A 57671-nucleotide genomic window follows, 5' to 3' on the forward strand; every position below is an offset into this window, starting at 1 on the left:
CTTTGGCCGGTGCGGCGAGGGTGCGTGCCGGGCGCCGTGGGTGCTGTGCGGGACTTTCAAAACACCCCCTAGCGCAGTGCCCGGTCAGCACCAGCCCCGGCCTGGCGAAGGGCTTGCTCAGCGTGGTCCCGCGGTAGGGGGAGTCGCTCGCACCGGAGACTGCGGCGGGTTCGCCGGCTCCGTCGGCGGCGCCGTTCGTGCCGCATTCGTGTCGTGGCGGGCAGCAAATGCGGGGTTGAGGACGGCGCTGGTCAGGGTGCGGCCGCGGTCGGTGAGTGTGTACATCACCAGCCGTCCCTGACGCCGTGAGGTGGCAAGGCCGGCGTGGCGCAGCTGGCGCAGGTGGTGGGAGACGAGGTTCTGGGCCTGGCCGATGACCCAGGCCAGGTCGCACACGCACAGCTCGCCGCCCTCGGCCAGGGCCGCGGCCACCTTCAGGCGGGTGGGGTCGGCCAGGGCCTTGGCGGCCGCCGCGGCGCTCTCCAGGCCGGGCAGGGGCGGCATGCGGCTACGGATGGTCTCGGCCACGGGCAGGTCCAGGCACAGCAGATCGCAGGAGCCGTCCTGCTCCTTGCGCACGTCCACGTCTCATTCCTTCATTCGGTCATTCGGTGCCCGTGGCGCGGGCGGGGGTCAGATGCCGACGGTGTGGCCGGCCGTCCAGGACTGCATCTGGCTGATCAGGTCGCTCCAGACCCCGGTGATCATCAGCAGTCCGGTGGCGATCATCATGGCGCCGCCGATGCGCATGACCCATTGGTAATGGGCCTTGAGGGTCTCGCCGCTGATGTCGGGTGCCGTCTTGCGTTCGGCCGGGGCCAGGTGAGTCAGCCGCTGGTCACCGGATGATGCGGCCGGCTTCGAGGCAGGGTCGTCCTGGCCGCAGCCGAAGACGGCCAGGACGCCGGCCAGGGCGGCGCCGGCCAGGGCAGCCCGCCGGGATATCCGGGGACCGCCCGGGACGGTCGGGGACGGAGGCATCGCGATGTTCCTTCGTGCAGTGCGCTCAGGGACAGACGTGGGGCCTGGAGGTCAGAGCAGGCTGGTCCAGTAGAGCCAGAACCGCTGAAGGATCAGCACGGCGATGATCAGGTACCAGGCGGTCAGAACCACGCCGTGATAGCCGGCCACCGCGCCCGCCGCAGCGCGCACCCGGGCGGGCACGGGCAGCTGCCCGCGGGTGACGGCATGCAGGGTGGTGTACCAGAAGACGGGGATCATCACCGTCCACACGGCCATGCAGTACGGGCACAGCGCGCCGATCCGGTACAGGCTCTGGAAGATCAGCCAGTGCACGAACACCGCACCGAAGACGACCCCGGCCACAAGGCCCCACCACATCCAGCGCGGGAAAACCGCCCCGGTCAGCAGTACCACCCCGAGCACCGTGACGACGGCGAAGCCGGCGATGCCCAGCAGCGGATTGGGGAAGCCGAACACCTCCGCCTGCGGCGTGGTCATCACCGACCCGCAGCTGAGGACCGGGTTGATGCTGCAGGAGGGACTGTATGAGGGGTCCTTCAGCAGGGCGATCTTCTCCACCGTCAGCGTGAAGGCGGCCAGCAGGCCGATCGCGCCCCCGATGGTGAGGACCAGGGCCACCAGACGCTGCCCCACCGGCACCGCCGGCTGCGCGCCCAGGGCCGGGGGCGTAGTGGATGTCGTGGTCGCGGTCACTTGGCCAGTTCCGCCTCGATGGCGGCCTTGAAGTCCGCCTCCGACCGGATCTGCGGCCTTTGGCCGTTGATGAAGAACGTCGGCGTGCCCTGCACCCCGAGCGCGACGCCGTCCTTGCGGTCCTTCGCCACCCGCTTGGCGGTGGCCGGGTCCTTCCAGTCCGCCTCGAACTTCTTCATGTCCAGCCCCAGCTCCTTGGCGAAGCCGCGGAAGGTCTTCTCGTGCGAGACCTGCTGGTCCCCCCAGCTCTCCTGGGTCTCGTACATCTTCTTGTACATCGCTTCGAGCTTGCCCTGCTTGGAGGCGGCCTCCACCGCTCGCGCGGCCAGCTCCGCGTTCTTGTGGCTGGGGATCGGGAAGTACCGCATCACGAACGTCACGCGGCCCTTGTACTCCTCGCGCAGCCGCTCCACCGAGGGGAAGGCCGCCAGGCAGGCTTCGCACTCCAGGTCCAGGAACTCCACGACCGTGACCTTGCCGTCCTTCGCCGTCGACAGCCGGTGACTGTCCGGGCGGACCAGCACGGAGGCATCAGCCACCTTGCCCCCACCGGTGCCCGAGGCGGTTGTGGACGCATCCGGCGTGCGGTTGGCCGCCAGCAGCGCAGCAACGATCGCCGCGACCACGGCGACCAGCGCGAGGGAGATCTTCAGGTTCTTCGTCATGAGCCTTCAGCCGAGGAGATGGCAGGAACAACGGACACGCGCGCCTCCCCCACGGCACACGGCCGACGACGCATCGACACACTAACGGACATTGATATATCGACGCCGCCCTCCAGGCTTCCGACCCGGCGCATGAGGATTTCAAGAAACCTTGGACTCTCACAAATGACCGGTTGCGAGAGTTCTGCGAGAGGCCCCGAGTCGATCACGAATCCGCAGGTCGCCGTTTGCAGAAGTCCTCTCACAACCCGCACGTTGTGCGAGATGGTTCTGACGGACTTCCGGGGTGGACCTGACGCCCGATCAAGCCGAAAACGCGGTGGAACGAAACAACCGTCCGAAGTGTGAAGCCCCGGCTGGCAGCCCGTGCCGCACCCGCGGCGGGAAGACCGCGACGAAGTACCACACCGCCCGCTTCATCCTCGTCCCCGCACTCCGCGAGGAACTCGACGTCCTCGTGCCCGAGGACCGGGGCCCGGGACGACCACAGGGGAAAGGACTCGGCAGAGCTCAGGGGAACTCAAGGGATGTCGCACATCTGCGGACCGTGGCCCGGCCCTGCCGGGCGGGAGAGCACCGGCCCGCCACGTGCAGGGTCCGGCCGAGCGTGCGGCTGCTGCTGGACGGCATGGACACCCACCCCGCCTCGTGCTGGGACGGCATCTGGACGTCCTCGCCTGGAACGCCCTCGGCGACGCGGTGACCGCTTCAGCCGGATGCCACGCGCCCGGCGCAACCTGCCGCACCATGTCTTCCTCGACCCCGCCGCGCGCGACCTGTACCCCGACTGGGCCTCGGTGGCCGCACAGACGGTGGCCCATCTGCGCCTGGACGCGGGCCACCATCCCGACGACCCCGAGCTGTGCGCCCGGGTCGCGGAACTCTCCGTCAAGAGCGAGGATTTCCGCCGCCTGTGGGCCGACCACCAGGTCAAGGCGTGTGTACGCGGGGTGAAGCGCGTCCGCCATCCGGTGGCGGGCCTGCTGACGCTGCCCTACGAGACGCTCACGGTCCAGGGCGACCCGGACCAGACGATCGTGGTCCATACGCCGGAGCCGGGCTCGGAGACGGCGGAGCGGCTGCAGTTGCTGGGGAGTTGGGCCAGTACCGCCCGCTGATCCAGGAATTATCCGCGGGGACCGCCGCACCCCCGTTGCCGGGGGGCGGGACGACGGCGGTCCCCGCGAGGGACGTCGACCGGGTCAGGACCGGGTCTCACGTCCGGCGTCCATGGAGGTCCGGGAGCCGCTCCGGAGGTCCTTGGACGTTCGGCGCCGGCTGGGGCGGGGAGCCGCTCCCGCCCTGCCGACACCCACTAATGTGCCGGACCCGTGTTAAGCGGGTGCTGCGCTGACGTGACACCCTCGTACCACTTCCGCGAAGCCCCGAAGGCTGCTGATCACCGCAAGTTCGCCGCAGACACGGGCCGTTCACCGTACGTTCGCCGCTACTTCCCGCCCTTGGCGAGGAAGGCGAGCAGGTCCTGACGGCCGATCACCCCGGTGGGCTTGCCCTCGACGAGGACGATCGCCGCGTCCGCCTTGCCGAGCACGGACATCAGGTCGCCGACGGGCTCGCCGGAGCCGACCTGCGGCAGCGGGGCCGACATGTGCTTCTCCAGCGGGTCCTCCAGGGAGGCCGTCTTGGTGAACAGGGCGTCGAGCAGCTCCCGTTCCACGACGGAACCGACGACCTCGGCCGCCATCACGTCCGGGTGACCCGCGCCCGGCTTGACGATCGGCATCTGCGAGACGCCGTACTCGCGCAGCACCTCGATGGCCTGGCCGACGGTCTCGTCGGGGTGCATGTGGACGAGGGACGGCATGGCGCCGTGCTCCTTGTCGTTCAGCACGTCGGCGACACGGGCGCTCGGGCCCGCGTCCTCCAGGAAGCCGTAGTCGGCCATCCACTCGTCGTTGAAGATCTTGCTGAGGTAGCCACGACCGCTGTCCGGCAGGAGGACGACGACCACGTCGTCCTCTTCGAGCCGCTCGGCGACGCGCAGCGCGGCGACCACGGCCATCCCGCAGGAGCCGCCGACCAGCAGGCCCTCCTCCTTCGCGAGACGGCGGGTCATCTGGAAGGAGTCCTTGTCGGAGACCGCCACGATCTCGTCGGCGACCGTGCGGTCGTAGGCGGTCGGCCAGAAGTCCTCACCGACGCCCTCGACGAGGTACGGCCGCCCGGAGCCGCCCGAGTACACCGAGCCCTCGGGGTCGGCGCCGACGACCTGGACCTTGCCGTCGCTGACGTCCTTGAGATAGCGGCCGGTGCCGGAGATGGTGCCGCCGGTGCCGACGCCCGCCACGAAGTGGGTGATCTTCCCCTCCGTCTGCTCCCACAGCTCGGGGCCGGTGGAGGCGTAGTGCGAGGCCGGGTTGTTGGGGTTGGAGTACTGGTCGGGCTTCCACGCGCCCGGCGTCTCACGGACCAGCCGGTCGGAGACGTTGTAGTAGGAGTCCGGGTGCTCGGGGTCGACGGCGGTCGGGCAGACGACGACCTCCGCCCCGTAGGCCCGCAGCACATTGATCTTGTCGGTGCTCACCTTGTCGGGGCACACGAAGATGCACTTGTAGCCCTTCTGCTGGGCCACGATGGCGAGCCCGACCCCGGTGTTGCCGCTGGTCGGCTCGACGATGGTGCCGCCGGGCTTGAGTGCGCCGCTCTCCTCCGCGGCCTCGATCATGCGCAGAGCGATCCGGTCCTTCACCGAACCGCCCGGGTTGAAGTACTCCACCTTGGCCAGGACGGTCGCCTTGATGCCCTTGGTCACGCTGTTGAGCCTCACCAGCGGGGTGTTGCCGACGAGACTGATCATCGAGTCGTGGAATTGCACCGTTGTCTCCGGATGCTGCAAAAGATGTCGTCAGTGGTGCCGTCAGCCTATTGGCTCCGGGCCCGCCATGACGGTCGTTCACTCCCCGTTGGGATTGGGCCACGGTCCGTGCGGGGCAAGGAGTGGATGTACGGGTTCGAGGAGGTGGCGGCGACGCATGACGAGCATGTCGAGGGCGAGGGTAGCCCGGCGGATCGCGGCCGGCGCCGCGTACGGCGGCGGCGGGATCGGTCTGGCCGGCGCGGCCGCCGTGGGTCTGGTGCTGGCCGAGGTCCAGCTGGCCAAGCGCGCCGTGGGCAACGGCACGGCCCCGCACGCGCCGAGCGCGGAGGGCCTGTACGGCAACGGCTGCACCGCCGCCGGTGAGCCTCCGCTGCGGCTGATGATGCTGGGCGACTCCACGGCCGCGGGCCAGGGCGTACGGCGGGCCGGACAGACGCCGGGCGCGCTGCTGGCGTCGGGCCTTGCGGCGGTGGCGGAGCGACCGGTGCACCTGCGCAATGTCGCTCTCCCCGGCGCCTGCTCCGACGATCTGGAACGCCAGGTGGCGCTGACCCTGGCGGACTCCGACCGGGTGCCCGACGTCTGCGTGATCATGATCGGGGCCAATGACGTCACCCACCGCATGCCGGCGACCCGCTCGGTGCGGTATCTGGCGACGGCGGTACGACGGCTGCGCACGGCCGGCGCCGAGGTGGTCGTCGGCACCTGCCCCGACCTCGGCACCATCGAGCCGGTCCAGCAGCCCCTGCGCTGGCTGGCCCGGCGGGCCTCCCGGCAGCTCGCGGCCGCGCAGACGATCGGCGTCGTCGAGCAGGGCGGCCGTACGGTGTCGCTGGGCGATCTGCTGGGCCCGGAGTTCGCGGCGAACCCGCGCGAGCTGTTCGGCCCCGACAGCTACCACCCGTCGGCGGAGGGCTACGCCACAGCCGCGATGGCCGTCCTCCCGACGGTCTGCGCGGCCCTCGGCCTGTGGCCGGCGGAGGAGGAGCGCCCCGACGTCTCCCGCCGCGAGGGCTTCCTGCCGGTGGCCCGGGCCGCGGCGGAGGCGGCGTCCGAGGCGGGTACGGAGGTCACGGCGGCGATGCCGACCGGACCCCGGGGTCCGTGGGCGCTGCTCAAGCGCAGGCGCCGGCGGCGGGTCGGGGAGGCGGAACCGTCCCCCACCAGCCCGTCCGGCGTGTGAAGCGGAGCCGGCCCCTCCTGGCGAGCCGCCTTCCGTACACGCGCAGTTCACCGTCCGAGCGGTACCGCGCAACCGGATCACCCCCGGCTTTCGCGAGGGTGCGCTTCCGCTGTCATGCTACTGTCAGGAGCACAGCCCCGCGACGGAAAAGCCCCTTTCGTCTCCGCGCTCGGCTCGGGCGGCTTCACCATCTACCTGCTGCATCCGCTGGTCATCCTGCCGTTCCGGGAGCGGGGCCACATCGCCCGCGCCGACACCCATGTGGAGCTGCTCGCGCTGATGGTGTGCGGAGTGCCGCTCGCCGCGACGCTCGGTTCGCCGTGGGTGCGCCGCCTGGTCCAGCCGCTGACCAAGCCGCCCGTGGACTGGCTGTTCACCAGGCCCACCGCCCCGGCGGCGACCGAGACGCCCGAGCCGGACCTAAGCAAGCGCTTGGAAAAGAGGTCCGCATCACACCCGGATAGCGGTGACCGAAGTCTTACGTACGGGTAACTTCCCCCGTGCACCCTCTTCCGTCGTCGTCTGGAGCCGTGATGCCCGAAGCCGTGATCGTCTCGACCGCCCGCTCCCCCATCGGCCGCGCTTTCAAGGGCTCCCTGAAGGACCTGCGCCCGGACGACCTCACCGCCACGATCATCCAGGCCGCCCTCGCCAAGGTCCCTGAGCTGGACCCCCGGGACATCGACGACCTGATGCTCGGCTGCGGTCTGCCCGGCGGTGAGCAGGGCAACAACCTCGGCCGGATCGTGGCCGTACAGATGGGGATGGACCACCTCCCCGGCTGCACCGTCACCCGGTACTGCTCCTCCTCGCTGCAGACCTCCCGCATGGCCCTGCACGCCATCAAGGCCGGCGAGGGCGACGTCTTCATCTCGGCCGGCGTCGAGATGGTCTCCCGCTTCACCAAGGGCAACTCCGACTCGCTGCCCGACACGCACAACCCCTTCTTCGCCGAGGCCGAGGCCCGTACCGAGGCCGTCGCCCAGCAGGAGGGCACCACCTGGCACGACCCGCGCGAGGACGGTCTCGTCCCGGACGCCTACATCGCGATGGGCCAGACCGCCGAGAACCTCGCCCGCTGGAAGGGCGTCACCCGCCAGGACATGGACGAGTTCGGCGTCCGCTCGCAGAACCTCGCCGAGGAAGCCATCAAGAACGGCTTCTGGGAGCGCGAGATCACCCCGGTGACCCTGCCCGACGGCACGGTCGTCTCGAAGGACGACGGTCCCCGCCCCGGCGTCACCCTGGAGGGCGTCCAGGGCCTCAAGCCCGTCTTCCGCCCCGACGGCCTGGTCACCGCCGCCAACTGCTGCCCACTGAACGACGGCGCCGCCGCGGTCGTCATCATGAGCGACACCAAGGCCCGCGAGCTCGGCCTGACCCCGCTCGCCCGCATCGTGTCGACCGGTGTCTCGGGCCTGTCCCCCGAGATCATGGGCCTCGGCCCGGTCGACGCCTCGCAGCAGGCGCTGCGCCGGGCCGGCCTGACCATCGACGACATCGACCTGGTCGAGATCAACGAGGCGTTCGCCGCGCAGGTGATCCCCTCCTACCGCGACCTGGGCATCCCGCTGGAGAAGCTGAACGTCAACGGCGGTGCCATCGCCGTCGGCCACCCCTTCGGCATGACCGGCGCCCGCATCACCGGCACGCTCATCAACTCCCTCCAGTTCCACGACAAGCAGTTCGGTCTGGAGACGATGTGCGTCGGCGGCGGCCAGGGCATGGCGATGGTCATCGAGCGGCTGAGCTGACCGTAGTCGTCGCGAGACGCTGAGTGACCCATAGGCCCAGATCCCGGTAACCACCCAGGTTCTGGGCCTTTTTGTGATCCAATCTCCCCCAGGATGTGACCTATCTCCCTCCGTTGAGGGATTTACGCAGGTCAGAGGCGTTTCAGCGGTACCTGCCAGGCCCAAAGTCCTGTCCGGTTCGTGACGTTACGCACTGACAGCTGGTTAGTCCACCCTTCAAGCTGATGTAGGAAGTCGGGGGTCGACTTTGAACCGGGAGTACGTCAGTGAGCGCCATGCCGATCGCCCTGCTGCTCACCACGGCAGCCGCCGGCGCCGTGGGCGTCGCCGTCCTGCGCACGCTCATGGTGCTGCGCCGACAGGTCGCGGCCCTGCACACCGAGCTCGCCGCGAACAACGCGGCCGCGGCCCGGGGTCTGGTGCCCGCCGCCCGTCCGGCCGCGGACACCGAGGAGATACGTGCCGCCGTGGCCGAGGCCCTGGCGGAGGAGCGTGAGCGGGAGCTCGCCGAGGCGCGCGCGTTCTGGGCGGCGCAGGAGGCCCGTGACGCCTCCGACGCCCCGACGCTGCTGGGCCTGAGCGACAGCGAGCTGTTCCTGCCCCGGCAGGCCGATTTCGCGGGCCTTGAGCCGCTGGAGCCGGTCACCGAGCCGACCACGGACGCCGACGAGTTCGCCGGGGAGTCCCCGGAGCTGGCCGCGGCCCGCCGCCGGCACCCCTCGCACCCGGACTTCGTACCGGTGCAGTCACCGGTCGTGAACGACCATGAGCGTACGGTCGCCACCCTTGAGGAACTGGCCGCCTCCGCCACGGAACTGACCGACGTCCGCCCGGGCCCCCTCGGCACCCTCGACGTCTACGTCTTCGCCGACGGCACGACCCTCTGCATGACCCCGGGCCACCGCGAAACGGCGGAACGCCTGGCCGCGGCCCTCCGCGCGGGCGAGACCCCGGTCCTGCTGGGCGGCTCGGGCATCTCGGGGGCGTACACCCTGACGTTCGCGTGCGGCGAGGAGAACGTGTACATCCTGGCGGACAGGGTCATAGCGAGCCTGTAGGCGCCGGGAGTCCGGGACGCCGGGTCCTGCAACTCCTCAGGGGCGCGGGAAACTGCGCGACCAGCCCCCACCGCGCCGCACCCGCCATCGAGACCTCAGACCCCCGCCCTCTGCTGCGCTTCTGCCACCAATTCCAGCGCTTCATCCACTTGGGCCTCGTCCGTAAGTACGAGGCCCAAGTCATGCACGGCGACGGTGATTTGATCAGCCGCGGCGAACATCCCCGCATCAGGCATCACCCGAGGATCCACTCCCGGCGCCTCCAAAACCTGCGCCCGCCGAGCCAACTCCCTGGCCAGCGCCAGCGCCTCCGCGGCAGCGCCCCGTTGCAGCCGGGACTGCGGCGCGGCCCGCAAACGGTCGGCGAAGTGATCAACAGCCCGGGTCAGACGCGTCGTATCCACCACGCCGCAACCGTACGCGCCGCACCCGCACTGTTGCCAACACGCGAACGCTCAGGCACGGTGACCTGAAGGACCGGCTTACATCCCCTGCGTCCGGAGGCGCCGATGTCCCACGTCCTCTCCGAGGAGACCCACCGCAACATGCTCGCCCGCATCCCCCATTGCACCGGTCGCGAAGTCTCCGACTGGCTCCGCACCGTTGAAGAAGGCCCGGCCCTCGTCCGCTTCGAGGAGAAGGTCAGCTGGCTTCGCCACGAATACGACCTCGCGTACGGCCACGCGAAGGCGATCGTCCACGAGTACGACCTGAGGAGGGCCGCGCGCAAGTTCTTCTAGGCGCGCACTGTTTCCGCAGACGCCGAAGGGCCCCGGGTCCTCGACCCGGGGCCCTTCCGAAGCGGCGACTAGTCGCTGCTGTTGAGGATCGCGATGATCCTCAGGAACTCCATGTAGATCCACACCAGCGTCAGGGTGAGACCGAAGGCGGCGAGCCAGGCCTCCTCGGGCGGGGCACCGTAGGCGATGCCGTCCTCGACCTGCTTGAAGTCCAGGGCGAGGAAGCAGGCGCCGAGCAGGATGCCGACGACACCCATGATGATGCCGAGCGGGCCGCTGCGGAAGCCGAGGCCGTCACCGCCGCCGAAGACGGCGAACAGCAGGTTGACCGCCATCAGCAGGATGAAGCCGAGCGCGGCCGCCATCACGAAGCCGACGAAGCGGCGGTTGACGCGGATCCAGCCCGCCTTGTACGCCACCAGCACGCTGAGGAAGACCGCCATGGTGCCGAGCACGGCCTGCATGGCCGCACCGTCGGCGAGACGGTTGTCGACGACGCTGGAGACCACGCCGAGGAACACACCCTCGAACGCGGCGTACGACAGGATCAGCGCGGGCGAGGCCTTGCGCTTGAAGGACTGCACGAGCGCCAGGACCATGCCGATCAGGCCGGCGCCGATGGCGATGCCGTAGGACCGGCTGATGTTGGCGTCGTCGACCGGCAGCAGCGCCCAGGCGAGCGCGGCGGTGACGATCAGTACGCCGAGGGTCGTGCCGGTGCGCATGATGACGTCGTCCAGCGTCATCCGGCCAGTGGTGACCGGGGCCTGCGGCGGCGCGCCGTGCTGCAGGTCCTGCTGGGCGTAAGGGTTCTGCGCGTACGGGTTCTGGGCGTAGGGGGTGGCCCCCTGCGGCTGGGCATACGGGTTGCCCTGCGTGCCCACAGCGGCGCCCCCGGCCTGCGGCTGGGCGCTGAAGCCCGCGTAGCCGTTGTCGCGGCTGAACCCCCGTCGCGAGAAGACCGGGTTGCTGCTCCTCATTTCACTCCTCCATGGCCACCTTGTGGGCCTTGGGCTCAAGAGTAATGGAAAGGCAAAAGAAAGACCCTAGTGCTTGGGGAGGATCTTTCCCTCGCTGTGCTGCGCAACACGCTACGCGGATCCGTGATTCCCGGCACCGGAGGCCCTCATTCATGACCAAGCCGCTACATGGCCGGAACCCATCGGTGATCAGTCGACCGGGAAGCCCGTGTACGCCTCGGCCAGCTCGGTCTCGGCGGCCCGCGAGGACGTGATCCGCGCCAGCCGGGCGAGCTGGAGCCGGTCCTCGAACGGGGTGGCGTCCGGGGCGCGGTGCAGCAGCGTCGTCATGTCGTAGGAGAACCGCTCGGCCTGCCACACCCGCCGCAGACAGGTCACCGAATAGGCGTCGAGCAGCTCGGCCGACCCGGTCTCCTTCTCGTACGTCAGCGCCCGCGCGAAGGTGACGACGTCCCCCACGGCCAGGTTCAGCCCCTTGGCCCCGGTCGGCGGCACGATGTGCGCCGCGTCCCCGGCGAGGAAGAGCCGGCCGTGGCGCATGGGCTCATGGACGTAGGAGCGCATGGGGGTGACCGACTTCTGGGTGATCGGGCCGCGGTCGAGCCGCCAGTCGTCGTCGGTCTCGAAGCGGCGCTCCAGCTCGGCCCAGATCTCGTCGTCGGACCAGGCCTCGGGTGCGGTGCCCCCGGGCACCTGGAGGTAGAGGCGGGAGACGGACGGGGAGCGCATGGACAGGAGGGCGAAGCCGCGGTCGTGACGGGCGTACACCAGCTCGTCGTGGGACGGCGGGACATCGGCCAGGATGCCGAGCCAGGCGAAGGGGTACGTCCGCTCGAAGGTCCGGCTCAGCTCCGCGGGGATCGTCTTCCTCGCCACGCCCCAGAAGCCGTCGCAGCCCACGACGTAGTCGCACTCCAGGACGTCCTCGCGGCCCTCGTGCCGGAAGCGGATGCGCGGGCGGTCGCTGTCGGCGTCCTCGACGGCCAGCGCCTCCGCCTCGAAGAGGAGCGGGCCGCCGTCCTTCAACTGGAGGGCGATGAGGTCCTTGCAGACCTCGGTCTGGGCGTAGACCATCACCGACCGGCCGCCGGTGAGGGCGGGGAAGTCGACGCGGTGCCGGGTGCGGTCGTAGCGCAGCTCCATGCCGTCGTGGCGCAGGCCCTCGCGGTCCATGCGCTCGCCGGCCCCGGCCGCGCGCAGGACGTCGACGGTGCCCTGTTCCAGGATTCCGGCCCGCTGGCGCTGCTCGACATAGGCGCGGTCGCGGCTCTCCAGGACGACCGAGTCGATTCCCGCGTTGGTCAGGAGCCGGGCGAGGAGGAGGCCTGCGGGGCCGGCTCCGATGATGCCGACGGTGGTGCGCATCGGTCGTTCCCTTCCGCGGTGTTCGTCTGGTGAAATTTACTTCACTGACTTGATGCCGTGAGTCTCCGAGCGCAACCGCCCGCTGTCAACGGTCCCTGCGGTGAAGTTCTCGATGAAGGGTGCACGGAAAGGGCCGCGAATCGGCGGCCGAGCGTAGGTCGGAGGTGCCCGGAACCGGACTTGAACCGGTACGCCCGCGAGGGGCAGCGAGGTTTAAGCTCGCCGTGTCTGCATTCCACCATCCGGGCAGGCCCTGGGCTCCGCGTCGAGGTTCCGAGCCTATCGGGATGCGTCCCCCGAACAGCGGAAGGACGGCCCGATGTTGTCTTATTTTATTGACGTCTGAGGGTGCATCAGCCCACGGTACGGGCCATCCGCACTTGCCAATAGCCTTGCAACCGGTGCCCGGCCACGCATGCGGAATGACGGAATTTCACCGCCCGAACAAGGACGCTCCACCTGTTCTCGACAGCCGGGCTCTCAGGGGCCGCCGTCATCCCCAGGTATGACGCCGCCGCGCTCGGTGCGACCCGAGTCTGCCTTCGGAACCGGAACAGCGGCTGACTACACGGACACCGGCGGCCATGACGATGGAAGACGTCCCCCGAACACTTCCGTCTTCTGTCGAGGAGCGCCTTCACGTGACCACCACCTCCATCGCCGGCCGGGCCACCGCCGTGGCCGCGCGCGCCACGGATCTGTCGAAGATCTACGGACAGGGCGAGACCCAGGTGGTCGCCCTGGACCGGGTCTCCGTCGATTTCCGGCAGGCCGAGTTCACCGCGATCATGGGCCCGTCCGGCTCCGGCAAGTCCACGCTGATGCACTGCGTGGCGGGCCTGGACACCTTCTCCTCCGGTTCCGTGCGCGTCGGTGAGACCGAGCTGGGCTCACTGAAGGACAAGCAGCTCACCAAGTTGCGCCGGGACAAGATCGGCTTCATCTTCCAGGCGTTCAACCTGCTGCCGACGCTGACCGCGCTGGAGAACATCACCCTCCCGATGGACATCGCGGGGCGGAAGCCGGACAAGCAGTGGCTGGACTCGGTGATCCAGATGGTGGGCCTCAAGGACCGCCTCTCGCACCGGCCCTCCCAGCTCTCCGGCGGCCAGCAGCAGCGTGTCGCCGTGGCCCGCGCGCTCGCCTCCCGGCCGGACATCATCTTCGGCGACGAGCCGACCGGAAACCTCGACTCCCGCTCCGGCGCCGAGGTCCTGGGCTTTCTCCGCAACTCCGTAAGGGAGTTGGGGCAGACCGTCGTGATGGTCACCCATGACCCGGTGGCCGCGGCCTACGCCGACCGGGTGGTCTTCCTCGCCGATGGCCGGATCGTGGACGAGATGTGTCAGCCGACCGCCGACAACGTCCTCGACTTCATGAAGCAGTTCGACGCGAAGGGCCGCACCAGCTGATGTTCCGCACCGCCCTGCGCAACGTCCTCGCGCACAAGGCCCGGCTGCTGATGACCGTGCTCGCCGTCATGCTCGGCGTCGCGTTCGTCTCCGGCACCCTGGTCTTCACCAACTCCCTCTCCAACGCCCTGCAGAACAGCTCCGCCGAGGGCTTCGACCAGGTCGACGTCGCCGTACAGCCCAAGTCCCAGGAGGACAAGGGCAGTACGATCGGCAAGACTCCCGAGCTGACGACGGCTCAGCTCGACACGGCCGCCGAGGTACCCGGCGCCGCCTCCGCGATCGGCGTCGTGAACGGCTTCACCGCCATCGCCGACAAGGACGGCAAGCTCATCGGCGGCGGCTTCCAGTCGCAGGGCGGGAACTACTGGGGTGACAAGGACGCCCGGTACCCGCTCGTCGACGGGCACACGCCGAGCGGCCGGGACGAGGTCCTCATCGACTCCGAGACCGCCGAGCGCGCCGGGTACAAGGTCGGCGACACCGTCCGGCTGTCCGTCGACGGACCGGTGCTGGAGCCCACCATCGTCGGAATCTTCACCACCGACGACGGCAATGTCGCCGCCGGCGGCAGCCTCGCCCTGTTCGACACGGCGACCGCGCAGAAGCTGTTCGGCAAGACGGGCACGTACGACGAGATCGACGTGAAGGCGGCGGCCGGCACCAGCCAGACCCAGCTCAAGGCCGCGCTCGACGAGGCGCTGCCGAAGAACCTGGTGGAGACCACCACGGGCACCCAGCTCGCCGACGACCAGGCCGAGACGATCTCCTCGTCGATGAGCGGGCTGAAGCAGGGGATGCTGGTGTTCGCCGGTATCTCGCTCTTCGTCGGCACGTTCATCATCGCCAACACCTTCACCATGCTGGTCGCCCAGCGCACCAAGGAGCTGGCGCTGCTGCGCGCGGTCGGCGCCTCGCGCAAGCAGGTCACGCGGTCGGTGCTGATCGAGGCGTTCGTGGTGGGTGCGGTGGCCGCGGTGGCCGGTCTGGTCGCGGGCATCGGCATCGGGGCCGGACTGCGCTCCCTGATGGGCACGCTCGGCGCGACCGTCCCCGACGGACCGCTGGTGATCTCGTCCGGCACCATCGTGACCGCCCTCGCGGTCGGCGTGGTGATCACCATGCTGGCGGCCTGGCTGCCCGGCCGCCGGGCGGCGAAGATCCCGCCGGTGGCGGCGATGAGCAGCCTGCACGCGCAGGCGACGACCAAGTCGCTGGTGCTGCGCAACACGCTCGGCGCGCTGTTCTCCGGCGCGGGTGTCGCGGTCGTGCTGGCGGCGACCGCGATGGACGGCTCGGACGGCCAGGCCCCGATGGGGCTCGGCGCGGTCCTGCTGATCATCGGCGTCTTCATCCTGACGCCCCTGCTGTCCCGCCCGCTGATCGCGGCGGCCTCGCCGGTGCTGCGGATCTTCGGAGTCTCAGGCAAGCTCGCCCGGCAGAACTCGGTCCGCAATCCGCGCCGTACGGCCGCCACCGCCTCCGCGCTGATGATCGGGCTCACCCTGATCACCGGTATGACGGTGATGGCGGGCAGCCTCCAGCAGGGCATCGACAAGATGGCCAGCTCGGCGCTGCGCGCGGACTACGTGGTCTCCATGGCGAACGGCAACGAGCTCTCGCCGGACGTCGACAGGAAGCTGCGCGAGCTGGACGGCGTCACCGCCACCAGCCCGCTGCGCAACGCCCCCTCCCGGATCGACGGCGACACCGAGTACCTGACCGGCGTCAACGGCTCCTCGATCGCCGATCTGACCGAACTGCCCATGGACAGCGGCGCCTTCAGGGTCGGCGGCACGGAGGTCGTCGTCGACGACGAGACCGCCGAGTCCCATGGCTGGCGGGCCGGTTCGGCCTTCACCGCGCACTACGAGGACGGCAAGGCGCAGAAGCTGACCGTCGCCGGGGTGTACGAGGGCAACGAGATGATCCAGGGGATCATGCTCGACAACGCCACCCTCGCCCCGCACGTCACCGACCCGGCCGACATGCAGGTCATGGTGAAGACGGCCGACGGGGCCTCGGAGCAGACGAAGGACGCGCTGGAGAAGGCCCTCGGCTCCAACCCGGCGATCAAGGTCCAGGACAAGAAGGACCTGTCCAACGAGATCGCGCAGATGTTCACGCTGATCCTCAACATGGTCTACGGCCTGCTCGCCATGGCGGTGATCGTGGCGGTCCTCGGCGTCATCAACACCCTCGCGATGTCGGTGTTCGAGCGCTCGCAGGAGATCGGCATGCTCCGCGCCATCGGCCTGGACCGCAAAGGCATCAAGCGGATGGTCCGTCTGGAGTCCCTGGTGATCTCGCTGTTCGGCGGGGTGCTGGGCATCGGTCTCGGCGTGTTCTTCGGCTGGGCGGCCGGTGAACTGCTGGCGTCGAGGATGGCGACGTACGAACTGGTCCTGCCCTGGGCCCGGATGGGTGTCTTCCTGCTGCTGGCGGCGACCGTGGGGGTGCTGGCGGCGCTGTGGCCGGCCCGGCGGGCGGCGCGGCTGAACATGCTGACGGCGATCAAGTCGGAGTAGCGGCAAGGAGAACAAGGGCCCCGCTTCCGTCACGGAGGCGGGGCCCTTCGTCAGTTCCAGGTCCGGGATCTCAGCGGCATCCCGGAGGCGCCCGACTCGGGGGTGCGGACCGCCAGGACCTGGTTGACGCCGATGCGGTTGCGCTCGAAGGCGAGCGCCGAGGCGGCCATGTACAGGCGCCAGACGCGGGCCCGGCCGGGGCTGGTGAGCCGTACCGCCCGGTCCCAGTCGGCCTCCAGACGGGCGACCCACCGGCGCAGGGTGAGGGCGTAGTGCTCCCGGATCGACTCGACGTCCCGCACCTCGAACCCGGCGCGTTCCAGCTGGCCGACGGTGACACCGACGGGCTGGAGCTCGCCGTCGGGGAAGACGTAGGCGTCGATGAACTCGTCGACGCGGTACGAGGACTCGTCGCGCTGGGGACGCCGGCCGATCTGGTGGTTGAGCAGCCGGCCGCCGGGCTTCAGCAGCCGGTGCAGCACATCGGCGTACTCCAAGTACCGCTCGGCGCCGACGTGTTCGGCCATCCCGATGGAGGCGATCGCGTCGTAGGGCCCGTCCGCCACATCGCGGTAGTCCTGTACGCGGATCTCGATCCGGTCGGTGAGTCCCTCGTCGGCGGCGCGCTTGCGGGCGTACGCCGCCTGCTCCTGCGACAGCGTGATGCCGACGACGCTCACGCCGTACTCCCGGGCGGCGTGGATCGCCATGGAACCCCAGCCGCAGCCGACGTCCAGGAGCCGCATCCCGGGCCCCAGGCCGAGCTTGCGGCAGACCAGGTCGAGTTTGTCGCGCTGGGCGTCCTCCAGCGTCCCGGCATCCTCCCAGTAGGCGCAGGAGTACACCATCGAGGGGCCGAGGACGATCTCGTAGAAGTCGTTGCCGACGTCGTAGTGGTGGCTGATGGCGCGTCTGTCGGTGCGCTTGGTGTGGAGGTGGCCGCGGCGTCTGCGGACCTCCTCCTCGGGGGGCGCGGGCGGGGGCAGCGGCCCGCCCAGGGCGACGAGTCCTCTGACCGCCGAGCGCACCTCCGGGTCGCGCAGCGCCTCGGCGAGCGAGCGGGCGTCCTCGCCGCGCTCCCACAGGAAGCCGGAGAGCGCACCGAGGGCGGCGTACAGATCCCCCTCGACGTCCAGGTCGCCGGCCACCCAGGCGCGGGCGAGGCCGAGTTCGCCCGGCCGCCACAGGAGCCGGCGCACGGCACGGCGGTTACGGACGATCAGCAGCGGTGCGCCCGGCGGGCCCGTCTGTGATCCGTCCCAGGCGCGGATACGCATCGGGAGCGGCGCTCCCAGCAACTGTTCGACGAGGCCCTTCAGCCGCAGCGCGGCGTCTGCCATGGCGCACCTCCATGACGGTGATCCCGGAATGTCCACTACCCACGTAAACACCAACGGGGCGGCGGCGCAGTCCCCCATCTGCGTTAAGACTTCCCTGCCCGGAAAAGACCGAAGGACCCCCTGCACCACGGATGGCAGGAGGTCCTTCGGCTGGGATCAGCGGGCTGCGGCCGTCAGGAGGCCTTCGCCTTCTGCTCGGTCTTGCTCACGGCGGCGACCGGCGCGGGCGCCGGCTTGGCGGCCTCGTAGAACTCCTCGCGCGGGGACTCAAGAGCACCCAGGGCGACGACCTCGCGCTTGAGGAACATGCCGAGCGTCCAGTCGGCGAAGACGCGGATCTTGCGGTTCCAGGTCGGCATCGCCATGCCGTGGTAGCCGCGGTGCATGTACCACGCGAGCCGGCCCTTGAGCTTGATCTTCATCTTGCCCATGACGATCATCGCGACGCCCTTGTGGAGGCCGAGGCCCGCCACAGCACCCTTGTTGGCGTGGGCGTAGTCCTTCTGCGGGAAGCCCCGCATACCGGAGACCACGTTGTCGCCGAGGACCTTCGCCTGCCGCAGCGCGTGCTGGGCGTTCGGCGGGCACCAGGCGTTCTCGTTGCCCGCCTTGCGGCCGACGAGGTCCGGGACCTGGGCGTTGTCACCGGCGGCCCAGATGTAGTCGGTGCCCTTGACCTGGAGCGTCGGCTCGCAGTCGACGTGACCGCGGGGGCCGAGCGGCAGACCGAAGCGGGACAGGGCCGGGTTCGGCTTGACGCCGGCGGTCCACACGATGGTGTTGGAGTCGACCTCAAGGCCGTTCTTCAGCACCACGTGGCCGTCGACGCAGGAGTCCATGGAGGTGGAGAGGTAGACCTCGACCCCGCGGGCCTCCAGGTGCTCCTTGCCGTACTGGCCGAGCTTGGGGCCGACCTCGGGGAGGATCTTGTCGGCGGCGTCGACGAGGACGAACCGCATGTCCTCACGGGAGACGTTGGTGTAGTACTTGGCCGCGTCGCGGGCCATGTCCTCGACCTCGCCGATGGTTTCCGCGCCCGCGAAGCCACCGCCGATGAAGACGAAGGTGAGCGCCTTGCGGCGGATCTCCTCGTCGGTGGTGGAGTCGGCCTTGTCCAGCTGCTCCAGCACGTGGTTGCGCAGGCCGATGGCCTCCTCGATGCCCTTCATGCCGATGCCCTGCTCGGCGAGGCCGGGGATCGGGAAAGTGCGCGAGACCGCGCCCATCGCGATGACCAGGTAGTCGAACGGCAGCTCGTACGCCTCGCCCACGAGGGGGGCGATCGTGGCGACCTTGCGGTCCTGGTCGATGGTGGTGACCCGGCCGGTGAGGACCTCCGCCTTGGGCAGCACGCGTCGCAGCGGGACGACGACGTGGCGCGGGGAGATGCTGCCGGCGGCGGTTTCGGGGAGGAAGGGCTGGTAGGTCATGTACGACCGGGGGTCGACGACCGTGACGGTCGCCTCTCCGTAGCGCATCTTCTTGAGAATGCGCCGAGCTGCGTACAGGCCTACGTACCCACCGCCTACTACGAGGATCCTGGGACGCTCCGTGGTGCTCATGCCATCGAGTATCCACCCGCCCCAGGGGGGTCGCTCGTGCGCCCCTTCACAAGCTTCTGCAGGGGGTGTGCTATCCTCCGCAGCCCGCGTGATCCAGGTCATGGCGGCGAGGGGGAACCACCGTGTAGGGCGGACCGTTGTCAATGCCGCGTGAGCTGCCTCTCTGAGCGTCGAAGGCCTCCGTGAGCCCTCCGGAACACACCCTCGCGAACCCCTCCTCCGGAACCCTCCCACACCCCTTCTGAACATGTTCAAGCGGGTGTTGGGCCCCCGGAAGGGCCAACCGGCCCCCCTTCGGTGCCCCGACCGGGCCGAATTCCTTGTGAAGAACTTCACGAACTTTTCCCGACGGAGTGTCGCAGAGGGGCCCTCAAGGACCTCTCGAACGTGCTCAGACGCTACATGACCTGCTCAGCCGAGGGCTACCGATCAGTAACAAAGGAGAGCTACGCCACCGACCAGGCGATGCCGTCGAGGATGTCGTGCTCACTGACGACGACCTCCTCGGCACCGATCCGCTCCATGATCGCCAGCAGTACGAGGGCCCCCGCGGCGATGACGTCGACCCGCCCCGGATGCATGGAGGGAACGGCCGCGCGCTCGGCATGCGTGGAGTGCAGCAGCCACTGGGTGATCTCACGGACGCGGTCGTGGGAGACGCGGGAGTGATGGATACGGGCGGAGTCGTACTCGGGCAGCTGCTGCGCGACGGCCGACACGGTGGTGACGGACCCGGCGAGCCCGACGAGGGTGTGCGCCTCCCGCAACGGCACGGTCCGCTCCGCGAGATCGAGGGCGGCCTCGACATCGGCACGCATGGCCGCGATCTGCTCCTCGGCGGGCGGATCGGACACGACCCCGTCCCGTACGAGATGCCGCTCGGTCATCCGCACACACCCGACGTCGACGGAGCGGGCGGCGCGGACGTGCGCCTCCCCGACGACGAACTCGGTGGACCCACCGCCGATGTCCACGACGAGATAGGGCTTGGGGAGGTGGTCGTGCTCGGCCAGCTCCTTGGTGGCACCGGTGAAGGAGAACTCGGCCTCCTGATCCCCGCTGATCACCTCGGGCTCGACCCCCAGGATCTCGATGACCCCGCGCACGAAGTCATCGCGGTTCTCGGCGTCCCGAGACGCGGAGGTGGCGACAAAACGCACCCGCTCCGCCCCGTGCTCCTTGATGACCGCCGCGTACTCACGACAGGCGGCAAAGGTCCGCTCCAACGCCTCAGGAGCGAGCCGCCCGGTCCGATCGACCCCCTGCCCGAGCCGCACGATGGTCATACGACGGTCCAGATCGACGAGTTCACCCTTGGCCGGGTCGGCATCGGCGACGAGGAGACGGATGGAGTTCGTACCGCAGTCGATCGCGGCGACGCGGGTCACTGGACGTCCTCCTGAACCTGCGTCACACACGCGCCCTTGCGCCACCACTCCGGCAGCATCGCAAGAGCCTCGTCCCCCAGCGGATTCACACCGGGCCCCGCCGCCAGCGAGTGCGCCACCAGCACATGCAGACACTTCACCCGGTCCGGCATCCCGCCGGCGCTCGGGAAGCCCTTCAGCTCCTCGATCTCGTCACGGCGCCGAACGTAGTCCTCATGCGCGGAGCGGTACGCGGCGGCCAGCTCGGGATCCGTCTGCAACCGCTCGGTCATCTCCTTCATGACCCCCTCCGCCTCCAGCGTCCCGATGGCGGAGTTCGCCTTGGGGCACGTCAGGTAGTACAGCGTCGGGAAGGGCGTACCGTCCGGCAGCCGAGGCGCCGTCTCCACCACATCCGGCTGCCCGCAGGGACAACGGTGCGCGATGGCGCGCAGCCCACGCGGCGGCCGGCCGAGCTGCTGCTTGAAGGCCTCGACATCCGCGTCGGTCGGCTCGGTACGCGGAGTAGAGGGCGGGGGCGTTTCCATACCAGTCTTTCGTCTCTGTCTGTCTATCGATCGGCGGCGTCGGACTTGTCGACCCCGTCCCAGACGTTCGCGTACCAGGGCCGGTCGGCGGCGCCCAGGTCGGTGCGCGCCTGCTTCGCCGCGTCGGGGTCGACCACGATGAAGCCGGTCTCCCCCGGCATCACATAGTGCAGCCGCTCCCGGATCCGCTGCTCCGCGTACGCGTCGTCCTGCCAGCGTGCCTTGAGATCGCGCAGTTCCTCCACCCGCTCCTGGGCCTGCTGCTTCTTCCGCTCCAGATCGGCGATCTCGGAGCGCTGGGCGACGTACTGCCTTATCGGGTAGGCGAGCGCGACGACCAGGGAGCAGACGACGAGGGCGAGCAGGGCCGCGCGGCCGGTGAGCCGGGAGCGGCGGGCCTGCCGTTTGGTCTGGGAGCGGTAGACACGGGCCGCCGTCTGCTCACCGAGCAACCTGATCCTGGTCGCGGTGGAGAAACGGTCCCGCTCCTTGACGGCCATCGCTCACTCCCGTTCACACGCGCGTACGTCCCCGCACACGGTACGGGACCGGGTACGGGGACGTACGTACGACGGGCTAGGCCATTAGCCCTTGAAGCGGGGGAAGGCCGAGCGACCGGCGTACACCGCGGCGTCGTCGAGGATCTCCTCGATGCGCAGCAGCTGGTTGTACTTGGCGACGCGCTCGGAGCGGGCCGGGGCGCCGGTCTTGATCTGGCCGCAGTTGGTGGCGACGGCGAGGTCGGCGATGGTGACGTCCTCGGTCTCGCCGGAGCGGTGGGACATCATGCACTTGAAGCCGCTGCGCTGGGCGAGCTCCACGGCGTCCAGGGTCTCGGTGAGCGAACCGATCTGGTTCACCTTCACGAGCAGCGCGTTGGCCGCGCCGTCCTCGATGCCACGGGCGAGGCGCTCCGGGTTGGTGACGAACAGGTCGTCGCCGACGAGCTGGACCTTGTCGCCGAGCTTGTCGGTGATGGTCTTCCAGCCGGCCCAGTCGTCCTCGAACAGCGGGTCCTCGATGGAGACGAGCGGGTACGCCTCGACAAGTTCGGCGTAGTACTCCGTCATCTCGGCGGCGGAGCGCTCCTTGCCCTCGAAGGAGTAGACGCCGTCCTTGTAGAACTCGGAGGCGGCGACGTCGAGCGCGAGGGCGATCTGCTCGCCGGGGGCGTAACCGGCTTCCTTGATGGCCTCAAGGATGAGGTCGAGGGCCTCGCGGTTGGAGCCGAGGTTCGGGGCGAAGCCGCCCTCGTCGCCGAGGCCGGTGGACAGGCCCTTGGCCTTCAGCACCTTCTTGAGGGTGTGGTAGACCTCGGTGCCCCAGCGCAGCGCCTCGGAGAAGGACTCCGCGCCGATCGGGGCGATCATGAACTCCTGGATGTCCACGTTGGAGTCGGCGTGCGAGCCGCCGTTCAGGATGTTCATCATCGGCACCGGCAGCAGGTGCGCGTTCGGGCCGCCCAGGTAACGGAAGAGCGGGAGGTCGCTGGCCTCGGAGGCGGCGTGGGCGACGGCGAGCGAGACGCCGAGGATGGCGTTGGCGCCGAGGGAGCCCTTGTTGTCGGTGGCGTCCAGGTCGAACATCGCCTGGTCGATCAGGCGCTGCTCGGTGGCGTCGTAGCCGACCAGCTCGGGGCCGATCTGCTCGATGACGGCGAGGACGGCCTTCTCGACACCCTTGCCCTGGTAGCGGTTCGGGTCACCGTCGCGGAGCTCGATGGCCTCGAAGGCGCCGGTGGACGCGCCGGACGGAACGGCGGCACGACCCGTGCTGCCGTCGTCGAGGCCGACCTCGACCTCGACCGTGGGGTTGCCTCGGGAGTCCAGGATTTCCCGGGCTACGACGACGTCGATGGACGGCACGAGCATCTCCTTCTTGGGATGTGACGCTGGAAGTGCGGGGCAGTGAGCCTTGCGACTAGAGCCTAACCGCCTGAGGGACATCGGCCAGCCGACCGACCGTCCCGTGGACAAGGACAGACGGTACTCATTGTTTCTCAGCGGAACAAAGGAACGGTGAATTACCGGAAAAGAAAACCCCGCCCCGGTGCGTACGGGGGAACACGCACCGGAGCGGGGAGCCCGTGGGGACGGGGGTGGCCCTCACGAGGCCTCCAGTATGGAGGCCACGGATATGAGGGTCCTGTGGTTCGGCTACGGGATTACTTGAGGTCCAGCTGCTGACCGGGGTAGATCAGGTCGGCGTCCTCGACGATGTCCTTGTTCAGCTGGAAGAGCTTCTCCCAGCCGCCCTTGACGTCGTGCTCCTCGGCGATGGTGCTGAGGGTGTCGCCCTTGACGACCTTGTACTCGCCGTCGCCCTTCTTGACCTTCTTGCCGGTCGGGGTGGTGACGGTCTTCTGCGCCTTCTGCGCCGGACGCTCGGTCGAACGCGAGGCGGGCTGCTCCTCGGTCGAACGGGTCTCGGTGCTGGTCTCGGCGGAGCCGCCGGTGTACGCGGCGCTCGACAGGCCGGTGCCGCAAACGGGCCAGGCGCCCTTGCCCTGGCCCGCGAGGACCTTCTCGGCGATCTCGATCTGCTGGGCCTTGGAGGCCTGGTCGGCGCTGGAGGCGTACTGCGTGCCGCCGTACGCGGCCCAGGTGGAGGCGGAGAACTGCAGACCGCCGTAGTAGCCGTTGCCGGTGTTGATGGACCAGTTGCCGCCGGACTCGCACTGGGCGACGGCGTCCCACTCGGAGGCGGTGGCGGCGGAGGCGTTGCCGGCCGCCATCAGCGGGGCGGCGACAGCGGCGCCGGTGACGCCGGCGATGGCGATGGCGCGGGTGGCCTTGGACGGACGACGGTGCTTGCCCTTACCGGAAAACAGCATGGATCGATCCCCTCACCGACGCCTGCGAGGTGAGCTGTCGGGTTCGGGCCGGTTGAGTTGCCCGGCCGCGCACTCGTGCGCGGCTTCACCCCAAGCCGGTGCCGTCTGTTGAGCTGCCTCAACTGCCGGTCCCGGCGCTTACCTTGGGTCCCCCGCTCCTGCCTACGGCGCATGACGCGACGACTGTTCCCGTACGGCCGCTGGCAGGATTCGGCGTTGCGGCAGCCGGGGCTCGTGTTGGCGAGCGGTCCTGACCGTAGACAGGCGATCCGCGGAATTTCAAAGACGATCAGGGCTTCTGAGACTCATCCCACACTTTCGCCAAACCGGACATTCGGCGCGAAGCGTGACGTGAACTACCCCTGCTTTTCGACCGGTTCGACCCCTACTTCAAGGGTCTGACCGGGAAGGATGAGGTCAGGGTCGGCGCCGACGGTCGACTTGTTGGCGGCGTAGAGGCCGCGCCATCCGCCGTTCAGGTCAAGAGAGTCGGCGATGCCCACGAGACTGTCGCCCAAGCGGACGACGTACGACCCGTCGGTGGCGCTCTCCTCGGTGGTTTCCTCGGCGGGCTCGCCGCGGTGGCGGCCGGTGCCGGTGGAGCCGGTGCCGGTGGAGCCGGTGTCGGTGAGGGCGGAATCGCCTTCAGTCTGACCGGAGTTGTCCGAGTTGTCCCGCCCGGAAGTGGCTGTGGATTCGCTGTCGGTTCCCTGAGAGGCGTCACTCTCGGGGGATCCCGAGGGCTCCGCCGACTCCGTGGCGTCAGGAGACTCGGGGGACTTGTCCGACTTGGTCGAGTTGTCCGTCACCTCGGGTGACTGGGGCGCACTGGACTTCGCGTCGGAGGAGTCGCCATCGAGGGAGTCCAGCAAACCAGACGAGTCGGGCGAAGCGGAGGAGTCGGGTGAAGCGGGCTCATCGCTCGCCACGCCCGTGTCGATGTCCACCGAACCCGACTCGGCGTCAAGGCCGGAGAGCGGGCCGCAGGTCGGCCAGGCGGCGAGACCCTGGTCGGCGAGGATGCGCTCGGCGACGGCTATCTGCTGGGAGCGGCTGGCCTGGTCCGCGCTGGCGGCGTACGTCGTGCCGCCGTACCGCTCCCAGTTCTCCTGGGTGACCTGGAGACCGCCGTAATAGCCGTTGCCGCCGTCCTCGCTCCAGGAGCCACCGCTCTCGCACTCCGCGACCCGGTCCCATGTGGTGCCCTCGGCCGCGCTGGCGCCCGAGGCGCCGAGGAGCGGGATGGCGATGGCGGAGCCGGTCACTCCGGCCGCGACGATGAGAGCGGGAGCCTGGCGGGGGCGACGGTGACGACCGTTCCCGGAGAGCATGCGAGGGCCTTTCGGAGACAGCGGGGACCGGCGCGGTGCCGGTGAGGCGAGGCGCCGCGCTGACGAGTGAACGTATCGGCAGACGATCACTTGTCACAAGTTAATGCCGCGCAGATCACGTGAAGATCACAGACTTGAGGGTGTGTCACGTTTGACCTGACGGTCCGTCGAGCGGGCCTGGGCGTGGGCCGGTTCAGGCACTTGGGGTGAACTCGACCGGAAGCGTGCGCAATCCGCGCATGATAAGGCCGCCGCGCCAGCGCAAATCGGCCGGTTCCACCGCGAGTCGGAGGTCCGGGAGGCGGGTGAGGAGCGTGGCCAGCGCGGTCTGGCCCTCCAGGCGGGCGAGCGGGGCCCCCAGGCAGTAGTGGATGCCGTGGCCGTAACCGAGGTGCTGGTTGTCACGGCGGGAGAGGTCGAGCGTGTCGGGCTCGGCGAACCGCTCCGGGTCCCGGTCGGCGGCGGCGAGAACGACGAGCACCGGGTCACCGGGGGCGATGTCCTGGCCGCCGATGGTGAGGGGCTGCGTGGCGAAGCGCCAGGTGGCGAGCTCGACGGGGCCGTCGTAGCGGAGGAGTTCTTCTACGCCGGTTTCGAGGAGGGTTGTCTCCTGTGCGGCGAGGGACTGCTGGAGTCGGGCCCGCTGCTCGGGGTGGGTAAGCAGGGCAAATGTGCCATTACCGATCAAATTCACCGTGGTTTCGAAGCCGGCGAACAGAAGGATGAAGGCCATGGCGGCGGCCTCGTTCTCGGTGAGGTGCTCGCCGTGGTCGGAGGCTCGGATGAGACCGGAGATGAGGTCCTCGCCGGGGGCGGGGGTGTCGGGCAGCGCCTCCCGCTTGCGGTGGATGAGGTCGGCGAGATAGCCGCGCATCTTCTTCACGGACCGCGCGACTCCGCCTCTGGGGCCGCCCTGGTGGCGGATCATCATGCCCGCCCAGTCCCGGAAGTCGTCCTGGTCCTCGCGGGGGACGCCGAGCAGGTCGCAGATCGCGTAGATGGGGAGCGGGAAGGCGAACTCATGGATGAGGTCGGCGCTTCCGGTGTGCGCGAACCGGTCGATGAGCTGGTCGGTGAGCTCCTGCACGCGCGGCGCGAACTCGGCGACCCGGCGGGGCGTGAACGCCTTGCTGACGAGCCGTCGCAGCCGGGTGTGGTCCGGCGGGTCGATATTGAGCAGATGCGTCATCAGCTCGGCCTTGCGCTCACCGGGGATACCGGTCTTCCCCTTGGCGTGAGCGGGCTCGTCGTGATGCGCGGGGTTCTTGCTGAGCCGCTGGTCGGCCAGGGCCTGCTTGGCATCGGCGTAACGGGTGACCAGCCAGGCCTCCACCCCGCTGGGCAGCGTCGTCCGGTGCACGGGGGCGTGCTCGCGCAGCCAGGCGTAGGCGGGGTAGGGGTCGGTGGCGAACTCCCAGGTGAACAGGTCGGGGGCGGGGGTGCCGGGGGCCGGTGCCGGGGCGCCGGGGGCCGGTGCGGGGGTGCCGGGGGCCGCTGCGGGGGTGCCGGGGGCCGGTGCCGGGGCGCCGGGGGCCGCTGCGGGGGTGCCGGGGGCCGGTGCCGGGGTGCCGGGGGCCGGTGCCGGGGCGCCGGGGGCCGGTGCCGGGGCGCCGGGGGCCGGTGCCGGGGCGCCGGGGGCCGGCGCCGGGGTGGGGTGGTCGGTCACTCCTTGACGGTATCCGGCGGCGTTTCGAGGGTCTCTTCGAGTGCCGGGTCGTGGTGCCGGCCGAGGATCAGGTCGACGCCGATGCGGACGGCGCGCTCCGACGACAGTGCGGGGCCGGGGGCGGGCGGCCGCTTCGGGGCGGCCTCGGCGCGATGCCGCATCAGGGCGGCCACGAGCTGTTCTTCCCCGAGGGCCGCCCGAAGCGCGGGGAGAACCTCGCCGGCGGAGGGCTTGCCGTTCTCGGCCGCCACGCCCAGCCAGTGCAGGGCCCGCGCGAGCAGAAGGAAGCCCAGTAGTTCCGCGGGTTCGGGATTTCCCGCCTCCGCCGCTGTCTGGATATAGGGGATGGCCTCGGTCAGCTCGCCCTGTTCGAGGAGGAGATACCGCCCGAGGGAGTCGGCCATGCTCGGCTCTCTCTCCGCGAGCCTGCCCCACCAGCGCCGCGCCTCCGGGGCGTCGCCGGCCCAGGTCGACAGAACGGCGAGGATCGCATCGGCGCCGAGTTCGCCCGCCTCGGCCGCGATCCGCACGACGTCGCGAGCCGCCCGGGACACCTCCTCGCGCTCGGGCAGGTCGTACTCCGCCGCCACGTGGGCCATGGTCCCCCACAGGTGAGAGGTGAAGGGCGGCAGGCCGGGGCAACGGCTCGCGTCCGCGACGAGCGTCCCGCACGCCCGCCACGTGCCCTCTTCCGCACCGGGGACGAGCAGCCCGCTGACTCCGAGCCGGGGCCTGGTCGCCCACTCCAGGTCGTCCTGCGAGACAGGGCCGTCCAGGAGTCTGCCCCCGTGCACCCGGCTGTAGCCGTACACACCGCGTACGTTGATCATGTACTCCCATGTCCCGGGCGCCAGACCACTGGTGAGCCCACAGCGGGCGGCGTCGATGGCCGCGCTCACCAGCAGGTGCCCGTTCGCCCGCCCGCCCGGACGGCTCGCCCGGCGCCACTCCTCCCACAACTCCGGGCCGACCGACAGGAACTGGGTGACCCCCAGCTCGCCCCGCCAGCGCACGGCGTCCCTGAGCCGTGGGTCGTCCGACGGCGCGAGCCGCGCGAGTTCGTCCTCGCTCCAGTCGCAGGTCAGATCCACCGTGCGGGCGCCGCGCAGGGCTCGGGCCGTCGGATGGTCGCCGAAGCGGTGCGCCTCGTACGCCGCGTCCCTCATCGTGGCGAGCACCAGCACGCCCTCATGCGCGAGCTGCGCCAACGGCCCCGCCACCAGGCCCCGTTCGTCGAGATGGCTCTCCAGATCGTCCAGCCACACCACATATGTACCGGCGGGATCGCGCCCACGCAGGGCCGCGGGCAGCTCGCGCAGGTCCGTCCCGGAGTGGGCGTTGAAGATACGGGTGTTGTCGTCGGCGTTGCGGTTCAGTGCGGCCCAGGCGGTCGCCGTCTTGCCGGCCAGCGGCTCGCCGGTGACCACGACCAGACCGCCCTCACGCAGGGCCTGCGCCACCAGCCGGTCGAGATCCGGGTCCCGGTCGCGCGGGATGTACGGCGGCAGGGCGGGCTCGTCCCCGAAGGAGGTGACGGGCCGTACGCCCAGGGCACGGCGCCGTAACTCGGCGAGGCGGGGCCAGCCGTCGGCGGCGGGGCCGGTGTGGCCGTAGTTGTTCTGCACCGCGATGACAGGGGCGTGGAAGCTGGACTGCCTGAAGTCGACGTGGTCCTGGGGGACGCCCTGGTCCAGGGGACCGGGGAGCCGGGCGGTCACCGCTACCGGGACCGGGGCGCCGAGGACGTCGCCGCAGTCCACGCAGTAGATGTCGCCGCCCTCCGGCTGGGCCGCGCAGGACGGACAGGCGAGGGGCGCCGGCCTGAAGTCCTCTATGAACCGGTGGACTTCGTTGGCGATGAATCCCTTCTTGAACGCCTCACGGATCTTGCTCTTCCAGATCCGCGCCGCGTCCCGCGCGGACAACCTCCCGTTCAGCAGCTCGCTCCGGTAGCTGTCGAGGGTCGGGCCCACGTCCTGCTTCATCGCCAGGGCATAGATATCGACGAACGTCGGCCTGGCCCGCTCCTCCCACTCGGCGGACCCCATCGACGACACCAGAACCCCGGCCGCCGCAGCCGCCAGATCGTCCAACACGCCTGACATACAAGCCCCCGTGCCCCAGAGCCAGCCCTGGAGGTAACCGTACTAACCTTCCAGGCCCTCGGCAGCCCGCACGGCGTCCCGGTACGCCCGTCCCGCCGCCCGCAGCGCCGCCTCCGGGTCCACGCCCTCCGCCTCGGCGCGCACCGCGAGGGCGAGGAGGTCGTAGCCGATGCCCTCGGTCTTCGGGAGGGGGACCTCAAGACCGGCGGTTCTGACGCGGGAGGCCAGCTTCGCCGCGAGGGCGAGGCCCGGCTGGCCGAGGGGGATGCCGTCGGTGACGGACTCCCTGCGCTTCTCCATCGCCTTGGTGCGCAGCCAGTGCTCCTTGACCTCCTCGGGGGTGGTGGCCGTCTCGTCCCCGAAGACATGCGGGTGGCGGTGGATCAGCTTGGCGACGATGGTGCCGGCGACATCGTCGATGGAGAAGGGCGCGTCGGGGTCCTCCTCGGCGATACGGGCGTGGAAGACGACCTGGAGGAGCACGTCCCCCAGTTCCTCGCGCAGTTCGTCCCGGTCACCTTCCTCGATGGCCTCGACGAGTTCGTAGGCCTCCTCGATGCCGTACTTGGCCAGGCCCTTGTGGGTCTGCTGGGACGACCAGGGACACTCGGCACGGATGCGGTCCATGACCTGGACGAGGTCGAGCAGGCGGGCGCCCGGCAGGTCGTAGGAGGCGGGAAGCAGTTCCAGGTCCGGCATGCTGAATCGGCCGGAGCCGGCGAGGCGGGCGAGGCCGTCGGTCAGCGCCGGTTCGCCCTCGCCGGTGGCCACGACCACGACGGTGCGGCCGCCGGTGCAGGTGTCGACCAGTTCCTCGGCGGTCGGGGCCGCCTCGGCCACCCGTATCCCCGCCTCGCGCAGATACGGCAGCTGTGGATGGGCGCCGTCCGCGCACAGCACGCTGTCGGCGGAGTGCAGCGCCTGCCAGGCGGGCCAGGACAGCAGGCCGGGGGCGACGCGGTGGCTGGTGGTGAGCAGGACGATGCGGCCGGGGGCCGCGGGGGTGGCTTCGGGGCGGGTGGTGTTCACGGTTCGAAGCTAACGCACGGCGGCGACGGACCTGATCACGTTGTCCACAGGCAGGGGGGTGGGGTGTGAACGTATGACCGCAGAGTGTGCCCCGGTACGGCCCGGGAGGGCGCCGTACCGTTCCGCCTCGACACCGCTATGCCGCTACGTGGGCTGCTGCTGCGACGCCGCCGCCGTCACTTCACGCACCCACGGCGTCTTGGCGTCCACGCGGCTGCTCTTCTGGACGTCCCAGCTGCCGTAGCGCGGGTTGAGGTCGACGCCGAGCTTCTCGGAGGCCTCGGACAGGGCCTTCCAGAACTCCGGCCGGGTGGTGTCGGTGCCGAGCTCGGCGGCGAGCTTCTGGGCCTCAAGCTGGAGGCGGAGGTTCTCCTCCAAACGCTTCGGGGCCACGCCGTACTGCTGGAGCCAGGCCGTCTCCAGCTCCTTGGCGCCGCCGGCCTGCTGTTCCAGGCCGCTGCGCATCTCCTGGATCTCCTTGCGGCTGACGGTGATGCCCGCGTCCTGGGCCGCCTGGTGCAGCACCCGGTCCAGGACCATGCCGTGCAGGGTGTCGCGGGTGAGACTGCCGGTCCGGGCGACGGTCTGGGCGTACTGCGCCTCGTCCCGCACGACCGCGCGCTGCGCCGCGCGCACCTCGTTCACCCGGTTCTCCAGCTGGGAGACGGTGATCCGCTGATCACCGACGACGGCAGCCGCGCCGGGACGCGCATCGTTTCCGCAGGCGGTGAGCAGGGGTGCCGCAGCGATGGCGGCGGAGAGGAGGAGCGCGGTGCGACGGCGGCGGTGGCGGCGGTGCAAGGAGACCTCCCGAGGAGATTGTGCGACGGTGCACAAAGTCTTGCGATGATCGATGGTAGGCAGTGACCAAGCTCTGGCCAACCCATTCGACCAACGATTCACCGGGACTTCGGGCACCGGCTCGCGGGCTGGGGGCGGCCGTCCTGGCTAGCCGCGCACCTGACCCAGCCACTGCAGCGTCCGCCGGATGTCCGTCGCCAGCGGGTGGCCGGGGCCGTGCAGGCGTTCCACGTCGTGCAGGAGGCGGACGAGGGTGTCGTGGGCGGCGGGGCGGTCGCCGAGGGCGAGGAGGAGGTGGCCGATGCGGCGGCGGACGTCGTGGGCGAGCTCCGGGTCGCCGGCCACGTACTGGTTCTCGTAGTACGGGAGGAGGGCCCGGTACTCCGTCAGGGCCGCCGCCGGGTCGCCGAGCTGCTCCAGGCACTGGGCAGCGTCGTAGCGGAAGCGCAGGGACTGGGGGTCGGCGTGGCCGGCCTCGGTGGCGCGTTCGGCGGCGAGGGCGCGCAGGACGGGGAGCGCGCGCCGGTACTGGCCGTCGTCCATGAGCGTGGCCGCGTACTGCTTGCGCAGGGTGCGCACGACCGGGGAGTTCTCGCCGTGCTGCTCGGCGGCGACCGGGAGGATCGCGCCGAGGATGTCGACGGCCTGGGTGATACGGCCCTCGCCGAGGAGGCGCTTGACCTCGTCGACGGCCCGCGCGACATCCGGCTTCCCGGCGGCCGGGGTGACCGGTGTGGCGGGGGCGGGCTGGGGCGCGGGCGTGCGCGCGCGGTCCGGCCAGGGGGCGTGCGGGCGCAGGAAGGGGCGGGTGGGGTCGAGGGGCGCCCCGGTGGGCATCCCGCGCGCGGGCAGAAGCTGCGCCAGGTCCTCGTACACCTCCTGCGCGGACGCCGGGCGGTGCTGCGGGTCCTTCGCGAGCAGGCGCAGGACCAGCGCTTCCAGCGCCTCGGGCACCTCGGGGCGCATCCGGCGCACGGGCAGCGGCGGCTCGTACAGATGCCGGTGCAGCACACCGAGCGCCGTGGAACCGGAGAACGGCACGTCGCCGCTGAGGAGTTCATGCAGGAGCACACCGAGCGCGTACAGGTCGGTGTACGGGCCGACAGCGCCGCCCATCGCCTGCTCGGGCGCCATGTAGGCGGGCGAGCCGATGGGCGTGCCGGTGTGGGTGAGGCGGGTGGTGTCGGCGTCCATGACGGAGGCGACGCCGAGGTCGAGGACGGTGACCGTGCCGTCCTGCTTCACCATCACATTGCGCGGCTTGAGGTCGCGGTGGACGATCGGCACGGCGTGCACGGCGCTCAGCACGGCGCACAGTTGCGCGGCGACCGCGACCGCCCACTGCCAGGGGTACGGGTCGTGCTCGGCAAGGTGGTCGGAGAGATCCGCGCCGTCGACGTACTGCATGACGAGGAACAGCTCCTCGCCCTCGCTGCCCGCGTCATGCACGGTGACCAGACCGGGATGGTCGACCTGCGCCGTCACCCGGCACTCCCGCACGAACCGGCGGCGCAGCTCGTCCGCCTCCTGCCCCGCCACCTTGTCCGGGCGCAGCAGCTTCACCGCCACACGCCGGTCGAGCCGCTGGTCGTACGCCGTCCAGACCTGGCCCATGCCACCCTGCCCGATGAGCGCGGACAGTTCGTAACGGCCGGCGACGACACACCCTGTCGTCACGGTCACCTTCCGCCCTCGTGGTCGCCACTGCCGCGGCCGTCGTGGTTGCGCAGATAGTCACTGAGCTCGTCGAGCTCGGCACGCACCTGGTCGATACGCGCGGGCGCGGGCCGCTGCGGCGGCGGAGGTGCCGGTACGGGGGCGGGGGGCGCCGCGTCCTGGGGCATCGGCGGACGCGGGGCCGCCGGGTGGGGTATCGGCGCGGGCGGCTGCTGCGCCAGGGGCTGCTGGACCGGCGTGGTCGTGTACGGCGACAGCGGCTGCGGGTAGCCGTAGCCGGCGGGCCCGTTCGGCGCGTGGATCGTCGTGGCCTGCGCCTGTGCGTAACCGCCGTACCGCTGCCGGAGCCTGCTGTGGAAGCGGATGTCCATCACCAGGAAGTACCCGGAGCTGAACGCGCCGAGCAGCAGGACCGCCGCCAGCGCGATGTCCGACGCGACGGCCGTCTCCGGCACCGAGCCGACCACCGCGAAACACGTGATGGCCAGCGGCAGGCTCACCCACGCCAGCAGCCAGTCCGGCCACCGCCCGCGCAGGATAGCCACCCGGAACAGCGGCACGCACGCGAGGATGCCGCACGACAGCAGACCGGCGGCGGCGAACAGCACCCGCAGGGAGATGACGGTTGCCTCACTGCGGGTGGGCGGCGCCGCGCCGTGGCCGTACATGACTGCTCCTGGACCGGTTGGCCGATGGGGACGAACGAACGACAGAGTTCGAGCGTATAGGCCGACACGGACAACCGGTCCCGGGTTGTACCGAACCGTTGTTGTACTGATCACTTCCCTCGGCCAGGGCCCTCAGCCGGTGTCTCGGTCGGTGCCCCAGCCGGTGTCTCGGTCGGTGCCCCAGCCGGTGTCTCGGTCGGTGCCCCAGCCGGTGTCTCGGTCGGTGCCTTCAGTCCGGGGCGACGGTCCCGTCGGTCAGACCGTCGTACATCCCGCGCACGAGCTGGTCCCCGAGCCGGTTCGCGTGTCTCAGCGCCCGCTCGAACTCGTCGAGTGCGCGGAAGCGCGCGCCGTAGCGCCGTTGCTCGTCGAGCGGGAGCCGGGGCAGTTGGAGGCGGCGCACGTCCAGGCGGGTGGCGGTGGAGGCGTACCTGCTGGCCTGGCGGTTGTTGGCGGTGCCGCGCAGGAAGCCGGCGAGGAACCACGCGTCGAGCGCCGAGCGATCGGGGCGCAGCAGCACGAGGTTGCGTCCCAGAGCGGCGCCCTCCGTCGACTCGTCGATCACGCGCGCCATCGAGCCGCCGCCGAGCACCGGGACGACGACATCGCCGGGCTCCGTCAGCACCGGCTCCTCGTCGCTCTCGGGCAGCGACCCCGAGGGTGCCGTCCCGGCGAGGACGTCATGGTCGGTGAGCACCGGCACGCGCGCGTGGCCGCCGTTTCCGCCGGTACGCATCACCAGGGCGCCCCCGCGCGCGAGTTCACCGACGGTGGTGAGCGGCCAGCGTACGGGCCGGGCGCCCGCGGCGGGCGGCGGGGTGAGCTCGGCGGCAAGCCCGAGGGTCTCCCCCAGGCGGTCGCGCACGGCCGTGAGCTCCTCGGCGCCGTCGGCCGCCGTGGGGGGCGGCAGGTGGCGGGCCGGGGCGAGGTCGACGTCGTCGTCGAGGAGGCCGCCCGCGGCAGGACCACGACGGTCGACGGCACGCCCGCGATCGCCCTCCACGAGAAGGACGGCAAGGAGAACTTCACGCTCCACGTCGCCACCGAGGGCGAGCCGTATGTGCTGAAGCTCGTCAGCAGCACCCCCGGGGACCGCGGCTCGCTCTCCTTCAGCGACTACGGCAAGCCGGTCCCGGCGGACAAGCCCACCGGCGACATCCTGGACCTGGACGCGCTCGGCGCCTGAGCCGCGGGCACCCTCACAAGGGGTGCCGCAGCCACACCGGCGAGCGTCAGCCTCCGCACTGGCGCAGCATCATCTGCTTGTCGGGCGGCGTCACGGGCAGCTCGTACTTCAGCGAGACCTGGGCGAAGCGCACCGCGTAGGAGCAGCGGATCTGCTTGTTCGGGGGGAGCCAGGCGGCGGGGCCCGAGTCGCCCTTGGAACTGTTGGTCCGGCCGTCGACCGGCATCAGGTTCAACGGGTCGTTGGCGATGTCCTGGCGCTTTCCCTCCGGCCAGCGTGAGGCGCCCATCTGCCAGTCGTAGGAGAGCGGCATGACGTGGTCGATCTGGACTTCCGTGGCACGGGACTTGGTCCAGTCGATCGCCCTGCCGGTGTACGGGTCGTTCAGCCGCATCGCCATCACGACGCAGTCCGAGCCGGATCGGAAGCGCAGGTCCTCGCCGTCCCGCTGGAGGAGGTCGTTGCGGGTTATCTCCATCTCCCTGTTTCCTGCGATTTACGTGAGTGACAGCCGTGTCCTGCCGTTGTGCCTCGCCGTTATCAGTCACACCAAGAGGCACATGAGCGACATGCTCAGACAGGAGGGTGATCCATGGTGTTACGTACGGAGAGGGCCATCTCACCCACCACGGGAGAGGTCACCTGGTTGCTCGTCGACGAGGAGACATACCGGCCTCACCCCGAGGCTCGGGAGTTCTCGCTCTACCTGCGGGGCGCCGGACGCTCACCGCAGACCCAGCGCGCCTACATTCCCCGGATCGGCCGCTTCCTCAACTGGTGCACGGGGCGCGGCACGGACTGGAAGACCGCAGGGCTCGGCGACGTGACCCGATTCAAGTTCCACGTCGAGCAGACACCGACCAGGCAGGGGCAGCTGCCAACGGGGAAGACCGTCAACGCGGTCCTCACCGCCGTGTGTGAGTTCCTCCGATTCTGCGCCGCTCAGGGGCACGTGGCCCATGAGGTCGCCGAACGGCTGAGCGAGCCCCGCTTCCTCACCTCGCCGCCCAGTGGCTTCGATCCGGGCGAGGGTGGCCAATATCTCGTGATCAAGGCCCGTGTTCTGAAAGCACCTGAAATCGAGAAGGCTCCGGCGACGCTTACGACTCCCCAAGTCGCTCAGGTACTTGAGGCGGCCCGCACAGCTCGCGACCGGCTGCTCCTGACTGTGCTCGTCGAAGGCGGCCTGCGGATCGGCGAAGCTCTCGGGCTGCGGCGGGAGGACATGCATCTGCTGCCTGACTCCACGCATCTCGGCTGCCGAACCCGTGGCGCCCACCTGCACGTCCGGCCTCGCCAGGACAACGAGAACGGCGCACGCGCGAAGGCCGGCCGTCACCGAATGGTCCCGCTGACGCAGAGGGCAGTCCATCGTTACCGCGACCATCTCGCCGAACGAGAGGAGATCGCCGAAGCTGCCGACTGTGACTACGTCTTCGTCAACCTCGTCGGCGGCGCTGTGGGCCGCCCTGTGACGTATTCCAACGCCAAACAGGTCATCGAACGGATCGGGAAGCGCTGCGGTCTCCGTGCACGCCCGCACATGATGCGGCATACGGCAGCGACCCAGTGGATTCGCAGCGGAGTCGCACCAGATGTGGTGCAAACCCTGCTGGGACACGCGTCGTCGGCGAGCACAGCCGTCTATGTGCACGCCCATGACGAGGACCTCCGGGCCGCCGTCAACCGTCTCGCGCCGGAGGCCGCCCGATGACGCCTGCCGTCAGCCTCGCCATCGCCGTACCACCCGGCCACAGTGAGCCAGAGTGGTCGAACTGGCTCTCCGGACGCCTCGCTCCTGGTTGGCGGACAGGAGAGTGGGACCAGGACAGAGCGCTGTTCACGGCAGACCCGAGCAATCCTGCCACCAAGGTGTTCAGCTGCGTCGTTGCCGCCTGCTCCACTCATGTGGTGAGCAACGGGGCCCGCTGTGACGCCTGTCGCAAGGCCCGACTTCTCCAGGGCAACCCGGCTGACTTCGACGCGACGTACGTCCCCGTGGTGTCCCGACGCAGGCCCAACATCACGGATGGAGCGCTGCCAGGGGTGTCCCAGTTCTCTCTGTCAGGGGTATCGCCCGCCGTGTGCCACGAAATGCTGTACGGACTCCAGCAGCGCGACGCAGCCGGGATCAGCCTGGTTCCCCAGCGCGTCCGCCGTATCGTGGCCGGGCTCCCCTCGGGGCTCGGGTCGCTTCTGGAGCTGGGCGAAGACTTCGCCTCCGGGCTCCCGGCAGCTACGTCCGGAGTGCTGAATGGTGTGCTGCTCCATGTCCGTCGCGCCCGCGTCGAGTTCGAGGGCGTCGACCCGACGGTTGGTGATGTCTGGGAGTGTGCCCTGGTCGGGCTGACCGCCGGGCGTGGCAGGAAGTACATCGCCGTCCACGGTGACATCGACTTCCGGCCCGTGCGTCAGCAGTGGCTGCGGGAGTTGGTGAAGGAGTACGGGCGTACTGTCCGTCCCTGCGTTCTGGACCTGCGCCAGACGGTGTATGCGGCAAGCATCGCCTCGTCCGCCCTGGCGAACCGCGCGGACGGCGAAGCCCCGGAGCGGCTGTCGATGGCGGACATGAACGCCGTGGTGGACATGTTCCGCATCACCAAGCGGCCCGAGGACGGGCACGACTACTCAACCAGTCACCGCCGGACGCTACTGCGTTACTGGCGCGCGTTCCTTGAGTTCGCCCGCCAGGCCGGGATGATGGACCACGTGCCCGGGGGGTTCGCGTTGAACCCCCGCTTCCACACCATCGCCGCCGTCGAGGCGTCCGAGGACGACATCGGCCGGGCCGTACCGGAGCGCGTCATCGCCCAACTCGATGCGCATATTGATCTCTTGGGCACCTCGACCTCGTACGAGAGCGGCGGTTGGTCATCCGTCGACTTCGCGCGGATGTACCAGGTGGTCTACACGGTCCTCCGTGACACCGGCCGCCGCCCCGGCGAGGTGACCAGCCTGCACCGCGACTGCCTGGAGCGGGTCGACGGCAAGCCCACCCTCCTTTACGACAATCACAAACGCCGCCGTCACGGACGTAGGCTCCCCGTCTCCGAGAGCACGGCCCAGGCCATCGAGGCATGGCAGAAGGAACTCGACCGGCTGCCAGCCGTACCCGCCTGCGAGCAGTGGCTGTTCCCCTCGCCGGGTCAGCGCAATCGTCCACGTCGCGGTCATCTGACCACCTCGCAGTTCTGCAACAGGATCTTCCGCGACTGGGTGGACGAGCTGATCCCGGATCTTGTGGACGACCGCCTGGACGACAACGGCGAACCGCTCGCTTACGACCGCACGCAGATCGTCCCGTATGGATTCCGCCACGCGTACGCCCAGCGTCATGCTGATGCCGGAACCCGTCCGGACGTCCTCCGGGAGCTCATGGACCACCGGTCTCTGGACGTCACCATGGGTTACTACAAGGTCTCCCTGACCAGGAAACAGGAGGCGGTCAAGACAGTGGCGAGACTCGCCGTCGACCGGCATGGCGCTCCACGCGGTTTCGAGGACGCCCTTGCCTACGAGGTCGAGAGCGTCGCGGTCCCCTATGGGGGCTGCACCGAGCCGAGCAACGTCAAGGCCGGCGGCGGGCATTGCCGCATCCGCTTCCAGTGCGCCGGTTGCGATTTCTACCGACCCGACCCCTCCTACCTCCCGGCCCTGGAACAGCAGATCGCGGACCTGCGGGCCGACAAGGAGTCCGCCCTGGCCATGGACGCCGCCGACTGGGTCGTACGCAATCTCGACGACCAGATCCGCGCGTACGCGAAGTCGGCCGATGAGATGCGCCGGAAACTCGAAGAGATGCCGCCGGAGGAACGGGCTGCAGTCGAGTCGGCCTCACGCGAACTGCGCAAGGCGCGCTCCGCCGCAGCGTTCTTCCCTCTCCAGGCGCTGCACACCCGGAGCCCTGAGTGAAGCCGACCGCCCCGGCCGGCGGCAACGACCGGGACGCACGTATCGAGCGCTTGCATGCCAGTCGCACCCGTGACAGCGAAGCCAAGACGGCACGCGCGCTGGAAGCGGTGAGCGACCTGCTCAGCTCCGGGCGCCGGATCAGCGTCGCCCAGGTCGCCCGCGAGGCATCGGTGTCTACCTGGTTCATTTACAACCAGCCCAAGGTGCACGACGCTGTCCGGACCGGTATGACCACCCAGCGCGTGCAGGGCCTGCGAGGGCGTTCAGCGCCAGGCACGCAGCTGGCATCACCTGCTGCGTTGCAGACGGAGCTTGCTCTGGCACGAGAGGAGATCAAGGACCTCAAGCGGGAACGGGATCGACTCCGAGAGCGCGTCCGCCTGTCGCTGGGAGCCGAGATCGAAGAGGTCGACCACAACCGCCTGGTGGAGCGTATTCAGCAACTGGAGCGCGAGAACGCCGACCTGAGAAGCCAACTATCCGCAGCTCAGGATCAGTTGAACGCTCTGAAGGGGCGGCTACAGGAAGTCGAGGATGAACTCGTCGCCGCCAGAGCTGGGCTCCGACGTGCCATGCGATCGGTGCCCCCGCGGTGAACACGCATCATCTGAAATAGCTGGCCAAGGGTCTGGCACGGTGCCTGCTCTGCCTTCAAGATGACGGCGGCTCATTGTTGAGCCTGTCGGCAGGCACTCGCTCGATGCGGGTCCAGCCCCTCCAGCCACGCTCCTTCAGAATCGCCAGCACCAGTTCGGCGCCCGGTGCGGACTCAAGCATGGTTGAGTCCATCAGGGCGACGAACTGATCGTCGAAGCCATCGGCCCCCACCTCGCCGGCCTCCACGGCGCGAATCATCAGACGCTCCAGGATGTCGGCGACCTCGACGATCCGTGGATCGCCGGCCAGCCAGTCGGGCTCCCCGGTGAAGAAGCTGTAGAGCCTCACCATGTCGGGGTCGTCCAGCTCCTCGTGCTTCTTGGCGATCACGGAGTCGATCAGGTCCGGCACCTGCGCGGCGATCATGATCCAGGCATCCCGCTCCAGCTCGATATATCGCTCCCCGACGCCGAGACCGCGCAGCCGGTCGAGGTAGTCCACGACGCTCTGCGGGAGCGCCAGGTGCTCTCCGGCGGCGAGCCGGGCGAGTCGGCTGCGAGTGTCCTGCAGCCGCCGGATCTCGGCGCGCAAATCTTTGTCGATCTCCTGGACGCCGCCGGCGAACTCCTCCGGGTTGGCGTCGAGGAGTTCCTGCACCCTGGCCAGCGGTACGCCGGCGTCGGCCAGGGTGCGGATCCGGATCAGTCGCACGACCGCGGCGGCATCGTAGGTCCGGTACCCCGATCGGTCGCGTTCGGGCTCGGCCAGCAGCCCGATCTTGTGGTAGTGGCGTACCGCCCGGACCGTCACCCCGGCGTACGCCGCCAGCTGGCTGATGGTGAGCATGGGGCTCAGCCTGCCTCAGGCGACCTTCCGGCGATAGGCGGTCATCGCGAAGACGTACGCCACGGCGAGGATGCCCACACACCACGCGAGCGCGATCCAGATGTCGTCGCCGACCGGCTGCCCCGTGAACAGAGCACGGATCGTGTTGACGATCGACGTCACCGGCTGTTGCTCGGCGAACCAGCGCACCGGGCCGGGCATCGTCTTTGTGGGCACGAACGCCGAGCTGACGAACGGCAGGAAGATGAGCGGGTAGGCGAACGCGCCCGCCCCCTCGACCGACGACGCGGAGAGTCCAGGGATCACGGCGAGCCAGGTGAGCGCCAGGGTGAACAGGAGCAAAATGCCGGCGACCGCGAGCCATGCCGACACTCCTGCCCCCGAGCGGAAGCCCATGAGCAGAGCGACGCCCACGACGAGCACGAGCGCGATCAGGTTGGCGACCAGCGAGGTGACGACATGGGCCCACAGCACACCCGACCGCGCGATCGGCATGGACTGGAATCGCTCGAAGATCCCGCTCTTCACATCGGTGAACAGCCGGTACGCCGTGTAGGAGATGCCTGATGCGATAGTCATGAGCAGGATGCCGGGCAGCATGTAGTTCACGTACGAAACCGACCCGGTATCAATGGCGCCGCCGAACACGTAGACGAACATCAGCATCATGGCGACCGGCGTGATGGCGGTCGTGATGATGGTGTCCAGGCTGCGTGTGACATGGCGCAGGGTCCGCCCCGTGAGCGCGGCAGTGTCGCTGAAAAAGTACGCGGTCATCCTTGTCCCCCAGTTGTCATGCCGGTGGCGTCGCTCTTGTCGCCGCCGCGGGTGACCGCCAGGAAGATCTCCTCCAGAGTCGGCTGCTTCTCGACGTACTCGACCTTGGTGGGCGGGAAGAGCTGCTTGAGCTCGGCAAGGGTGCCGTTCACGATGATCCGACCCTGGTGGAGGATCGCGATCCGGTCGGCCAGCTGCTCGGCCTCGTCCAGATACTGCGTGGTGAGCAGCACCGTCGTTCCGTGGCCGGCGAGCTCCTTGACCGCTTCCCACACCTCGATACGCGCCTCGGGGTCGAGTCCGGCCGTCGGCTCGTCCAAAAAAATCACCGGCGAATTCCCGATGAGGCTCATCGCGATGTCCAGTCGGCGGCGCATCCCACCTGAGTACGTGGACACTCGCCGCGCGCCCGCCTCGTTCAGTGAAAAGCGCCTCAGCAGGTCATCCGCGATCACGCCCGGGTCCTTGAGGTGGCGCAGCCTGGCGACGAGGGCGAGGTTCTCCCGACCGCTGAGGATCTCGTCGAGGGCCGCGAACTGTCCGGTGAGACTGATGGACTCCCGCACGTTCGCCGGTTGAGTGGCGACGTCGAAGCCATTGACGCTCGCCGTCCCCGCATCGACCTTCAGGAGCGTGGCGAGGATCCTCACGGTCGTGGTCTTGCCCGCCCCGTTGGAGCCGAGCAGGGCGAAGATGCTGCCCCGCGCCACGTCGAAGTCCACGCCGCGCAGCACTTCGAGCTTCCCGTACGACTTCTCCAGACCCCGCACGCGCATCGCCGGACCGGCGATCGTTTGGGCCGTCATGGTCATCTGCCTCCTTCGCGGAGCTGCTCCACGCGTCTGCGTGGACACCCCTGCCGGAAGGATGGGGGGTTGACCCAGCGTCAAGGTCAAGCCGGCTCCGACGGCGGCATCCACCTCCTGCGCGCCCTGCTTGCTCTGACGAACCCGAAGCCAACCGCTGGCAAAGGATCTACTCCTCAGACCGCCGTCCACGACCAGCGCGGGCACCCCGGAAGACCATCACAGCCGCCCTCTCAGCCACCGCACTGCCGCAGCATCATCTGTTTGTCCGCAGCCGTTACCGGCATCTCGTACTTGATGGCGACCTGGGCGAAGCGGACCGCGTACGCACAGCGGATCGGCTTGTTCGGCGGGAGCCAGGAGGCAGGGCCGGAGTCGCCCTTGGCTGAATTGGCCCGCCCCTGGACGGGAATCAAATTGAGCACGTCGTTCGCGAGCTGCTTTCGCTTGGCCTCCGGCCAGCGTGAGGAGCCCATCTGCCAGCTGTAGGACAGCGGCACCACGTGGTCTATCTGCACTTCGGTGGCCTTCTGCTTGCGCCACTCGATGATCGTTCCGGTGTACGGGTCTTTCAGGGTCATAGCGATGACCACGCAGTCGGAGCCGGCTCGGAAACGAAGGTTCTGACCATCACGACGAATAAGATCATTTCGAGTGTCGCACCCGTTCTTCGCGAGCGGCACCCCGTCGGCCGTGTCCATCCATGCGTAGCCGAACTTGTCGCGGTCATAGCCCGTTTTCGGCCCCCGCCCCTTCGTGGACAGCTCCTCGATGAGCTTGCGGGCCGCGGCCTTGTCCGCATCCGTCGTCAGAGGCGCGAGCCCCGGCTTCGTACCGTCAGGGTTCTTGAGCGGACTGACCACCCGTCCGTCCGACGCAGTCGGCCCGGAGCCCGTGGAGGAGCCGTCGTCGCCGAGACCCTCGCATCCCGAGACGAGCAGCACCGCAGCTGCCAGCATCGTCGCCGCACGGAAGAAGCGAGCGTCCCCAACAGCCCTGTGCCTCACGTCCCTCTTAGCAAGCACAGCTCACCACTCCCTGCGTGAGCTGCGTAAACGTCTGCATCACCCGGCGAACCATAGAGATAATGCGGGTGTCGCAGCCGTTGCGGGCGTACGGTATGCCGCCGGGGGCCGAGTCCATCCAGGCGTAGCCGAACTCGTCCCGGTCGTACCCGGTCTTGGGGCCGCGCCCCTTGGTCGCCACCTTCTCGATCAGGGCCCGCGCCTCGGCCCGGTCGGTGTCGGAGGTGATGGCCGCGAGTCCCGGCTCGGTGCCGTCGGGGTTGGCCAGGGGGCTGACCGCACGGCCTGGGCCGGCGTCCTGGGCGGAGCCGGAGGCGGCGTCGTCCGCGGATAGGTCCTGCAGGTCGTCGCAGCCCGTGAGTACGAGCACCATGCCGAGCACCGCGGCGGATGGCGCCGATCCGCCCCTCAGACGCATCACGATGCGCCCCTCCCCTGTGTGCCGGTTTCCTGTTCCCACGGTAGCGGCCGAGAGGTCCAGACCATATGAGCCGAAAATGCGCATCCCTCACATCTCCGGCGTATCGTCGTTTCTGAGTCACCTCCGGAAGGAGCTCTGGATGGGCATCTTCGACAGATTCAAGAGCAACCGCGGGATGCAGGACAAAGCCAAGGACATGTCCGACACCGCGGAGAAGAAGGTCAACGACAAGACGGGCAACAAGTACGAGAACCAGGTCGACGACGCGCAGCGCAGAGGCGAAGGCGCGCTCGGCATGGACCGGGACAGGCCCGACCAACCGTAGGGCCCAGGCCGGAGAGCCATCCTGGAAGTGAGGCCGTCCGCGGAGACCCACCACCCGCGGACGGCTTCGCCGTGCCACGTACATGCCGGGCCGAATCCGGCCCCCGCCTCCAAAGGAAGCCCCGGCGCCCCTCAGACCTTGCCTATCCCGAGCGTCGTCTCCGAGGGGAGCAAGCCCGAGGAGAGGACGGCGACCCAGAACTCCCCCAGCAGGTCGGTGAGTCGGTCGATGTCCTGGCGTGTGAGCGAGCTCCAGGGTCCGGCGGCGAGGCGGTCGGTCTGCTCCTCTATGCCACGGCGCAGGCCGTGGCCCGACTCGGTGGCCGTGCCGTCGGGGGTCAGCAGGCCGCGTGCGACGAGGCGTTCGCGTGCCGCCGCCCACTCCTGCGCGCTCCAGCCCCGGCTCTCGAAGCGCTCGACGGACGCGGCGCCTGTCGCGGCGAAGGACACGAGCGACTCGACCGGGTCGAGGCCGGCGACGAGCAGTGCGGCGACGTGGCCATCACCGCGGTGTTCGCGCAGGATCGTCGCCGCATGCCACAGCTGGAGGTGGGGTGGCTCGGGCCAGTCCAGTTCGGCGTTGGCCGCGGCGAGCGGGCGGCCCGCGGTGTTCGCGGTCTGGGCAGCGCGCCAGGCGAGGGCCGCCGCCTCCTTCAGCTCCGGGCTGTCGACGCGGTCACCGAACAGCGCGCGGTATGCCCTGTCCATGCCGCGCAGTCTCGCCTTCACGACGTCGTCGGCGCTCGCGGTCTGCCACGCCGGGTCGATGTGCTCGGCGACCATGCGGGGACTGAAGCTGTAGAAGGCGGAGGTCACGCGCTCACTGCCCACCACGCCCAACGGCGCCGCCCGGAACGGGAAGTAGCTCGGCCAGCGCTCCTTGGTGTCGTACCCGAGCGCGGCGGCCTCCTCGAACACCTCCGGCGCGTAATACAGCACCGCATGCAGCGGCTCCAACAGGTGCCAGAGCTGACGGACGCGGGCCGGTTCGATCCCGCCGGGCTCTTCGCCGTACGCCGACATGGTGTTTCCCCCTCGCACTCCAGACCCCGGAGCCGGAAGCCCGCTCCGCAACTTGACACTGACAAGATTGCCCGAGCCCCTCGAACTTGTCAATGCCTAGATTCCGCGTACGCTGCTGTGCATGACCCCCGCACCGGCCAAGAAGGCCACCGAACGCCCGTACCACCACGGTGACCTGCGCCGCGCCATCCTCACCGCCGCGCTCGAAGTCATCGCCACCGACGGACCCTCCGCGCTGAGCCTGCGTGATCTCGCCCGTCGCGCGGAGGTCTCGCACGCGGCGCCGGCCCACCACTTCAAGGACCGCTCCGGGTTGCTCACCGCCATCGCGGCCGAAGGATTCGGGCTGCTCGCGGCCACGCTCACCGAGGCCACGGACCTGAAGGACTCGGGCGTGCGCTACGTACGCTTCGCTCGCGAGCACCCGGCGCACTTCCAGGTCATGTTCTCGCCCGAACTGCTGCGCGCCGACGACCTCGAACTCACCACCGCCCGCGCGCTGGCCGGCGACGCCCTGCGCGGGGCCGTCGCCACCGTGCGGTCCGAGGAACTCGGCATCGACAGCCGCCTCGCGGGCGTCGCGGCGTGGTCGCTGGCCCACGGGTTCGCGACGCTGCTCCTCGGCCACAACCTGGATGGCCCGGTCGGCGAGCGGGATCCGGAGCAGATGTTCCGGGAGTTGGCAGCGATGCTGTTCCGGCGCGAGCCCTGAGCCGCCGCGCTCCGCTCAGGGCACCGGGTTCCGTACCAGCCACTCCTGGAACTCGCGGTGGCGGAACTGGTAGGCGACGCCGGAGGTGCGCATCAGCCCGGCGGTGACGGACCAGTCGAGGAAGCGGGCGAGGCGGAGGGGGAGGCGTGGGCGGTTCCAGAGGAGGAAGGCCATGTAGCCAACCGGCCCTCTGAAGGCACCCATGAACATGAGCAGGACCCAGCACAAAAGGCTCACGCTGAAGTAGGTTAATCCCGAACCGACCGTCAGCAGGGCGACCATAGCGATGAGAAACGCGACGTACAGGGCCGCGTTCCGCAGTACGCCGGTGGGCCCGCAGGCGGCGACTTCGATCCAACCGCCGGCCTCCATCAGGCACCAGAGCACCATACTGACCGCCGCCAGGACGCCCGCCTGCCACACATTCCCGGTCGGCGGCGGAAGCGACCCCACCCATACGGACATGAACAGCACCAGCGCCACGTCGAACGGGTAGGACCATTGAATGCGCCGCGGGTAGCGCATCATGAGCCGGAAGCCCACCCGCCACAACGGACTGCCGAGCGGCGGGATTCCGGAGGTCACAGGCGCCAACGTCTGCGGGAACAGCTTTGGCACAACCGCGATGGCGACCGGGAAGAACACCCCCACGAAGAACCAGAAGGTGGATGCCCCCACGGCGGCCATGCAGGCAACTGTCCCGCTGGCCAGGACCAGCAGCGCCGCGACGCCCCACCACACCGTGGCGACCTGCCACGGCGGGATCCGGCGTTCAAGTTCCAGCAGTGCCAGATCCGTCTCGGCACCGCTGCCCGAACCAAGGGAGCGTGCGAGAACACCGAGCCAGCGATGGACGTCATCGCTCGCATAGCGCCCGGGCGCCCCCGTTGTGGCCGCCCCGACATAGCGCGCAAGCAGCAGATCCGCCACACCCTCGCTCGTCGTAGCCGTAAGCAACCCCCCCCCGGATCCCCCTCCGGTTCATACACAGTCGCCGCCAGCGTCAGCCGCCAAGGCGTGGACAGCGCCCGCGCCAGCACCCCCGTCGGCTCGGCCGCCAGCCGGTCCAGCACCGGCTGCCAGGGCAAGGGCCGCCGGGCCGCCCCGCGCCGGGACAGGAACAGGTGGGCCCGGTCCGGTGTGACGGGGTCGATCTCGATGCGGGCCGAGTCGAGGATGTGCCGTCCCTCGGCCTCGAAGGCGTCGTACTCCGACGTACGACAGGTCAGCACCAGCGGCGCGGCATCCGTGCCGTCCTGGTAGCGGTCCAGCGCCTCCAGCGCGGTCCTGGCCCGGCGCCGGTCCGCGGGGGCCGCCGAGCCGTCCATCTCGTCGAGGCCGTCGAGCACCGGCAGCACCATGCGGGCGCGCAGCACCTGGCCGGCGGAGGAGCGGGGGATGCCGTAGTCGCGTTCCAGGTGCCGGGCGATCCACTCGGCCAGGGGCTCGTCCTCGTCCCAGTCGGCGAGCGCGATCATCACGGGGACGGGTTCCTGCTCGGTGCGCACCCGGTTGAACTCCATGACGAGCTTGCGCGCCAGCACCGTCTTGCCGGCGCCCGGTTCACCGGTGATGACCAGCCGACTGGGTCTGATCTCCCGGAAGTCCTCGACGACCTGGGCCAGTTGGAGCGCCGGGGCGGCCGGGAGTACGGCGGCCCGGGCGCCCGACTGGGGGCGGAAGCGGAAGGTCACGTCGATGGGGGTGAGATCGCCGCCGAGGCTCTGCCGCCACTGCGGTTCGCCCACCTCCCGCACGGCGTTCCCCAGCCGGGCCACCGCCGCCACGACGTCCTCGCCGGCGCCCCGCGGACGCCAGAAGGTGGCGAACATGCCGACCAGGCCGACGATCGCGCACGCCAGCGCCATCATGTCGGTGCGCTCGGACAGTTCCAGGGCGCCGTCCTTGGCCGACAGGGCCCACAAGAGCCCCGCCAGAAGCAGCACACAGCCGCCGAGCCCCAGCGTCCACCGACGTGCCATCGACCGCCCCCGTCCCCCGGATCGCATCGCCGACATCTTGCCGGAGGGCGGGGCCGGCCCACGGCGTAATCGTCGCTACGACCCCAGAATCGACGCCAGGAACTCCCCGGTCCAGCCCAGCAGTTCCCGCCCGACCAACGGCTTCCCGCCCACCTTCGCCGTCTTGGGCCGCGGCACCAGCACCTGATGCACGGCCGGCTTGATCACGGTGCCGGGGTACAGACGCTTCAGCCGCAGCTCCTGCGACTCGCGCAACTCCACCGGCGCGAAGCGGATGTTGCTGGCCTGCAGGACGATCTCGCCGACGCCGCACGCGCGGGCGAGCATCCGCAGGCCTGCCACCAGCAGCAGGTTCTCCACCGGCTCGGGCAACTTGCCGTAGCGGTCGACGAGTTCCTCGCGTACGGCCTTGATGTCCTCCTCCGTGTTGGCGGAGGCGATGGAGCGGTAGGCCTGCAGGCGCAGCCGCTCGCCCGGCGCGTAGTCGTGCGGGACGTGCGCGTCCACCGGGAGCTCGATCTTGACCTCCAGCGGCGGCTCCTCCTCCACGCCGCCTTCCAGGGACGCGCGGTAGTCCGCCACCGCCTCGCCGACCATACGGACGTACAGGTCGAAGCCGACGCCCGCGATATGACCGGACTGCTCGCCGCCGAGGAGATTGCCCGCGCCGCGGATCTCCAGGTCCTTCATCGCCACGTACATGCCCGCGCCCATCTCCGTGTGCTGGGCGATCGTCGCCAGACGCTCGTGGGCCGTCTCCGTGAGCGGCTTCTCCGGCGGGTAGAGGAAGTACGCGTACCCGCGCTCCCTGCCACGTCCCACCCGGCCGCGCAGCTGGTGCAGTTGCGACAGACCGAAGTTGTCGCCGCGCTCCACGATCAGCGTGTTGGCGTTGGAGATGTCGATGCCGGACTCGACGATCGTCGTCGACACGAGCACGTCGAACTTCTTCTCCCAGAAGTCGACCACGACCTGCTCCAGCGCCGTCTCCGACATCTGGCCGTGCGCGGTCGCGATCCGCGCCTCGGGGACGATCTCGCGGAGTCTCGCCGCCGCGCGGTCGATCGACTCCACCCGGTTGTGGATGTAGAAGACCTGGCCCTCGCGCAGGAGTTCACGGCGGATCGCCGCGCCGATCTGCTTCTCCTCGTAAGGACCGACGAAGGTCAGGACCGGGTGCCGTTCCTCCGGGGGTGTGGTGATCGTGGACATCTCACGGATGCCCGTCACCGCCATCTCCAGGGTCCTCGGGATCGGGGTCGCGGACATCGTCAGGACGTCGACATTGGCGCGCAGCTTCTTCAGCTGCTCCTTGTGCTCGACGCCGAAGCGCTGCTCCTCGTCGACGATGACCAGACCCAGGTCCTTGAACTTCGTCTCCGAGGAGAAGAGGCGGTGCGTGCCGATGACGATGTCCACCGCGCCGTCCTTGAGGCCCTCCAGGACCGCCTTGGCCTCGGTGTCCGTCTGGAAGCGGGACAACGCGCGTACGTTGACCGGGAACTGGGAGTACCGCTCGCTGAACGTCCCGAAGTGCTGCTGCACCAGCAGCGTCGTCGGCACCAGCACCGCCACCTGCTTGCCGTCCTGTACGGCCTTGAAGGCGGCGCGGACCGCGATCTCCGTCTTGCCGTAGCCGACGTCGCCGCAGATCAGGCGGTCCATCGGGACCGTCTTCTCCATGTCCTCCTTGACCTCGGCGATGGTGGTGAGCTGGTCCGGCGTCTCCGCGTAGGGGAAGGCGTCCTCCAGCTCGCGCTGCCACGGGGTGTCCGAGCCGAAGGCGTGTCCCGGGGCCGCCATCCGCGCGCTGTACAGCTTGATCAGGTCGGCCGCGATCTCCTTGACGGCCTTCTTCGCGCGTGCCTTGGTCTTCGTCCAGTCCGCGCCGCCCAGGCGGTGCAGCGTGGGCGCCTCGCCGCCGACGTACTTGGTGATCTGCTCCAGCTGGTCGGTGGGGATGTAGAGCCGGTCGCCGGGCTGGCCGCGCTTGGCGGGGGCGTACTCCACGACGAGGTACTCGCGCGTGGCGCCCTGCACGGTCCGCTGGACCATCTCGATGTAGCGGCCCACGCCGTGCTGCTCGTGGACGATGTAGTCGCCGGCCTCAAGGGTGAGCGGGTCGATGGTCTTGCGACGGCGCGCGGGCATGCGGGCGCCGTCCTTGCCGGCCGCCTTCTGGCCGGACAGGTCGGTCTCCGTGAGGACGGCGAGCTTGAGCGCCGGGTCGACGAAGCCGTAGTCGATCGAGCCGCACGCCACGTGCACGACGGACGGGCTCAGCGCCGTCAGGTCCGCGTCCAGGCGGGCGGCGATGCCCTCGCCGCCGAGCACCTCGACGGTGCGGGCCGCGGGGCCGTGGGCCTCGGTGACGTAGACCGCGCGCCAGCCGTCGGCGAGCCAGCCCTTGGTGTCGGCGAGCGCCTTCGCGGTGTCGCCTCGGTAGGTCTCGGGCGCGTGCATGCCGAGCTTGAGGGTGTCGGCCTCTTCGAGCGCCTCGTCCGCCGCGAACGGCGACACCGACCACCACATCATGTCCAGCTCGCGCGCGCGGTCGCGGACGTCCGCGATCGACCACAGGGAGGCCGCGCCGACGTCGATGGGCGCCTCGCCACCGCCCGCCGTGGCCGCCCAGGACGCCTGAAGGAACTCCTGCGAGGTGGCCACGAGATCGGCGGCACGCGTGCGTACCCGCTCCGGATCGCACACCAGGGCCATCGCGCCCTTGGGCAGGACGTCGAGCAGCAGTACCATGTCGTCGACCAGGACCGGAGCCAGCGACTCCATCCCTTCTACGGCGATCCCCTCGCCGATCTTGCCGAGCAGCTCGCCGAGCTCCGGGTGCTGCTCGGCGAGTGCACGCGCGCGTGCCCGTACGTCCTCGGTGAGCAGCAGCTCGCGGCAGGGCGGCGCCCACAGGCCGTGCTCGGCGACCTCAAGGGAGCGCTGGTCGGCGACCTTGAAGTAGCGGATCTCCTCCACGTCGTCGCCCCAGAACTCGATGCGCAGGGGGTGTTCCTCGGTGGGCGGGAACACATCGAGGATGCCGCCTCGTACGGCGAACTCGCCGCGCTTCTCGACCAGCTCGACGCGGGAGTACGCGGCGGCGGCGAGGGCCTCGACGATGACGTTCAGGTCGGCGGTCTGACCGGTGCGCAGGGCCACCGGTTCCAGGTCGCCGAGGCCCTTGACCTGCGGCTGGAGAACCGAGCGGACGGGCGCGACGACGACGGAGACCGGGCCGGTCTCGGGGTCGTCGGGGCGAGGGTGGGCCAGGCGCCTGAGGACGGCGAGGCGACGGCCGACGGTGTCGCTGCGGGGGCTGAGGCGCTCGTGCGGCAGGGTCTCCCAGGAGGGGTACTCCACGACGCCCTCCGGGGGGAGGAGGGAGCGCAGGGCGGCCGCCAGGTCCTCGGCCTCCCGGCCCGTAGCGGTCACCGCGAGCACGGGGCGGCCGGACTCGCGGGCCAGGGCGGCGACCGCGAAGGGGCGGGCCGCCGGGGGGCCGACGAGGTCGACGTGCATACGGTTGCCGTCGGTGGCCGCGGCGATCGCTTCCGCGAGGGCGGGGTCCTTGACGACGGCGTCGAGCAGACCGTGCAGGCTCATGTGGAGGGAGCTTCCGTCCGGGGGTGGGCAACGCGAAGGGCCCGACTCGTCGTACGGGCCGGGGGTCTCCAGCGTACGTCGCTGCGCGGGCGGGCGCCGGGGCTGTGGACAACGTGGGTTGTCCACAGGTCCGGCGCGGGTGCGGGCCTTGCGGTTTCTCGCCCCCGCCGCCCCTACCCGTCCCATCCCGGGGCGCTGCCCCGGACCCCCGCTGGGGGCTTGCGCCCCCAGACCCCCCTTCGGCCCTGAACGGGCCCCGTCCTCAAACGCCGGACGGGCGGAAAGACAACGACCGCCGGGCTGGAAGACGAAACGCCCGGTGCCGGGAAGCCCCCAGGGCTTCCCGGCACCGGTTCCCCCGCAACCCCCGTATGCGGTGGCTACTCCGTCGCGATCGCGTTCAGTACGTTCATCCGGCCCGCCCGGAACGCCGGGATCAGGGCCGCGAACAGGCCCACGAAGGCCGAGCCGATGAAGACGCCGCCGATGGTGATCCAGGGGATCTCCAGAACCTTCAGGCCCTCCAGGGCGAGCAGCTTCTGGGCGGTCGCGCCCCAGCCCAAGCCGAGGCCCAGGCCGAGCAGGGCACCGAAGAGGGCGATGACCACCGACTCCATGCGGATCATGCGGCGCAGCTGGCGGCGGGAGAGGCCGATCGCCCTCATGAGGCCGATCTCACGCGTGCGCTCCACCACCGACAGGGCCAGGGTGTTCACCACACCCAGGATCGCGACGATGATCGCGAGGGCCAGCAGGCCGTAGATCATCTTCAGCAGCTGGCCGATCTGGTCCTTCAGGGCCTCCTTGTAGTCGGTCTGGTCGCGCACGGTGTACTGCGGGTAGTCGTCCAGCGCCGACTTCAGGGACTTGTACGCGGCGTCCTGCTGCCCCTCCTTCGCCGAGGCGAAGATCAGCTGGTCGAGCGGCATCTTGTCGGCCGGCACGTACTTGGCGAGCGTGGCGATCGAGGTGTACTTGGAGCCCGCGTCGATGACGACGTCACTGCTGGTGATCGCCCGGACCGTCAGCTCGGCCGTGGCGCCGCCCTTGAAGGCGACCTCGATCTTCGAACCGAGCTTGATGTCGTGGTCCTTGGCGAACTTCTCGTGGACGGACATCGAGTCGGGCTTGTAGGCGTCGGCGAGGTTTCCGGCGACCGTCTTGGTGCGCAGGTCCTCGGCGTACGTCGGGTCGGCCGCGGTGATGTCGGTGTCCTTGAGCGTCTCGCCGTCGGGGGTGGTGTAGTCCGCCTTGGCGATCTTGTACTCGGTGACATGGTCGAGCCCCGGCGTCGCCTTCGCCGCCTTCACGGCCTCCGGAGTGACCAGCTGGCCGCTGTCGGACTGGACGATGAAGTCCGTGCCGACGGTCTTGTCGAGCTGGTCCGTCGCCGAGGCGACCATCGAGGAGCCGACGACCGACAGACAGGCGACCAGCGCGAGGCCGATCATCAGGGCGGCGCCCGTGGCGCCCGTACGGCGCGGGTTGCGCAGCGCGTTGCGCTCGGCCATGCGTCCGACCGGGCCGAGCATCCGCAGGATCAGCGCGCCCAGGACCCGCACCACACCCCCCGCGAGCAGCGGGCCGATGACGACGAAGCCGATGAGGGACAGGACGATGCCGAGGCCGAGCCAGAGCGAGCCGTCCTTGGCCTTGTCGGCGGAGGCGGCCAGGTAGAGGGCGTAGCCGCCGCCCGCGGTGAGCAGGGTGCCCAGCACGGCCCGTACCACGCCCGCCTTGGCGTCCGCCGGGGCGCCCGCGTCCCTCAGGGCTGCCATCGGGGAGACCTTGCCCGCGCGGCGGGCCGGCAGATAGGCGGCGAGGACGGTGACGACCACGCCGAGGACCAGGCCGATGGCCGGGGTGGTCCAGACGATCGTCAGGTCGGAGGTGGACAGCTCCATGCCCATGGAGCCCATGAGCTCCATCAGGCCGATCGCGAGCCCCACGCCCGCGCCGACCCCCAGCACCGAGCCGACCGTGCCCAGCAGCAGCGCCTCCACCAGCACCGACCGGTTGACCTGCTTGCGGCTGGAGCCGATGGCCCGCATCAGGCCGATCTCGCGGGTGCGCTGGGCGACCAGCATCGAGAAGGTGTTGATGATCAGGAAGATGCCGACGAGGAAGGCGATCCCGGCGAAGCCGAGCATGGCGTACTTCATGACGTTCATGAATTCCGCGACGTCGTCCTGGTTGGCGTCGGCGGTCTCCTTGGCCGTCATCACCTTGTAGTCGCCGCCGGTCTCGGCGAGCACGTTCTTCTTCAGCTGCGCGTCGGTGACACCGCTCGCCGCCGTGACGTTGACGTTCGTGTAGACGTCCGGCTCACCCACCAGCGCCTGCTGGGCGGTCTTGGTGTCCAGGTAGAAGATCGCCGCGCCGGGGTTGGTGACCTGGAAGTCGGCGATGCCGGAGATCTTCGCGGTGTGCGTGCCGACCGCGCTGATCACGCCGATCTCGTCACCGAGCTTCAGGTCGTGCTTGTCGACCGTGTCCGCGTCCACCATGACCTGGTCGGGGCCCTTGGGCGCCGTACCGGAGGTGATCTTCATGGTGCGGGCTTCGTTGCTGTTCCAGCTGCCGACGATGGTCGGGGCGCCGCTGGAGGGCGAGAGGCTGTCCTTGTCGCCGTCGACGACGGTGACCGAGGTGGAGAAGACGGCCCCCTCCGCCGACTTCACGCCCTGCACGCCGCGCACCTCGTCCAGCACGGCGGCCGGCATGACCGGCGGCTTGCCGTTGTCGGCGGTGGTCTCGCCGGTGTCCGAGGCTTCCTTCGAACTGACCGTCACATCGGAGGAGGTGGCGGCGAACAACCTGTCGAAGGTCGTGTTCATGGTGTCGGTGAACACAAGGGTTCCGCAGACGAAGGCCACCGACAGCAGGACGGCCACGGCCGACAGGGCCATGCGTCCCTTGTGCGCGAAGAAGTTGCGCATCGAGGTCTTCAGCACGGTCATGACGTACGCCCCCGGGCGTCGAAGTCCTTCATGCGGTCCAGGACGGCCTCGGCGGTCGGCTTGAACATCTCGTCGACGATGCGTCCGTCGGCGAGGTACAGCACACGGTCCGCGTAGGAGGCGGCGACCGGGTCGTGCGTGACCATCACGATGGTCTGCCCGAGCTCGTCGACCGAACGGCGCAGGAAGCCCAGTACCTCGGCACCCGCGCGTGAGTCGAGATTCCCGGTCGGCTCGTCACCGAAGATGATCTCCGGGCGGGCGGCCAGCGCCCGGGCCACGGCGACGCGCTGCTGCTGACCGCCGGAGAGCTGGGTGGGCCGGTGCTTGAGCCGCGAGGAGAGACCGACGGTCTCGACGACCCTCGCCAGCCACTCCCGGTCCGGCTTGCGGCCCGCGATGTCCATCGGCAGCGTGATGTTCTCGATCGCGTTCAGCGTCGGCAGCAGGTTGAACGCCTGGAAGATGAAGCCGATCCGGTCCCGGCGCAGCTGCGTGAGCTTCTTGTCCTTCAGGCCGGTGATCTCGGTCTCGTCCAAATAGATCTGACCGCTGGTCACGGTGTCGAGACCGGCGAGGCAGTGCATGAGGGTGGACTTGCCGGAACCCGAGGGGCCCATGATCGCGGTGAACTGTCCCCGCGCGATGTCCACGTCCACATGGTCCAGGGCGACGACCCGGGTCTCCCCGGACCCGTAGGCCTTCACGACCTGCCGCGCCCGGGCGGCAACGGCCGTACGCCCTCCAGTGCCCCCGTGCCTGGGAATGGTTACGGCCGATGTCATGGCAAATCTCCTATGTCGGTCAGCAGATGAGTCGTGCGAAGCGGTACGTCGATGAGTCTGGTCGTGGGAGGGGCCTCGGCGCGCTGGTGCCCAGCGCAGTCTTCTGCGGGGGAAAACCCCACCACCGTGAGGCCGGTCAGCCGCCCCTCAGCGGCGTAAAGCCAGGTTAAGGACCGGCCCGGGACCGTCTCGTCCTCCGCCGGTACGAACCCTCCCCGGGCCCTGGTACGGAGGTCCCCCTAGGGGCAGTGCACCTTTCGACGGAGTTCTTCTCGGGGTCGCCTCCTCCCTCAGCCTCATCCCTGCCGCCACGTGAGGTTCAAGTGGGATGCTGTCGGCGGCAGATAGATGCAGGGGGAAGGAATCCGGTGGGCGGCGAGACGACACCCGCGATACGCGACTCCGCACAGCGCACCGGAACCGACCGCCGCGGCGCTGTCGTGGCCGCCCTGATGCTGGCGATGGCTCTCGCGGCGCTCGACGCCACGATCGTCTCCACCGCCGTCCCCCAGATCGTCGGCGACCTCGGCGGCTTCTCCTACTTCTCCTGGCTCTTCTCCGGCTATCTGCTGGCCGTGACCGTCTCGCTCCCCGTCTACGGCAAGCTCTCCGACACCTTCGGCCGCAAGCCGGTGCTGGTCGCGGGCGCGGCCGTGTTCCTGTTCGGCTCACTGCTGTGCGCCCTCGCCTGGAACATGGGGGCGCTGATCGCCTTCCGGATCGTGCAGGGCCTCGGCGGCGGCGCGCTCCAGGGCACGGTCCAGACGCTCGCCGCCGATCTGTACCCGCTCAAGGAGCGCCCCAAGATCCAGTCGAAGCTGTCCACGGTGTGGGCGGTGTCCGCCGTCGCGGGTCCCGGCGTGGGCGGCCTGCTGGCGGCGTACGCCGACTGGCGGTGGATCTTCCTCGTCAACCTTCCCGTCGGGGCGGTGGCATTGTGGCTGATCGTGCGTCATCTGCACGAGCCGGAGCGGAAAAAGCCCGCCACGCGCGCGCGTGTCGACTGGGCCGGCGCGCTCGCGGTGTTCGCGTGCGGCGGCGTCCTGCTGACGGCGCTGGTCCAGGGCGGCGTGGCCTGGCCCTGGCTGTCCGCGCCCTCACTGGCCCTGCTGGCCACGGGAGTCGTCCTCGCGGCGGCCGTCGTCCTGGTGGAGCGCCGGGCGGCCGATCCGATCATCCCGGGCTGGGTGTGGCGCCGCCGTACGATCGCCGCGGTCAATCTCGCCCTCGGCGCGCTGGGCCTGCTGATGGTCGCCCCGACGGTCTTCCTGCCCACCTACGCCCAGTCGGTGCTCGGACTCGGTCCCGTGGCCGCCGGATTCGTGCTGTCCGTATGGACGTTGAGCTGGCCGGTGTCGGCCGCGTTCAGTCAGCACGTGTATCGCAGGATCGGCTTCCGCGACACCGCGATCCTCGGCATGGCGACGGCGGCACTGATCCTCTTCGCCTTCCCGTTCCTGCCCTATCCGGGCCAGGCCTGGCAGCCGACGCTGCTGATGCTGCTGCTCGGCGGGGCGCTCGGGCTCTTCCAACTGCCGCTGATCGTGGGCGTCCAGTCGACCGTGGGCTGGTCGGAGCGCGGCACCACCACGGCGTCGGTGCTGTTCTGCCGGCAGACCGGCCAGACGCTGGGCGCGGCGGCCTTCGGCGCCATCGCCAACGGCGTTCTCGCCGCGCGCGTGGGCGGTGCGAGGGACCTGGACTCCGTCACCCGCGCACTCGGCTCCGGTACGGCGGCGGAGGCGACCCGGCAGGCCATCGCGGACGCCGTGCACGCCGTGTATCTGGGCGCGGCCTGCGCGGCGACGCTGGCGGTCGTGGTGCTGTTGATCCTGGCGCCACGGAAATTCCCTGTGATCGGGGACTGAGCCGTCCCTATCCTGAGTCGCATGGTGAGGGTGGAGCGGCTGCGAGCCGATCATGCGGACGCGGTGCTGGCCTTCGAGCGCGAGAACCGCGCGTACTTCGCGCGCACGATCCCCGACCGCGGTGACGACTACTTCGAGCCCGCCGGCTTCGCCGCCCGCCACCGGGCACTCCTCGCCGAACAGGACCTCGGCATCTGCCACTTCCACGTCCTCCTCGACGACGAGGGCCGGCTGATCGGCCGTATCAACCTGATCGACGCCGAGGGCGGCAGCGCCGAGGTCGGCTACCGCGTCGGGGAGAGCGCGGCGGGCAGGGGCGTGGCGACGGCGGCCGTCGGGGCGGTGTGCGGGCTGGCTGCCACGGCGTACGCGCTCACCGAACTGACCGCGGTCACGACGCTGGACAACCTGGCGTCCCGGGCGGTCCTGGAGCGCAACTCCTTCTCGTCCACCGGCGAGCTCATGATCGGCGGGCAGCCCGGCATCGCCTATCGCCGCGCGTTGCAGGGGACGGCGCTCTCGAAAAGTCGGAGTTAACGGGGGTAACACCCGAGGTCAGACCCTTCGGAGCGAAAGTATGCGCACACCGACCACTCAGTTTGCCGAAAGCCTCGCGGATCTTGCTACCACCGAGTAACGTGCGTCACCCGCTCCACCGCCCCCCACCTCCCTGCGGTCCGCACCTGGACCCGAGCCGCCACGCAAGGAGCACGGGATGTCCTCCGACCCGTATCCGCCGTACCCGCACCAACCACACCCGTCGTACGCCACCTACCCGTGGCTGCCGCCCGCCCCCGCCGACCCCCCGCAGCACCGCACCCAGCGCCACCCCGCGCTCGGGCACCACAGCGATCTGCGCATCCTGCGCAGCGCCTACCGCTGGCAGCGGCGCACCGCAACCCTCACCGCGCTCGGCTACTTCATCCTGTTCCTGATCCTGTCGGTGACCGCGCCGTCCTTCATGACGAGCACCGTCACCGACGGCCTGCCCACCGGACTGCTGCTCGCCCTGATCCAGCTCCCCGTCACCTGGCTGGCGATCGCGCTGTACGAGCACACCGCGCGCCGTTACGTCGACCCGCTCGCGGACCGCATCCGCAAGCAGGCCGCGGTGGACGCCCGGCGCGAGGAGGCGTCGCGCCGATGACCACGCAGTTCAGCGGTGACGCACAGGCGATGTCCCTGGTGGCGTTCTCCGCCGTCGCCACGATCACGCTGCTGCTGTGCGTGATGACCGGCCCCGACCGGGACGACCTCGACGAGTTCTACACCGGCTACGGGTCTCTGTCAGCCATGCGCAACGGCCTGGCCATAGGTGGCGACTACATATCCGCCGCGACCGTGCTCGGCACCACCGGGGTCATCGCCCTGTACGGCTACGACGGCATCGTCCTCGCCCTCAGTACGGCGCTGTCGCTGATGCTGCTGATGTTCCTGCTGGCCGAACCGCTGCGCAACGCGGGCCGGTTCACCATGGGCGACGCGCTGACCCGCCGGATGCCCGGACGGAGCGTGCGGATCACGGCATGCGCGGTGACGATCGCCGCGCTGGTGCCGCTGATGGTGGTCCAACTGGCCGGCACCGGACAGTTGCTGGCGTTCATCCTCGGCTTCTCCGGTGACTCGCTGAAGACGGGCTGCATCATCGGTCTCGGCGCGCTGATGATCAGTTACGCGGCGATCGGCGGGATGAAGGGCACCGCGCTCATC

Annotated in this window: 49 protein-coding genes, 1 tRNA gene, 4 pseudogenes and 1 riboswitch (1 of these 55 running past the window's edge); of the genes and pseudogenes, 18 read left to right on the top strand and 36 right to left on the bottom strand. The window is 69.8% G+C overall.

Going from position 1 to position 57671, the window contains the following annotated elements; genetic code table 11:
- Nucleotides 1-117: 117 nt before the first annotated feature.
- From RMT89_RS12130 to RMT89_RS12145, 4 genes are read right to left on the bottom strand one after another with little or no spacing between them, the layout of a single operon-like run.
- Nucleotides 118-585, bottom strand: a complete 468-nt coding sequence (locus tag RMT89_RS12130; RefSeq protein WP_315883717.1) for a metalloregulator ArsR/SmtB family transcription factor — start codon at nt 583-585, stop codon at nt 118-120.
- Nucleotides 586-633: 48 nt separating this feature from the next.
- Complete coding sequence (locus RMT89_RS45930; RefSeq protein WP_399497994.1) at nt 634-981, bottom strand: twin-arginine translocation signal domain-containing protein; 348 nt, start codon at nt 979-981, stop codon at nt 634-636.
- Between the two features lie 51 nt (nt 982-1032).
- Nucleotides 1033-1677, bottom strand: coding sequence for a vitamin K epoxide reductase family protein (locus RMT89_RS12140; protein ID WP_315883718.1), 645 nt, complete (start codon nt 1675-1677; stop codon nt 1033-1035).
- On the bottom strand, nt 1674-2342 hold the full coding sequence (locus RMT89_RS12145; protein WP_315883719.1) for a thioredoxin domain-containing protein: 669 nt from the start codon (nt 2340-2342) through the stop codon (nt 1674-1676). Before RMT89_RS12145 ends, RMT89_RS12140 begins: the two co-directional genes overlap by 4 nt.
- Before the next feature lie 532 nt (nt 2343-2874).
- Here RMT89_RS12145 and RMT89_RS12150 point away from each other — a divergent pair.
- Nucleotides 2875-3460, top strand: a pseudogene (locus RMT89_RS12150) (transcriptional regulator); the annotation flags it as partial.
- A 329-nt stretch (nt 3461-3789) separates the two neighbouring features.
- On the opposite strand, the gene RMT89_RS12155 reads toward RMT89_RS12150, so the two are convergent.
- Entirely contained in the window at nt 3790-5178 is a 1389-nt protein-coding gene (locus RMT89_RS12155) for a cystathionine beta-synthase (RefSeq protein ID WP_315883720.1), read from the bottom strand.
- Nucleotides 5179-5335: 157 nt separating this feature from the next.
- Between RMT89_RS12155 and RMT89_RS12160 the strand changes: the two genes are divergently transcribed.
- The 4 genes from RMT89_RS12160 to RMT89_RS12175 all read left to right on the top strand — a co-directional run bounded on the left by RMT89_RS12160 (nt 5336) and on the right by RMT89_RS12175 (nt 9176).
- A complete protein-coding gene (locus RMT89_RS12160; protein WP_315883721.1) occupies nt 5336-6364 on the top strand; it encodes an SGNH/GDSL hydrolase family protein in 1029 nt (342 codons plus the stop codon).
- A 114-nt stretch (nt 6365-6478) separates the two neighbouring features.
- Entirely contained in the window at nt 6479-6856 is a 378-nt protein-coding gene (locus RMT89_RS12165) for a hypothetical protein (protein ID WP_315883722.1), read from the top strand.
- 41 nt (nt 6857-6897) lie between these two features.
- On the top strand, nt 6898-8118 hold the full coding sequence (locus RMT89_RS12170) for an acetyl-CoA C-acetyltransferase (RefSeq protein ID WP_315883723.1): 1221 nt from the start codon (nt 6898-6900) through the stop codon (nt 8116-8118).
- A 275-nt stretch (nt 8119-8393) separates the two neighbouring features.
- Complete coding sequence (locus tag RMT89_RS12175) at nt 8394-9176, top strand: hypothetical protein (RefSeq protein WP_315883824.1); 783 nt, start codon at nt 8394-8396, stop codon at nt 9174-9176.
- Nucleotides 9177-9271: 95 nt separating this feature from the next.
- Here the strand turns inward: RMT89_RS12175 and RMT89_RS12180 are convergent, their stop codons facing one another.
- Nucleotides 9272-9583, bottom strand: a complete 312-nt coding sequence (locus tag RMT89_RS12180) for a hypothetical protein (protein ID WP_315883724.1) — start codon at nt 9581-9583, stop codon at nt 9272-9274.
- A 102-nt stretch (nt 9584-9685) separates the two neighbouring features.
- On the opposite strand from RMT89_RS12180, the gene RMT89_RS12185 reads away from it, so the two are divergent.
- Nucleotides 9686-9916 carry a DUF4287 domain-containing protein gene (locus tag RMT89_RS12185; protein ID WP_315883725.1) on the top strand — a complete coding sequence of 77 codons (231 nt, stop codon included), beginning with the start codon at nt 9686-9688 and terminating at the stop codon, nt 9914-9916.
- A gap of 68 nt (nt 9917-9984) precedes the next feature.
- On the opposite strand, the gene RMT89_RS12190 is transcribed toward RMT89_RS12185, so the two are convergent.
- From RMT89_RS12190 to RMT89_RS12200, 3 genes are all read right to left on the bottom strand, one after another.
- Nucleotides 9985-10896, bottom strand: coding sequence for a Bax inhibitor-1/YccA family protein (locus tag RMT89_RS12190; RefSeq protein ID WP_315883726.1), 912 nt, complete (start codon nt 10894-10896; stop codon nt 9985-9987).
- Between the two features lie 189 nt (nt 10897-11085).
- On the bottom strand, nt 11086-12261 hold the full coding sequence (locus tag RMT89_RS12195) for a 4-hydroxybenzoate 3-monooxygenase (RefSeq protein ID WP_315883727.1): 1176 nt from the start codon (nt 12259-12261) through the stop codon (nt 11086-11088).
- A 165-nt stretch (nt 12262-12426) separates the two neighbouring features.
- A tRNA-Leu gene (locus tag RMT89_RS12200) sits at nt 12427-12509 on the bottom strand.
- Nucleotides 12510-12902: 393 nt separating this feature from the next.
- On the opposite strand from RMT89_RS12200, the gene RMT89_RS12205 reads away from it, so the two are divergent.
- Together RMT89_RS12205 and RMT89_RS12210 are read left to right on the top strand one after the other, a co-directional pair.
- Nucleotides 12903-13673, top strand: a complete 771-nt coding sequence (locus RMT89_RS12205; protein WP_315883728.1) for an ABC transporter ATP-binding protein — start codon at nt 12903-12905, stop codon at nt 13671-13673.
- A complete protein-coding gene (locus RMT89_RS12210) occupies nt 13673-16201 on the top strand; it encodes an FtsX-like permease family protein (protein WP_315883729.1) in 2529 nt (842 codons plus the stop codon). Before RMT89_RS12205 ends, RMT89_RS12210 begins: the two co-directional genes overlap by 1 nt.
- A 50-nt stretch (nt 16202-16251) precedes the next feature.
- Here RMT89_RS12210 and RMT89_RS12215 read toward each other — a convergent pair whose 3' ends face one another.
- The 15 genes and pseudogenes from RMT89_RS12215 to RMT89_RS12285 form a co-directional block, all read right to left on the bottom strand.
- Nucleotides 16252-17541, bottom strand: a complete 1290-nt coding sequence (locus tag RMT89_RS12215) for a cyclopropane-fatty-acyl-phospholipid synthase family protein (protein ID WP_315883730.1) — start codon at nt 17539-17541, stop codon at nt 16252-16254.
- A 173-nt stretch (nt 17542-17714) separates the two neighbouring features.
- Nucleotides 17715-19103, bottom strand: coding sequence for an NAD(P)/FAD-dependent oxidoreductase (locus tag RMT89_RS12220; RefSeq protein WP_315883731.1), 1389 nt, complete (start codon nt 19101-19103; stop codon nt 17715-17717).
- Nucleotides 19104-19549: 446 nt separating this feature from the next.
- Nucleotides 19550-20491, bottom strand: coding sequence for a Ppx/GppA phosphatase family protein (locus RMT89_RS12225; RefSeq protein WP_315883732.1), 942 nt, complete (start codon nt 20489-20491; stop codon nt 19550-19552).
- A complete protein-coding gene (locus RMT89_RS12230; RefSeq protein ID WP_315883733.1) occupies nt 20488-21018 on the bottom strand; it encodes a DUF501 domain-containing protein in 531 nt (176 codons plus the stop codon). The genes RMT89_RS12225 and RMT89_RS12230 overlap by 4 nt, the downstream gene beginning before the upstream one ends.
- Before the next feature lie 23 nt (nt 21019-21041).
- A complete protein-coding gene (locus RMT89_RS12235; protein WP_315883734.1) occupies nt 21042-21518 on the bottom strand; it encodes a septum formation initiator family protein in 477 nt (158 codons plus the stop codon).
- 84 nt (nt 21519-21602) lie between these two features.
- Nucleotides 21603-22883, bottom strand: coding sequence for a phosphopyruvate hydratase (eno, locus tag RMT89_RS12240; RefSeq protein ID WP_315883735.1), 1281 nt, complete (start codon nt 22881-22883; stop codon nt 21603-21605).
- 299 nt (nt 22884-23182) lie between these two features.
- The gene (locus RMT89_RS12245; protein WP_315883736.1) at nt 23183-23851 is read right to left on the bottom strand and encodes a transglycosylase family protein; all 669 of its coding nucleotides are present in this window, start codon (nt 23849-23851) and stop codon (nt 23183-23185) included.
- 4 nt (nt 23852-23855) lie between these two features.
- Nucleotides 23856-24031, bottom strand: a riboswitch (cyclic di-AMP (ydaO/yuaA leader).
- Nucleotides 24032-24207: 176 nt separating this feature from the next.
- Nucleotides 24208-25182 (bottom strand): transglycosylase family protein, encoded by a 975-nt coding sequence (locus RMT89_RS12250; protein WP_315883737.1) that lies wholly within the window; start codon nt 25180-25182, stop codon nt 24208-24210.
- A 193-nt stretch (nt 25183-25375) separates the two neighbouring features.
- Entirely contained in the window at nt 25376-26608 is a 1233-nt protein-coding gene (locus RMT89_RS12255; RefSeq protein ID WP_315883825.1) for a cytochrome P450, read from the bottom strand.
- A gap of 236 nt (nt 26609-26844) precedes the next feature.
- Complete coding sequence (locus tag RMT89_RS12260; protein ID WP_315883738.1) at nt 26845-28944, bottom strand: hypothetical protein; 2100 nt, start codon at nt 28942-28944, stop codon at nt 26845-26847.
- A 51-nt stretch (nt 28945-28995) separates the two neighbouring features.
- Nucleotides 28996-29982, bottom strand: a complete 987-nt coding sequence (locus tag RMT89_RS12265) for a nucleoside triphosphate pyrophosphohydrolase (RefSeq protein WP_315883739.1) — start codon at nt 29980-29982, stop codon at nt 28996-28998.
- 144 nt (nt 29983-30126) lie between these two features.
- Nucleotides 30127-30783: a SurA N-terminal domain-containing protein gene (locus tag RMT89_RS12270; RefSeq protein WP_315883740.1), complete on the bottom strand. Its 657-nt coding sequence runs from the start codon at nt 30781-30783 to the stop codon at nt 30127-30129.
- A gap of 147 nt (nt 30784-30930) precedes the next feature.
- On the bottom strand, nt 30931-32424 hold the full coding sequence (locus RMT89_RS12275; RefSeq protein WP_315883826.1) for a serine/threonine-protein kinase: 1494 nt from the start codon (nt 32422-32424) through the stop codon (nt 30931-30933).
- Nucleotides 32425-32462: 38 nt separating this feature from the next.
- Nucleotides 32463-33128 (bottom strand): hypothetical protein, encoded by a 666-nt coding sequence (locus RMT89_RS12280; protein WP_315883741.1) that lies wholly within the window; start codon nt 33126-33128, stop codon nt 32463-32465.
- A 229-nt stretch (nt 33129-33357) separates the two neighbouring features.
- Nucleotides 33358-34077, bottom strand: a pseudogene (locus RMT89_RS12285) (restriction endonuclease subunit M); the annotation flags it as partial.
- Here RMT89_RS12285 and RMT89_RS12290 point away from each other — a divergent pair.
- Nucleotides 34039-34314 carry a hypothetical protein gene (locus RMT89_RS12290; protein ID WP_399498038.1) on the top strand — a complete coding sequence of 92 codons (276 nt, stop codon included), beginning with the start codon at nt 34039-34041 and terminating at the stop codon, nt 34312-34314. The pseudogene RMT89_RS12285 and the gene RMT89_RS12290 sit on opposite strands and share 39 nt — an antisense overlap.
- A 46-nt stretch (nt 34315-34360) precedes the next feature.
- Here the strand turns inward: RMT89_RS12290 and RMT89_RS12295 are convergent.
- Nucleotides 34361-34783, bottom strand: a pseudogene (locus RMT89_RS12295) (HNH endonuclease family protein); the annotation flags it as partial.
- 177 nt (nt 34784-34960) lie between these two features.
- Between RMT89_RS12295 and RMT89_RS12300 the strand changes: the two are divergent.
- The 3 genes from RMT89_RS12300 (at nt 34961) to RMT89_RS12310 (ending at nt 38822) form a co-directional block, all read left to right on the top strand.
- A complete protein-coding gene (locus tag RMT89_RS12300) occupies nt 34961-36028 on the top strand; it encodes a tyrosine-type recombinase/integrase (protein WP_315883742.1) in 1068 nt (355 codons plus the stop codon).
- A gap of 380 nt (nt 36029-36408) precedes the next feature.
- Entirely contained in the window at nt 36409-38226 is a 1818-nt protein-coding gene (locus RMT89_RS12305; protein ID WP_315883743.1) for a tyrosine-type recombinase/integrase, read from the top strand.
- Complete coding sequence (locus RMT89_RS12310; RefSeq protein WP_315883744.1) at nt 38223-38822, top strand: DUF6262 family protein; 600 nt, start codon at nt 38223-38225, stop codon at nt 38820-38822. The genes RMT89_RS12305 and RMT89_RS12310 overlap by 4 nt, the downstream gene beginning before the upstream one ends.
- Before the next feature lie 55 nt (nt 38823-38877).
- Here RMT89_RS12310 and RMT89_RS12315 read toward each other — a convergent pair whose 3' ends face one another.
- From RMT89_RS12315 to RMT89_RS12335, 5 genes and pseudogenes are all read right to left on the bottom strand, one after another.
- Nucleotides 38878-39669, bottom strand: a complete 792-nt coding sequence (locus RMT89_RS12315) for a MerR family transcriptional regulator (RefSeq protein WP_315883745.1) — start codon at nt 39667-39669, stop codon at nt 38878-38880.
- A 15-nt stretch (nt 39670-39684) separates the two neighbouring features.
- Nucleotides 39685-40446: an ABC transporter permease gene (locus RMT89_RS12320; protein ID WP_315883746.1), complete on the bottom strand. Its 762-nt coding sequence runs from the start codon at nt 40444-40446 to the stop codon at nt 39685-39687.
- Nucleotides 40443-41252 carry an ABC transporter ATP-binding protein gene (locus tag RMT89_RS12325; RefSeq protein WP_315883747.1) on the bottom strand — a complete coding sequence of 270 codons (810 nt, stop codon included), beginning with the start codon at nt 41250-41252 and terminating at the stop codon, nt 40443-40445. Before RMT89_RS12325 ends, RMT89_RS12320 begins: the two co-directional genes overlap by 4 nt.
- Before the next feature lie 233 nt (nt 41253-41485).
- A complete protein-coding gene (locus RMT89_RS12330; RefSeq protein ID WP_315883748.1) occupies nt 41486-42211 on the bottom strand; it encodes an HNH endonuclease family protein in 726 nt (241 codons plus the stop codon).
- 130 nt (nt 42212-42341) lie between these two features.
- Nucleotides 42342-42695: pseudogene (locus RMT89_RS12335) on the bottom strand (HNH endonuclease); the annotation flags it as partial.
- A 142-nt stretch (nt 42696-42837) separates the two neighbouring features.
- Here RMT89_RS12335 and RMT89_RS12340 point away from each other — a divergent pair.
- Complete coding sequence (locus tag RMT89_RS12340; protein ID WP_315883749.1) at nt 42838-43023, top strand: Rv0909 family putative TA system antitoxin; 186 nt, start codon at nt 42838-42840, stop codon at nt 43021-43023.
- Nucleotides 43024-43154: 131 nt separating this feature from the next.
- Here RMT89_RS12340 and RMT89_RS12345 read toward each other — a convergent pair whose 3' ends face one another.
- The gene (locus tag RMT89_RS12345) at nt 43155-44045 is read right to left on the bottom strand and encodes an SCO6745 family protein (RefSeq protein WP_315883750.1); all 891 of its coding nucleotides are present in this window, start codon (nt 44043-44045) and stop codon (nt 43155-43157) included.
- A 121-nt stretch (nt 44046-44166) separates the two neighbouring features.
- On the opposite strand from RMT89_RS12345, the gene RMT89_RS12350 reads away from it, so the two are divergent.
- The gene (locus tag RMT89_RS12350; RefSeq protein ID WP_315883751.1) at nt 44167-44757 is read left to right on the top strand and encodes a TetR/AcrR family transcriptional regulator; all 591 of its coding nucleotides are present in this window, start codon (nt 44167-44169) and stop codon (nt 44755-44757) included.
- A 15-nt stretch (nt 44758-44772) separates the two neighbouring features.
- On the opposite strand, the gene RMT89_RS12355 is transcribed toward RMT89_RS12350, so the two are convergent.
- The 5 genes from RMT89_RS12355 to RMT89_RS12375 all read right to left on the bottom strand — a co-directional run bounded on the left by RMT89_RS12355 (nt 44773) and on the right by RMT89_RS12375 (nt 54093).
- Nucleotides 44773-45342, bottom strand: coding sequence for a hypothetical protein (locus RMT89_RS12355; RefSeq protein WP_315883752.1), 570 nt, complete (start codon nt 45340-45342; stop codon nt 44773-44775).
- Nucleotides 45339-46739, bottom strand: a complete 1401-nt coding sequence (locus RMT89_RS12360) for an NACHT domain-containing protein (RefSeq protein ID WP_315883753.1) — start codon at nt 46737-46739, stop codon at nt 45339-45341. Before RMT89_RS12360 ends, RMT89_RS12355 begins: the two co-directional genes overlap by 4 nt.
- Before the next feature lie 75 nt (nt 46740-46814).
- Nucleotides 46815-50348 carry a transcription-repair coupling factor gene (gene mfd, locus RMT89_RS12365; protein WP_315883754.1) on the bottom strand — a complete coding sequence of 1178 codons (3534 nt, stop codon included), beginning with the start codon at nt 50346-50348 and terminating at the stop codon, nt 46815-46817.
- A gap of 380 nt (nt 50349-50728) precedes the next feature.
- Nucleotides 50729-53308, bottom strand: a complete 2580-nt coding sequence (locus tag RMT89_RS12370) for an FtsX-like permease family protein (RefSeq protein ID WP_315883755.1) — start codon at nt 53306-53308, stop codon at nt 50729-50731.
- Complete coding sequence (locus tag RMT89_RS12375; protein ID WP_315883756.1) at nt 53305-54093, bottom strand: ABC transporter ATP-binding protein; 789 nt, start codon at nt 54091-54093, stop codon at nt 53305-53307. The genes RMT89_RS12370 and RMT89_RS12375 overlap by 4 nt, the downstream gene beginning before the upstream one ends.
- Nucleotides 54094-54461: 368 nt before the next feature.
- On the opposite strand from RMT89_RS12375, the gene RMT89_RS12380 reads away from it, so the two are divergent.
- The 4 genes from RMT89_RS12380 to RMT89_RS12395 all read left to right on the top strand — a co-directional run.
- A complete protein-coding gene (locus RMT89_RS12380) occupies nt 54462-55961 on the top strand; it encodes an MFS transporter (RefSeq protein WP_315883757.1) in 1500 nt (499 codons plus the stop codon).
- Nucleotides 55962-55982: 21 nt separating this feature from the next.
- Nucleotides 55983-56498, top strand: a complete 516-nt coding sequence (locus RMT89_RS12385) for a GNAT family N-acetyltransferase (protein WP_315883758.1) — start codon at nt 55983-55985, stop codon at nt 56496-56498.
- A gap of 178 nt (nt 56499-56676) precedes the next feature.
- Nucleotides 56677-57108, top strand: a complete 432-nt coding sequence (locus RMT89_RS12390; protein WP_315883759.1) for a DUF485 domain-containing protein — start codon at nt 56677-56679, stop codon at nt 57106-57108.
- On the top strand, nt 57105-57671 hold the 5' portion of the coding sequence (locus RMT89_RS12395) for a cation acetate symporter (RefSeq protein ID WP_315883760.1). 1047 nt of this gene lie beyond the right edge of the window; only the first 567 of its 1614 coding nucleotides appear in the window; its start codon is at nt 57105-57107; its stop codon lies off the right edge, out of view. Before RMT89_RS12390 ends, RMT89_RS12395 begins: the two co-directional genes overlap by 4 nt.

Source organism: Streptomyces sp. P17, assembly GCF_032436805.1.
Lineage (GTDB): Bacteria > Actinomycetota > Actinomycetes > Streptomycetales > Streptomycetaceae > Streptomyces.

Bases quoted from the DNA above. Each gene is read 5' to 3' on its own strand.
- RMT89_RS12235 (WP_315883734.1), bottom strand. From the start codon at position 21,518: ATGGCCGTCAAGGAGCGGGACCGTTTCTCCACCGCGACCAGGATCAGG.
- RMT89_RS12360 (WP_315883753.1), bottom strand. From the start codon at position 46,739: ATGGCACGTCGGTGGACGCTGGGGCTCGGCGGCTGTGTGCTGCTTCTG.
- RMT89_RS12350 (WP_315883751.1), top strand. From the start codon at position 44,167: ATGACCCCCGCACCGGCCAAGAAGGCCACCGAACGCCCGTACCACCAC.
- RMT89_RS12185 (WP_315883725.1), top strand. From the start codon at position 9,686: ATGTCCCACGTCCTCTCCGAGGAGACCCACCGCAACATGCTCGCCCGC.
- RMT89_RS12210 (WP_315883729.1), top strand. From the start codon at position 13,673: ATGTTCCGCACCGCCCTGCGCAACGTCCTCGCGCACAAGGCCCGGCTG.
- RMT89_RS12230 (WP_315883733.1), bottom strand. From the start codon at position 21,018: ATGGAAACGCCCCCGCCCTCTACTCCGCGTACCGAGCCGACCGACGCG.
- RMT89_RS12175 (WP_315883824.1), top strand. From the start codon at position 8,394: ATGCCGATCGCCCTGCTGCTCACCACGGCAGCCGCCGGCGCCGTGGGC.
- RMT89_RS12330 (WP_315883748.1), bottom strand. From the start codon at position 42,211: ATGCTGGCAGCTGCGGTGCTGCTCGTCTCGGGATGCGAGGGTCTCGGC.
- mfd (WP_315883754.1), bottom strand. From the start codon at position 50,348: ATGAGCCTGCACGGTCTGCTCGACGCCGTCGTCAAGGACCCCGCCCTC.
- RMT89_RS12250 (WP_315883737.1), bottom strand. From the start codon at position 25,182: ATGCTCTCCGGGAACGGTCGTCACCGTCGCCCCCGCCAGGCTCCCGCT.
- RMT89_RS12195 (WP_315883727.1), bottom strand. From the start codon at position 12,261: ATGCGCACCACCGTCGGCATCATCGGAGCCGGCCCCGCAGGCCTCCTC.
- RMT89_RS12215 (WP_315883730.1), bottom strand. From the start codon at position 17,541: ATGGCAGACGCCGCGCTGCGGCTGAAGGGCCTCGTCGAACAGTTGCTG.
- RMT89_RS12170 (WP_315883723.1), top strand. From the start codon at position 6,898: ATGCCCGAAGCCGTGATCGTCTCGACCGCCCGCTCCCCCATCGGCCGC.
- RMT89_RS12145 (WP_315883719.1), bottom strand. From the start codon at position 2,342: ATGACGAAGAACCTGAAGATCTCCCTCGCGCTGGTCGCCGTGGTCGCG.
- RMT89_RS45930 (WP_399497994.1), bottom strand. From the start codon at position 981: ATGCCTCCGTCCCCGACCGTCCCGGGCGGTCCCCGGATATCCCGGCGG.
- RMT89_RS12375 (WP_315883756.1), bottom strand. From the start codon at position 54,093: ATGACATCGGCCGTAACCATTCCCAGGCACGGGGGCACTGGAGGGCGT.
- RMT89_RS12165 (WP_315883722.1), top strand. From the start codon at position 6,479: ATGCTACTGTCAGGAGCACAGCCCCGCGACGGAAAAGCCCCTTTCGTC.
- RMT89_RS12220 (WP_315883731.1), bottom strand. From the start codon at position 19,103: ATGAGCACCACGGAGCGTCCCAGGATCCTCGTAGTAGGCGGTGGGTAC.
- RMT89_RS12385 (WP_315883758.1), top strand. From the start codon at position 55,983: ATGGTGAGGGTGGAGCGGCTGCGAGCCGATCATGCGGACGCGGTGCTG.
- RMT89_RS12305 (WP_315883743.1), top strand. From the start codon at position 36,409: ATGCTGTACGGACTCCAGCAGCGCGACGCAGCCGGGATCAGCCTGGTT.
- RMT89_RS12340 (WP_315883749.1), top strand. From the start codon at position 42,838: ATGGGCATCTTCGACAGATTCAAGAGCAACCGCGGGATGCAGGACAAA.
- RMT89_RS12370 (WP_315883755.1), bottom strand. From the start codon at position 53,308: ATGACCGTGCTGAAGACCTCGATGCGCAACTTCTTCGCGCACAAGGGA.
- RMT89_RS12390 (WP_315883759.1), top strand. From the start codon at position 56,677: ATGTCCTCCGACCCGTATCCGCCGTACCCGCACCAACCACACCCGTCG.
- RMT89_RS12315 (WP_315883745.1), bottom strand. From the start codon at position 39,669: ATGCTCACCATCAGCCAGCTGGCGGCGTACGCCGGGGTGACGGTCCGG.
- RMT89_RS12245 (WP_315883736.1), bottom strand. From the start codon at position 23,851: ATGCTGTTTTCCGGTAAGGGCAAGCACCGTCGTCCGTCCAAGGCCACC.
- RMT89_RS12280 (WP_315883741.1), bottom strand. From the start codon at position 33,128: ATGTACGGCCACGGCGCGGCGCCGCCCACCCGCAGTGAGGCAACCGTC.
- RMT89_RS12345 (WP_315883750.1), bottom strand. From the start codon at position 44,045: ATGTCGGCGTACGGCGAAGAGCCCGGCGGGATCGAACCGGCCCGCGTC.
- RMT89_RS12160 (WP_315883721.1), top strand. From the start codon at position 5,336: ATGACGAGCATGTCGAGGGCGAGGGTAGCCCGGCGGATCGCGGCCGGC.
- RMT89_RS12325 (WP_315883747.1), bottom strand. From the start codon at position 41,252: ATGACGGCCCAAACGATCGCCGGTCCGGCGATGCGCGTGCGGGGTCTG.
- RMT89_RS12320 (WP_315883746.1), bottom strand. From the start codon at position 40,446: ATGACCGCGTACTTTTTCAGCGACACTGCCGCGCTCACGGGGCGGACC.
- RMT89_RS12190 (WP_315883726.1), bottom strand. From the start codon at position 10,896: ATGAGGAGCAGCAACCCGGTCTTCTCGCGACGGGGGTTCAGCCGCGAC.